Here is a 57140-nt window from a genome sequence, read left to right as displayed (position 1 = left end):
TGAAGCATTTTGGTGGTGAATTGCATTGCGTCTATTGCTTACCCATATCACCGGTACTCAAGAATCTGATGGGCTTAAGTGCCAAGCAAATGGCCAGCGATGCCAAAACTCAATATATGCCAGTAATTCAGCAGATGGCGGGAGATTTCCCGCTTAATCCGGAACATGTCCATGTTAAAGCGGGCAACCCAGATAAAGTGATCCCTAGTGTTGCCGCCGACATTAACGCCGGGCTAGTCACTATAGGTACTGTGGGTCGCAAAGGATTAAAAGGCAAACTGCAGGGGAATACAGCAGAGAATATACTGGCCCTGTTAAAAACTGATGTTATTGCGATACAGCCCTGATAATGTATAAAAAAAGCCGCGATATCGCGGCTTTTTACTGACAACCTTTGTCTGATTACAGCTTGTCGCTGTTCTCGGCCAGGTACTTAGCCACGCCTTCAGGGCTTGCTTGCATACCTTCTTTACCTTGCTGCCAACCAGCAGGACATACTTCACCGTGCTCCTGGTGGAAGTTCAGCGCATCAACCATACGCAGCATTTCATCTACGTTACGGCCCAAAGGCAGATCGTTAACGACCTGGTGACGTACGTTACCTTCCTCGTCAATCAGGAACGAACCACGGAAAGCTACGCCAGCTTCAGGATGCTCAACATCATAAGCCTGGCAAATTTCGTGTTTCACATCAGCCACCAGGGTGTACTTCACAGGACCAATACCACCTTGATTGACTGGGGTATTACGCCATGCATTGTGGCTGAACTGAGAATCGATAGACACACCAATAACTTCTACGCCGCGTTGTTTGAACTCTTCGTAACGCTTGTCGAAAGCGATCAGCTCAGACGGGCATACAAAGGTAAAATCCAGAGGGTAGAAAAACAGTACCGCTTTTTTGCCTTTGATCGCATCTTTCAGGTTGTAGCTGTCAACAATCTCGCCGTTGCCCAGTACGGCAGCAGCAGTAAAATCAGGGGCTGGACGACCAACTAGTACACTCATCATCTTCTCCATTTCTTGGTTGATGTTTGCTTATCGCCCACTTGGGGCACAAGCTAATAAAAGACTAGAACACAAGATAAGGGCATCGGTGCTGCAAACCAAGGGCAAAAACACACTTATCCGCTTAATTGCCGAATAAGTGCCCATTCACTTCAGACTTTCCAACCTAAAAGTATTTTTTGCTCAGGTACAAATTTGCACTTGGCAAAATACATAATAACAATTATTATCATTTGTAATGTCATAGGAGTTGTATTGTGTTCGTTTGTCTCTGCCACGGTATTACCGATAAACAAATTGCCCGCGCGGTTCGTGAAGAAGGCGTCGGGAATATGCGTGACTTGCGTAAGCAATTTGGCGTAGGCAGTCAATGCGGCAAATGTGTACAACTAGCTCAGCAGGTAATAGACAATACCATCGTTGACGAATCCCTGTTCAAGGAAGTCTGCTAACCTCCAATCTCAATTGTCCGGTGACGCTTAAGTTTTTGTTCTCTATAATGAACAAATCTTAGCTCGCTGTATTTGCGCATCTGCAGAACAGCTCGTCATGGAGTCCGGCTATGAAAGGCGATAAATCTCTTATCAAGCATTTGAATAAAGTGCTGGGCCATCAATTGGTGGCCATCAATCAATACTTCCTGCATTCCCGTATGTTCAAAAACTGGGGGTTACAGGGCCTGGCCGATAAGGAATACCACGAGTCTATCCGCGAGATGAAACGTGCCGATGATCTTATCGAACGTATTTTGTTTCTGGACGGCATCCCTAATCTTCAGGATCTGGGCAAATTGCATATTGGTGAAGACACTGAAGAAATGCTCAACTGTGATTTAACTTTTGAGCACAAAGCCCTGCCAGATCTGCGCAAAGCCATTGAGTATGCCGAATCCATTCAGGATTATGTGACGCGCGACTTGTTGGGCAAGGTTTTGGATGGACAGGAAGAGCATCTAGACTGGCTTGAAACCCAGTTGCAATTAATCGCCACCTTAGGTATCGAAAACTACAACCAGTCACAAATGCATGATGATTAATAAAAAAGGGGCCTAGCCTAGGCCCCTTTTTTCTCACCTGCAACTTACTCAGCGTTTGGCTCTGCGTCTTTATTGGCTTTGGCTTTAGCCGCCGCATCTTTAACCAGCGGTTGCAATTCACCTTGCTGGAACATTTCCAATATGATGTCGCAACCACCAACCAACTCACCTTCTACCCACAGTTGCGGGAAAGTTGGCCAATTGGCATACGCAGGCAATTCAGCACGGATATCAGGGTTTTGCAGAATATCCACATAGGCAAAAGGTTCGCCGCACGACATAAGCGCTTGGGAGGCTTGCGCCGAAAAACCGCAACTGGGCAGTTTGGGTGAGCCCTTCATATAAATCAGAATAGGGTTTTCAGCGATTTGCTGTTTGATTTTTTCCAATGTTTCCACGATAACTGCCTCTTAATTAGATTCATACCGATTTGAGGCCATTATACGTCTTTTCAAGGTCTGACCCACGGCTTTGTTTTCACATCTTGTTTTTCCGGCGATAAGCCTCATATTCAAAAGGCGAGTTATCTGGCTATTTGCCCCTATTGGCTTTAGACTGGATTAATAAACCAATAACTTTATAAACAACGATACCTGGCCTATTTCGCTAGTGTCGCCTTTTTGACCAACATGGAGAATTTACATGGCTTTCGAACTTCCGCCCCTGCCGTATGAAAAAAATGCCCTGGAACCGCACATCTCTGCAGAGACGTTGGAATACCATTACGGTAAGCACCACAACACCTATGTGGTTAAACTGAACGGCCTGATTGAAGGTACAGAATTCGCTAACAAATCACTGGAAGATATTGTTCGCACTTCTCAAGGTGGCGTATTCAACAACGCAGCACAAATTTGGAACCACACCTTTTACTGGCACAGCCTGAGCCCTAACGGCGGCGGCGAGCCAAGCGGTGCACTGGCCGATGCCATCAATGCTAAATGGGGCTCTTTTGCAGCCTTTAAAGAAGCCTTTAACGATAAGGCCGTGAACAACTTTGGTTCAAGCTGGACCTGGCTGGTCAAGCTGGCTGACGGTAGTCTGGACATCGTCAACACCAGCAATGCCGGAACTCCACTGACTGAAGCTGGCGTTACCCCGCTAATGACTGTCGATTTGTGGGAGCATGCTTATTACATTGACTACCGCAACCTGCGTCCTAAGTATATGGAAGGTTTCTGGGCCTTGATCAACTGGGACTTTGCTGCGCAAAACTTCGCATAAGCAACTAGCTCAAATAAAAAAAGCGCCAATGGCGCTTTTTTTATTTGCGGACAGACTTAGTCAACCAAGTCCTGCGGCATATCACCACGGATTTCATTCCAAATCTTGCCACTGGCAATACCGTACTTACGGATAAGGCCAGGAACCTGCTCGTGAGCGCCACTTTGCGCAAGTTGCAATAACTGAGCATAGTAGTCGCGAGCCAGATTACGCGATTTGCTGTTTGAGAAATAATAGCCGCCAATGCGCGCGTATAAGCCCCTGAAGCCATTCATCATCAACACATAAACTTTGTTACCTGATGCTAACGCTAAATCATGATTGATTTGGTAGTCATAGTCAGCAAAGGCCTGACCGTCTTCGGCAACATCCACATAACCTTTAAGAACCTCAGCCGCCTTTTCCGGCGAGTTTTTAATGGCGCCACGGATAAACACTGCGCTGACACTGGTACGGGCTGCCAGCAAATGGTCAACAAGCTCCGGAATACCATCCTGATCCAAACGCGCCAGGGTTTCCAAGATATTCAGACCGCAGGTTTCCCAAAAGTTATTTACTTTGGTCGGTTTGCCGTGCTGGATAGTTAACCAACCGTCTCTGGCCAACCTTTGCAATACTTCACGCAGGGTCGTACGCGTCACCCCAATTAGCTCAGACAATTCGCGCTCAGCGGGCAAAATAGTTCCAGGAGGAAATCTGCCGCTCCAAATTGACTCGACAATATATTCTTCGGCAAATCCTGCTGGACTTTGGGACTTGTAGATCATGCAAAAGCTCGCTTAACACCGATTAATTTTTGTTATCCAACTGATTGTACCAGATGTGCTTACTATTGAAACCAAAACAAATAAGACTATTAAAAAGTGGGGGGATTCACTATTATCAACGACTTTTCCAACTATCCGGTCAAATCCATGAGTGCTTTGGGTCGTCTTGCCATTTGGTCTCAGCGTAGACAAGGATGGTGGCTGCTGTTTTCGGCGTCGGTCGGTTTATTGCTAGTCGCCTTGTATTTTCAATATGCGATGGGGCTGGCGCCTTGCGTTATGTGTATCTACCAACGCACCGCCGTCATAGGCGTGATGCTTGCTTCCCTAGTCGGGCTTATCAATCCGCAGTTTGGCGGACTGAGATGGGCAGGCATGTCAATTTGGGGCTTATCGTCGGTCTGGGGGCTGCTCAAAGCCATCGAACATGTGGACATTCAAACTGCGTCAAATTTGCTTTTTCAAAGTTGTGCAATCGAACCTGAATTCCCAGCCTGGATGCCGTTACATCATTGGTTACCATCCATTTTTGCTGCGACGGGTGACTGCGGCAATATAGACTGGCAATGGCTTAGCTTCAGCATGCCGCAATGGATGATTGTTATATTGTCCCTGTTTAGCTTGGTATGGTTGGTTGTTCTGTTAGCAAATACGTACCAGTTAATAACCCAAAAAACGGCTTAACAGAGGTTACTCAGCGTCCTTCGGTGGACGCTGCTCCCTTGCCCTGTCCACATAATGTGCATTGCTTGTGCGTTCTATCTGCTTCAACCTGTGGTGCATCGCCACCTTTGCCAAAATATGGGCGGTGACAGGTGCGGTAATCAGCAGAAACAAGGTGATCAGCAGCTCATGTATACTCATGTAACCTTGTTGGTAGCTGATACTGACCATAGATGCCAGCAAAATTCCCCCCAGACCAAGGGTGGTCGCCTTTGTTGGCGCATGTAACCGCATGTAAAAGTCCTTCAGCCTCACCAGCCCAATCGAACCAACCAAAACAAATAGGCCGCCAAACACCAGCAACACGCTGACTAACAACTCAATCCAGAAATTCATAAGGCGTTACTCAATGATGTCACCACGCAGCAGGTACTTGCAAAAGGCGACGGTACTAACAAAACCTAACATAGCAATCAATAATGCAGCTTCAAAATAAAGCTTTGTTCCGCTGTGTATGCCGTACAACAATATCAATGCAATGCTGTTGATATACATGGTATCCAAAGCCAAAATCCGGTCCGCGATCTGCGGTCCAATAAGCAAACGCCAGAGGTTTAGCAGCAAAGCCACGCACAACATCGCTGTGACCAGGTAAATCGCCCATTCTAACATGCAAAGATCTCCCTTACGCCCTGTTCATAGCGTGATTTAATTTGCTCAACAAGTTCCTCTTCCGTCCCCTCTAGGTTGAGTACATGCACATACAGCCATTTTCTGTCTTCAGACACATCGGCACTCACCGTGCCTGGGGTCATGGTAACTGTACTAGCCAGCACGGTAATGGGAAGCGCTCCACTAATATCCAGCGGCACTGCAACAAAGGCAGGCTTTAGTCGTTTTTCTGGCCCCAGAACCAGAATAGCAACCTGAACATTGGCAATCACAACATCGACCAGCACCATCAAAATATAACGAATCGCCCTGAAAGGTTTAAAATGCCCGGGCTGCGGCATTTGTAGCGGAGCACACAACCAGGGTATAACCATAGCCAGCAGGCTGCCCAGTAGTACATGCCCAAGACTCAGACTACCGTTTAACATTAACCAGATGACCAGCATTAACAGGCTGTGCAAGGGCATAGGAAACCAACGAAATGCTGCATCTTTACTCACGGATTGGCCCTCCCCAATAACTCGAACAAACCGCTAAACTGATGAAGTTGTAAAGCTGCCAGTTGCATATACTCCGTTGTCACCGCGCCAAACACGACCATCAGGGGCGACATGAGTAGCATCAGACCTGCTGCCCCAATCTGCCAATAAGATAAAGACGCAATGTCATTGTTGTTGCCCCCCGTATGCCGCCAAAACACCGTACTTCCCGCACGGGACAACGCAACGATACAAACCAGGCCGGCCAACAGTATCAATGTCCAAACCCAAATCATCTCTGTGGCCTGATGCGCAGACTGCAGAATTAATAACTTGCCGATGAAACCAGAAAAGGGCGGCAAACCTGCCACAGCCATGCTGGCAACAAAAAACAGACTCCCCAGCAATACAGGCTGCTTGACCTTCCGGGCCACAACAAAGCGGTCAAGCGCTTTACCTCGCTGTTGCCCCAACATATCGGCGATCATAAACAGCGCCGCCGTAACAAAGGTGCTGTGAATCATGTAATAAAAGCCAGCCGCACTTGCCTCTTGGCTACGTATGGCAAAACTGATTAATAAGGTGCCCACAGATATAATGACCATGTTCGCAGCCATTTGCCTAAGATTGGGGCTGGCCAGAACACCTATAGCTCCCCCAATCAGTGTCAACAAAGCAAGCGGCCAAATCCAGCCCAGGGCCATATCTGCCAGGGGGCCAGCATGCTCACCAAAGATCATGGTATAGACCCGGTAAATACTGTAAATCCCCACCTTTGTCATAATGGCAAATAAGGCCGCCACAGAGGCTGATGCCGCTGAATAGGTTTTTGGCAACCAGAAATGTAATGGGAGCATAGCGGCCTTGAGACCAAACACCATCAACAACATCAAGCCACCCACTTTGGCGATAACCTGCTCCCCTTCCGAAATAGTTGGGACACGCATCGCCATATCGAGCATATTCAGGGTACCAAGGGTGCCGTACAAGGCGCCAAGGGCGAACAGAAACAAACTGGAACCGACCAGATTTAACACCACATAATGCACGTTTGCCTGCGTCTTTTGCTTACCGCCACCATGTATAAGCAGCGAATAAGATGCGATCAACAGCACTTCAAAAAAGACAAACAGATTAAACAGGTCGGCGGTCAGAAAGGCACCGTTGATGCCCATTAACTGGAATTGCAGCAGCGGATAAAAGTAAGCGCCCTGACGATCCTCGCCGGCACAAGCATAAACTGTGCTACCAAACACCAGGATACAGGTGGCCAGCACCAGCATGGCGGCAAGCGGGTCCGCCATCAATACTATTCCATTAGGTGCCTGCCAATTCCCTAAAGCGTAGAACAAAGGTCCCTGCTGAACTTGCACGGCAAGATTAGCTGCCGCAAAAATAGATACCGCCCCCACAATAAGCGAGGTGATACGGCGGCGGCGAATATTCTCTACCCCTGCTAATGGGGGCAATAGCATCAACAAGCCAGCGAATAACGGCAAAAGAATTGGAATAATGGCTAAATGCTGGCTCATAGATTGCCCCGCTTGGGTGAAATAGCCTGCTCCGTATCAGGAGGTTCCCGGCCATCCACATAGTCATTACCTAAATCAGCCCTGGCCCGCATGGCCAGGATGACGATAAAGGCAATCATGGCAAAACCAATCACGATGGCGGTCAGTACCAGGGCCTGAGGAAGAGGATCACTGTAAGTTTCTGAAGCCCCGAGGATGGCGGCAGCATTAAAGGTCAGGCCCCCACTTGAGAACAGAAACAAATTCACGGCATAGGACAACATGGTTAATCCCAGTACCACTGGGAACAATCTGGCCCTGAGACATAAAAACACGCCACAGAATGTCAACATACCAACGCAGTAAACGTATAGAGCTTCCACTTTAGTCCTCTTGAGAAATTGGGCGATAGCGAGTAGTGAGCTTGCCGAGATTGGCAAGAATCAACAAGATTGCGCCTACCACGGTGAGATATACGCCTAAGTCAAACAACATGGCGCTGGCAAGCTCCGTTGTGCCAATAAATGGTATGTCGAAATAGTCAAACCATGATGTCAGGAAAGGCTTGTCGAACATCCAACTGCCCAAGCCGGTGAGACTGGCAATTAAAACCCCGCAGGCAATCAACCACTGGTAGTCCAGCTTAAGGCGTGGTTTGACCCAATCAACTCCGTGGGCCACATACTGCTGTATAAGTGCCACTGAGGTTACCAATCCAGCGATAAAGCCTCCCCCGGGCATATTATGGCCTCGTAAAAATATGTAGGCGGAAACCAGCAAGGCTAAAGGCAGCAGGCTTTGCGAGATCACCGACAAAATCAAAGGATGTCTGTCCCTGGCCCAGGGGCGACCTTTCTCATCTGCGGTGGGCATAGCCAGACGCATCCTTGAGACTAACTTAAATATGCCAAGGGCGGCGATGCTTAACACGGTAATTTCACCAAGAGTGTCAAAACCGCGAAAGTCCACCAGAATCACGTTAACCACGTTAGTTCCACCGCCACCGGTTTTGCTGTTAGCAATAAAGAAATCAGAGATGCTGTCCAGAGGGCGTGTAATAATTGCATAGTTAATGGTCGCAATAATACCGCCGAAAATAGCGGCAATACTCAGGTCGCGGGCCACCCGTCTGGGTGAGGATTCATTGTGGGTTTTTTGTGGCAGGAAAAACAAGGCCAGCATCAACAGTATCACTGTTACCACCTCAACACTAAGTTGCGTCAAAGCCAAATCAGGTGCTGAAAAGCGAGCAAAGGCAATAGAAACAATCAACCCCACAACGGAAAGCGTCACTAACGCAAACATACGTTGCCGATGAAAAATAACCGTCGCCAATGCACTCAAAGACAAAAGGACGGCGGCAATAATTTCCACAGCCCCAACAGGCTGATGGGGCTGATGGCCTGCGGCGCCGTTCAAATCCAGCAAGGGGGCGCCGGTTACGACCAGAGTCAGTAACAATAACCAAGTGACGTAACTCTGCAGTGACCCGTTCACAAACCAATTGTGGAACGCAGAGGCGCGCGCAACAATGTACTGAATGACACCCTCAAATATGAGTTTGGCGTCATTTTCCCGGAACTGGGATTGGAAGTGATAAAGATGACCGCGAAAGCTGTACACTAATACACCGCCCAGCAATGCGACAGCGCTCATCAGCAACGGCAGATTAAAGCCATGCCAAATGGACAAGCTATATTCAGGTACATTCGCGCCCAGCACAGAGCCCGCAGCGGCATAAAGCAACGAACCTATGATGGCACCAGGGAAAATCCCCACCAACAGACATAAGGTCACTAAAATCTCAACCGGGATTTTCATATAGCGCGGTGGTTCATGCGGTACTTTAGGCAAGTCGACCGGTTCGCCGTTAAAAAAGACGTCATGAATAAACCGCAATGAGTAAGCAACGGAGAAAATTCCCCCTAGCGTGGCAAGTACAGGCACCATCCAGGATAGCGATCCTAATGCGACCTGATGCAAGGTCTCAGCAAAGAACATCTCTTTAGACAAAAAGCCATTCAGCAAAGGAATACCGGCCATAGACGCAGCCGCAACCATAGCCAGCGTAGCGGTATGGGGCATATACTTCCAAAGGCCGTTCAACTTGCGCATGTCCCTTGTACCGGCTTCATGATCTATGATGCCGGCAGCCATAAACAGCGAGGCCTTAAAGATGGCATGATTGATAATATGAAAAATCGCCGCAACGGCAGCCAGGCCAGTGTCCATCCCCAGTAGCAGCGTGATCAAGCCTAAATGGCTAATGGTTGAATACGCAAGCAAGCCTTTGAGATCGTGTTTAAACAAGGCGACATAGGCTCCCAGCAACAATGTTGCCAGCCCGGTAAGACTTACGATCAAAAACCACAACTCCGTTCCAGCAAGGGCTGGATACATTCTGGCAAGCAGGAAAATCCCCGCTTTAACCATAGTGGCAGAGTGCAAATATGCGCTCACAGGAGTGGGTGCTGCCATGGCATGCGGTAACCAAAAGTGGAACGGAAACTGTGCGGATTTAGTAAAAGCCCCCAGCAAAATCAGAATCAGGGCTACAGGATAAAGCGCGTGCTCCCGAATTTGCTCGCCACTCGCCAGCACCTGAGTTAAATCATAGCTGCCGACAATATCGGCCAGTAACAACAAACCTGCCAGCAAAGCCAGACCACCAGCACCGGTGATGGTCAGGGCCATGCGCGCGCCTTTACGCGCCTCGGTTTTGCCAGCCCAAAAACCAATCAGCAAGAACGAACTGATACTGGTCACTTCCCAGGCCATCCACAACTGCAGCAGGTTGTTGGAAAGCACAATAGCCAGCATAGCGTTCATAAAGAGCAGCAACAGGGCGTAGAATCGCCCCATGCTATCCGTAGCACTAAGGTAATAGCGGGCATAAAGAATAATCAGTAAGCCAATGCCAAGAATCAATATGGCAAACAACATGGCCAGCCCATCTAGTCGCATTGACAATGTCAGGCCCGCTGCAGGAATCCAGTCAAAACGCTCGACCAGAAGTTCCCCGGCAAAAACTTGCGGTAGAAAGGACAGAATAAATGCAAGCATGGCGGCCGGAACCAACATGGTTGCCAGCGCACACCAGCTACGCCCATACTTTTCTGTTACAACAGGGACTGCCACACCAGCCAGCAGAATAAGAGGAATCCAGAACAAACTCATTGCGTTACCGAGCTCCAAACAGATAAATGAACTACGGATATCGCCGTTTTATACCTACAGCCTAACACAATGTCCAATACTCATATTCCTGTAATTCATAGAGTTTTAACAGGATAAACGGTTGGGGCGCAGTATTCCACAATATGAATCTCTGACATACAGCTAAAACTGCAAATTACTGACTTTCTGATGGGCGCTACAACAGCAAGAAAACCTGGTATCTTCAGGGATTGAGTAGCGAAAGCTAAGTATAACGTTAGATATAAATATCCAAATGACCTGGTGCAGCTCGATTTTCTCCTTCAACAGGTTTGTCTGAGGTCTCTTTACTGGCCTTTTTTTTCTTATTCTTCTGTTCCTGTTTTTCCCGCTGCTGGCGCTCCTCAGCAGTTAAGTTCTTTTCATCTTCTTGCAAAGAACGTAATTTGGCCTCTTTACTGACCTGTTCAACACGCTGTTCATCCTGAACAGGGTTAGTTTTGCCCTGTTTAGGCAAAATAGGAAACAGTAGATCACTAACCATATTCACTCTCTTGTGTCATATAACAGATTAAATATCGGTTATACATTAACCACCTTTAACTTTTGGACACGCGTTTTACACCTTTGTGCCATAAAAAATTTGTCCACTTATTCTTTTTAGCTTTAACCCATAGTAATAATTGCGCAAATTTACCCTTGCGTTTTGCCCCTCGCATGCAGTAAGTTAACAGCCGAACAAAGATAACGCGATTTACTTAGCAACATGATTACCCAGAACCTGAAAGCGATTCATCACCACCATCATATAGCATAACCTTTCAGGTTCGTGCTGGAAGGTCTATGGTTACCTTCCAGTGGCATATCGAACCTAATCAGATACCCCCGGAAGGCAACTTTCGGGGGTTTTCGTTTTTAGGGCGTCGAGAAATATTAAGGTAGGAAACATGACAGAGCGCAACAGACTCAGAATTGCCGTACAAAAATCCGGTCGCCTATGTGAAGGCAGCATGGAGTTACTCAAAGCCATCGGCGTTAAGCTGTCGATTCGTGACCGTTTATTGATAGCCCATGCCACCAATTTACCCATAGATCTGTTGCGGGTGCGCGATGATGATATTCCCGGTTTGGTCATGGACGGTGTCGTAGATTTGGGCTTTATCGGCGAAAACGAGCTGGAAGAAAAAATGCTCGAACGCCAGGCTCAAGGGAAACAATTCCAGTATAAAACCCTTGAGCGCTTGGAATTTGGCGGCTGTCGTTTATCGCTGGCGGTTCCCAATGAGATGGATTATCAAAGTGTTCAGTCACTGCAGGGTAAAAAAGTCGCCACTACCTACCCTTTCCTACTTGAGCGCTTTTTTCGCGAACAAAATGTAAATGCCAAGGCGGTGATGCTAAACGGCTCGGTAGAAGTTGCTCCGCGAGCAGGCCTGGCTGATGCTATCTGTGATTTGGTGAGTACCGGCGCCACCTTAGAGGCCAACGGCCTGGTAGAGAAAGATGTAATTTTCCGCTCCAAAGCTGTACTTATCCAACGTGGTGGCGAGATGCCCGACGGTAAACAGCAGCTAATCGATAAGTTACTCACCCGTATTAACGGCGTAATGCAAGCGCGGGAAAGCAAATACATCATGTTGCACGCGCCTGTAGATAAAATAGAGCAGGTTAAACAGCTTTTGCCAGGCGCCGAGAACCCAACACTTTTGCCTCTGGCCGGCAACGAAACCAGTGTCGCCGTGCACGTAGTCAGTACCGAAACCCTGTTTTGGGAAACCATGGAAAAACTAAAAGCCTTGGGTTGTAGCAGTATCTTGGTACTGCCTATCGAGAAAATGTTGGGTTAAGCATGCAAAACTGGAATCAATTAACCTCGCAGGAACAAGTAAGCCTATTGGCTCGCCCTGCGCTGGCTGATAATCAAAGTCTTAGCCAGGCAGTAGCAGCCATTATCGAGCAGGTTGCCGAACACGCCGATGATGCATTAATTGACCTGGCTAAACGTTTTGACGGTGTTGAGCTTACCGAGCTGCGCTTATCGAAAGCCGCCATAGAGCAAGCTATTGCTACACTTAGCAATGAGCGCAAGGCCGCCATTGAACTGGCTTACCAAAACATTCGTACATTTCATCAAGCGCAGCGACCACAGGATGTCAGGATAGAAACCAGCCCTGGGGTCATCTGTGAGCTGAAACATCAAGCCATTGCGGCGGTGGGCTTGTATATTCCGGGTGGTACAGCACCACTGCCATCCACCGTATTGATGTTGGGTACCACTGCACAAGTAGCTGGTTGCCCGCGTAAAGTACTGTGCAGCCCGCCTAATAAGCAAGGTGTGCTTGCCGCTGAAATTCTCTATGCCGCTACCCTTTGTGACATAGACGAAATTTACCTGTGCGGCGGCGCACAGGCCATTGCCGCTATGGCCCTTGGCACACAAAGTATTGCTCGGGTGGATAAGATTTTTGGCCCTGGCAATAGTTACGTAACCGAGGCAAAACAGCAAGTTAGTCGTATTCCCGGTGGCCCAGCCATCGATATGCCGGCTGGCCCTTCAGAAGTGCTGGTTATTGCCGATCAATCGGCGAACCCGGACTTTGTTGCCTCAGACCTGCTCTCTCAGGCAGAGCATGGTATTGATTCCCAGGCAGTGCTAGTGAGTGACTCAGTGGACTTGATAACGGCCGTAAAACAAGCCGTTGAGCAGCAACTAAGTCGCTTAGGTCGCGCCGAGATTGCCCGTCAGAGTATGCAGCATGGTCGCTATATCCTCACCCAGGACATAGCCGAGGCGGTTGAGGTTTCAAACCAATACGGCCCTGAACATTTAATTTTGCAAATGAACAATCCGCGCAGTTGGCTGGACAAGCTTACCAATGCGGGTTCCATTTTTGTCGGCCCCTGGTCTCCTGAATCAGCGGGTGACTATGCCAGTGGTACTAACCACGTATTACCCACATACGGCTATGCCAGAAATACCTCAAGCCTCGGCCTGCTGGATTTTCTGCGCCGTTATACCGTTCAGGAGTTAAGCCAGGAAGGCCTTAGGCAAATTGGTCCGGCGATAATGACGCTGGCCGATGCCGAAGGTTTAGATGCACACAAGCAAGCTGTAGCCCTTAGATTGGATGCCTTGAAATGACCGATAGTTTGATTGAATCTTTGCAAGCTAAGCACCTAAAAGATCTGAAGCCTTACGAGTCGGCACGCCGCCTATTTTCCGGCGGACAAGACTGGTTAAACGCCAATGAATCGCCTTTTGTTGGCGAATACAGCCTGAATAGCAACAAACTCAACCGCTATCCAGACTGCCAGCCTAAAGACGTTTTACAGGCCTATGCGGCTTATGCCGGTGTAGCGCCCGAACAGGTACTGGTCAGCCGGGGCGCTGACGAAGGCATCGAGTTGCTGATCCGCGCATTTTGCGATGCCGGACAAGATAGCATTCTTATCTGCCCACCGACGTATGGTATGTATGCTATCAGCGCAGAGACCTTCAATATTGGGGTAGAAAAAGCCCCCTTACAGGCCGATTTCAGCCTCGACCTTGATGCCATGGCAACGTTTGCCGGCAAGGTAAAAGTAGTGTTCATTTGCTCGCCCAATAACCCCACGGGTACGCAGGTGGCGCCCGAGCAGATAGAGCAAGCCCTGGCGCTTTTCCAGGATTCAGCTCTGGTGGCCGTGGATGAAGCCTACATTGAGTTTGCTAAAGATCAGGGCTGGGCACAGCAGTTAGCCAAATACCCGAATCTGGTGGTGCTTCGCACCTTATCCAAAGCCTTTGGGCTGGCAGGTATTCGCTGCGGCTTTACCCTGGCCTCCCCTGGCGTTATTCAGGTCTTGCTCAAAGCTATCGCTCCGTACCCTCTGGCCGAGCCTGTGGCCCAAATTGCTGCCCAGGCCCTTTCACCGCCAGGGCTCACCTGGATGCAGGACAAAGTGAGCACCCTGAATAGCCTCAGGCAAACACTGCAAAACCAGCTTTTGGCGCTAGGTGATTTTATTCAACTCGGCGACTGTCAGGCTAACTTTATTCTGCTGCGCACTGCATATAAGCAAGCCCTGATGGATGACCTGGTCGCCCAGGGTATTTTAATTCGCGATCAGTCCAAGCAGCTGGGATTGGAAAACTGCCTGCGTATCAGCATAGGCACAGAAGAACAAAATCAGCGGCTTATCGCCGCCATGCAACGCTTTTTTAAGGAGAAGACCCAATGAGCCAGCAGGCTATTTTATTTATCGACCGCGACGGCACGCTAGTAGAAGAGCCGGCTATTGATAAGCAACTAGACAGCCTGGAAAAGCTGGTCTTCGAGCCTATGGTGATTCCGGTACTTATCCGCCTTCAACAGGCGGGCTTCAAACTGGTGATGGTAAGTAATCAGGATGGCCTGGGTACCGACAGTTTTCCGCAAGCGGACTTTGACACCCCGCACAATAAAATGATGGAACTGTTTGCCGGTCAGGGGGTGACCTTTGACGATGTATTAATTTGTCCACATTTTGAAGCGGACAACTGCAGTTGCCGAAAGCCCAAACTGGGCTTAGTCAAAGACTATTTGCAACAAGGCAAAGTCGATTTCAGCCGCTCTTATGTGATAGGTGACCGCCCCACCGATATTCAGTTGGCTGAAAACATGGGGATTGTGGGGATTCGTTACGACAGACAGGACTATAACTGGCTGGCCATTGAAAAACAGCTTAAGGGTCAGGGCAGAATTGCTGAGGTCATTCGCACCACATCAGAAACCAATATTCGTATTAAGGTGGACCTGGACAATCAGGGCAAATCCCAGATTAGCACCGGCCTGGGCTTTTTTGACCATATGCTCGACCAAATCGCCACGCACGGCGGCTTTACCATGCAAGTGGAGGTTGATGGCGATCTGCATATCGACGACCACCACTCGGTGGAAGACACCGCCTTAGCTCTGGGGGAGGCCATGCGCAAGGCGCTGGGGGATAAACGCGGTATTGGCCGTTTTGGTTTTGCCCTGCCCATGGATGAATGCCGCGCAGAGTGCGTGTTAGATATTTCGGCCCGCCCTTATTTAAAGTTCGATGCAGAATTTAGTCAGGAACGGGTTGGTGAGATGTCCACCCAGATGGTATCGCACTTTTTCCGCTCATTGGCCGATTCCATGGGCGTCTCGCTGCACCTGTCCACCACCGAAGGCAATGCCCACCATCAGGTAGAAAGCCTGTTTAAGGTATTTGGCCGCGCTCTGCGTCAGGCCATCACCAAACAGGGCGATGTCTTGCCCAGCACTAAGGGAGCACTGTAGTGGAATTGGTGATAGTGGATACCGGCTGCGCCAACATTGCCTCGGTACGCTTTGCCATTGAGCGACTGGGCAGTCCGGTCAGAGTCTCAGACGACCCTGAGGTGATTAAAAATGCCGACAAGGTTATCCTGCCCGGCGTAGGCTCAGCGCCAGCGGCCATGCAAAAAATTGAAGCCAAGGGGCTGATACCTTTAGTCAGAACGCTTACCCAGCCGACTCTGGGTATTTGCCTGGGCATGCAGTTGATGACCCGCCAGTCTGAAGAAGGTCATGTGGCTTGCCTTGGCATGATCGCCAGTGAAGTCAAACGCATGCAGGTAGGAAGCCTGCGTCTGCCACATATGGGCTGGAATACCATCACACCGAACCCAAACAGCCCGCTATTCGATGGCATAGCCGAAGGCAGCTATTTCTATTTTGTGCACAGTTTTGCCGTGTCGGTTGGCGACTATACGTTGGCAACGTGTGAATACGGTATGCCTTTTAGTGCCAGTATTGGCCAGGACAACTTTATGGGCGTGCAATTTCACCCTGAGCGCTCCGGCGAGGCAGGCAGCCGTTTACTGAGCAACTTCATCAGCCGTTGCTAACCCTGATAACAGCCACCGATAAAACAGATGGCCAATCGGGCTGAGCCCGGTTTAGAAGAGAGATAACATGATAATTCCCGCGATAGACCTTATTGATGGAGAAGTGGTGCGTCTTTACCAAGGCGATTACCAACAAAAGACACGATACACCCAAAGCCCGCTGGATGTGGCTACCCGCTATGCAAACGCTGGTGCCAAGTGGCTGCATATTGTTGACCTGACCGGCGCCAAAGATCCGAGCAAACGCCAACTGGGCCTTATCCGCGAACTGGCCGACAGCAAGCTGATGAAGTTCCAGGCCGGCGGCGGTATTCGTAGCGAACAAGATGTGAAGGACTTGCTCAATACCGGTATTGAGCGCGTGGTGATAGGCTCATTAGCCGCCAAACAACCAGAACTGGTTAAGGGCTGGCTACGCGAATATGGTAGCGACGCTATTGTGTTGGCACTGGATATCAATATTAATGCCCAGGGCAAGAAGTGCATTGCCACCCACGGCTGGCAGCAGGATAGCGGCGTGGAACTGGCGCCTTTGCTAGATGGCTTTTTAGCGGCGGGTGCCAAGCACGTACTTTGTACCGACATTGCCTGTGACGGCACCCTGCAAGGCCCCAACCAGGCCTTGTATCAGGAAATGAAGGCCGCCTTTCCGCAAATTATCTGGCAGGCTTCAGGTGGTATTGGCAACCTTGAACATATTCGGGCGCTTAAAGGCACGCAGGTGGATTCAGTTATCCTGGGCCGAGCATTACTGGAAGGTAAATTTGAATTGGCTGAGGCCATTTCGCTATGGGAGCAAAACTGATGCTGGCCAGACGTATTATTCCCTGCCTCGATGTCAAAGACGGCAAGGTGGTCAAAGGCGTGCAATTCCGTAACCACGAAATTGTTGGTGATATCGTACCGCTAGCCGAACAATATGCCCAGGCTGGTGCCGATGAACTAGTTTTCTACGATATTACCGCCTCCAGTGACGCCCGGGTGGTGGACAAAAGCTGGGTTAGCCGTATTGCCGAGGTGATCAATATTCCATTTTGTGTGGCCGGAGGCATAAAATCGGTGGAAGACGCCGGCAAAGTGCTGGAAATGGGCGCCGACAAGGTTTCCATTAACTCCCCTGCCCTGGCCGATCCCAGTCTTATCACTAAGCTGCACGACCAATTCGGCCAGCAATGCGTGGTTATTGGTATCGACAGCTATTTTGACCAGTCCAGTAATACCTATCAGGTGAAACAATTTACTGGCGATGAAAAGCGTACCTTGACCACCGGCTGGCAAACCGCCGATTGGGTGAAAGAAGTCCAGCAGCACGGCGCCGGCGAAATTGTGCTCAATTGTATGAACCAGGATGGCGTGCGTCAGGGCTATGATATTGCCCAATTAGCCGCAATTCGTGCTTGCTGTCAGGTTCCTTTGATTGCCTCTGGCGGTGCGGGAACCATGGAGCACTTCAAAGCCGTGTTCGAACAGTCGGATGTAGACGGAGCACTGGCCGCCTCGGTTTTCCACAAAGGCATTATTGCCATCCCTGAGTTAAAACAGTATCTACGTGACCAAGGCATCCCCATTAGGGACTAGCGCGCAGCTTAAAAAGTGTGAGGAATTTATGATTATCAACCAAGACAATATAGAAGCGCTGGCCTGGGACAAAATGGACGGTATGTTGCCGGTCGTGGTTCAGCATGCCATCTCAGGTAAGATTCAGATGCAGGGCTACATGAATCGTGAGGCGCTGCAAAAAAGCCTGGATACCGGCCATGTGACCTTTTTCAGCCGCTCCAAGCAGCGGCTTTGGACCAAAGGCGAAAGCTCAGGTCACACTCTGGATTTACTGGAACTTAGCTGCGATTGCGATCAGGATGCATTGATCGCCCTGGCTATGCCAAACGGCCCGACTTGCCATACCGGTGACCCGAGCTGCTGGCATCAGGGGGCAACCCCCAGCCTGACCTTTGTTGCAGAGCTGGAGCAAGTGCTTGCACAGCGTAAGTCAGCAGCGCCAGACAGTAGCTACACTGCCAGTCTCTACGCCAAAGGGATTAAGCGCATTGCTCAGAAAGTAGGCGAAGAAGGGGTGGAAACCGCGCTAGCCGCTACGGTAGGCGATCTGGAAGAGCTAAAAAACGAAAGTGCGGACCTGCTTTACCATTTACTCGTTCTACTGCAAGCCAGCAATCTTAGTCTTCAAGACGTCATTCAGGTACTGCAAACCCGTCACCAAAAGCCGGAGTAATCTCCGGCTTCCCTGCCGATTCATTCGATTTTATCGATATAATTCCTCGATATTCAGGCATATTAATTTTCATATACAAGCCGTAAGCTATCGCTATTGAATATAAGGAGGTAATTTGCGTAACTCAGAATCCAGCTGGGGATGGACCAGCATTCTCTTACACTGGCTTAGTGCGTTGACTGTGATTGGCCTATTTGCATTGGGTTGGTGGATGGTCGACCTGGATTACTACAGTGAGTGGTATCGGGACGCTCCGCATCTGCATAAAAGTATTGGCATACTGCTGGCATTAGCCACTTTGTTGCGCCTGTTGCAGCGTTTCAAAAAAACACGCCCGGAAGCATTGGGGAAAGCATGGGAAGTAAAACTGTCTCATCTTACTCATGGGCTGATGTACATATTGCTGCTCGCCATTTTTACCAGCGGTTACCTGATTTCAACCGCCGATGCCCGCGGCATCGATGTATTTAACTGGTTCACTGTACCCGGATTCGGTGAGCTGGTTGAGAATCAGGAAGACTTGGCCGGTGACATTCATGAGTGGCTGGCATGGAGCCTGATCGGTTTAGCACTATTACACGCTTTGGCCGCCATCAAGCATCACGTTATAGACAAAGACAGAACCTTAACCCGAATGCTTAAACCCTGAGAAATAAGGAATTATTTATATGAAGAAACAATTACTTGCCGTCAGTTTATTCGCCCTGATGGGCACTGCGCCATTAGCTCAGGCAGCAGACTATGCCATTGATACCAAAGGCGCCCACGCGTCAGTCAATTTCAAGGTAAAGCACATTGGCTTTTCCTGGCTAACCGGCCGTTTCAACAAATTTGATGGCCAGTTCAGCTATGACGCCGAAAACCCTACCGCTGCCTCAATTGAGGTCACTATCGACACCAGCAGCCTTGATTCCAATCATGCAGAGCGCGATAAGCATATTCGCAGCGGCGATTTTCTAAATGTCAGTAAGTTCCCTACTGCCAAGTTTGTCAGCACTAAAGTGGTTAAAGATGATGATGACGAACTGGATATTCATGGCAACCTGACTCTGCACGGTGTCACTAAACCTGTGGTCATTGAAGTAGAGAAAGTGGGTGAAGGTAAGGATCCCTGGGGCGGCTATCGGGTTGGTTTCGAAGGTACAACCACCATCAGCATGCGTGAATTCGGTATTGAACATAAACTCGGCGATCTGGCAGACAGCGTTGAGCTGGAACTGCATGTGGAAGGGGTACGTAAGTAACCCGCAAAGCACGCAGCATAAGGCAGACTCAGGTCTGCCTTTTTCTTTTTCATCCAGCGAATAAAAACAGATGACAAGCATCAAAAAACGGAGTAAAAAACGCCAGTTTTAGTTTGTGTCGGGATCCCCGTGAACACGCTTATCCAATCCAATTCAGAGCTTAGCCAGCATCGTCTGGATAACCTGGCTGATAGCCTGGCCGACAAAGGCTATATGGTCATGCCCGAGCTATTACCTTCGCAAATAGCCGAGTCCTTATTATTAGAAGTGTCTGAATATGGCAGCCAGCATTTCCAACCGGCAGGTATTGGTCGAGAGCAACAACAGCAGCAAAACCAATTTGTGCGCACCGATGAAATTCGCTGGTTAACGGGCCAGACAGAAGCTCAGCAAGCGTTCTTAAGCGTAATGGAACAATTACGATTAGGCTTGAACCGTCGTCTGTTTATGGGCCTTTTTGACTATGAATGCCACTTTGCTCACTACGGTCCAGGGGATTTTTATAAAAAGCATCTAGATGCTTTCAAAGGACGCACAAATCGTGTGCTCAGCACCGTTTTGTACCTCAACCCCGGCTGGACCACTGAAGACGGTGGGGAGTTGTTGATGTACGAAAAAAAGCAACGGACTCCGTTTCTTAAACTGACCCCGCTGTTTGGTCAGATGGTGATATTCCTAAGTGAACGCTTTCCTCACGAGGTGTTAGCAGCCAACCGCCATCGTTACAGCATCGCTGGCTGGTTCAGGATTAATGCCAGCATAGGCGGCGCAATCGATCCTCCCCGCTAGGTAATAAACCAGGTTGCTTCACAACTTGGCCTACTCCTTCTCTTGCGAATTGAGCGGCGCCGCATACATACTCAATATACGCTGGCGGATTTCATCGGGCACTTCTGCCAACCGCTTATCAAAACGCGCTCGTTCTACTTTCAGTTGGCTGGCCGTAAAATGAATATTTTCGTGGCTGGTATCCCAGCCTAACTGTTCAGCCGCTAAATGCGTGGTTGTCAGTGTGGGATAAAGCGCGCGAATCTGCTTATCGATGTCTTCTGCAACCTGCTTAGCCGAGTCAAACTGCTCTCCCGCAATGGGTTGGCCAAAGCAGACTTCTACCTTGCCTTTATAGCCAACAATACCACGGGAAATGCTGGCCACATCTTCATGATCCTCTTTCTCATACTGCCCCGTCATCGCTTGCTGGTGCAGCTCCTTAGCTTTGGCTAGATCGCAGGGATCATACTCATAACCTATGGCCACAGGAACAATACGAAGCTGACTCAGATACTCAGAAAATGCCTGCTCTTTTGGTTTATTCAGCATCAACATGGAAATTATAGCCGGGTTGGTCTTGTCTACGCCGTCTTTGGCCCGTCCTTCCCGCTGCGCCAACCAGATATGCGCATTTTCCTCACACAGGGAATGATGAATGTAAGCAGAGAGCTCTTTGCTGGCCTGCAGTTTCTCTCGCTTACTCGATGCCGAGCGCTTAACAATAAAGCTCTTGTTCAAGCGCATCAAATCGGATACCCAAGGCTTGGTCAGTAAGTTATCACCAATGGCAATACGTACAGTATCCTGACCTTTGAGATGCAATGCCCAGCATACAAATGCCGGATCCAATGCAATATCCCGGTGATTGGAGATAAACAGGCAAGGACGCGTTAGATCAAGCTGCTCTAAACCATAAATACGCAAACCGGCCGTTGTGGTGTCAATCATACGTTGGATAAAAGGCTCCAACTGGTGCTGAAAATCACGTACTGTACGGATGTCCCCAAAACGTCTTTTCAACTGCCAACGTAGTGCCAACGCCAGGGGTTTACCTAACCACTTGGGCCAGTTGGCAAAGCGAAAGCGCACCAAGGCATCTAACAGCTCGGGATCATCAAACAACCGCTGCAATACGGCTTGAACTTCATCATCCTGATAAGGACGGATTTGAGCAAAGGTATCCATGAACAACCGATTCACGCCATAAAAAAACGCGCCAATTTACCTGTAGACAGACAGAAGCTCAATGCATTCCGTGGTAAATATTTGTTAACGCAAAGCAACACACCACTATTCCCTTATTTTCATTGTCCAAAGCGTTTACCACCGCGGCGAAGGTAATCCTGTTCTTCTGCAGTCGCAGCACGCCCCAGCGCTTGATTGCGATGAGGAAAACGCCCGAATCTGGCGATAATATCCCGGTGCTCCACAGCATAGCGATAGGCATTTAATGCTAACTGATGCTGCTCACCTTCAGGGAAGGCCTGCGCTAATAATGAAAACTGCTGAACGGATATCTCTTGAATATCCGGTTGCTCGGCATGTTCTAAAGGATGATAAAAGAATATTCGCTCAATCAGCGACAATTGTTTGTCGTGGCCCAGCGCCATGCCATCCAGGCAAAGCCCCAAGGCTAGCTTATCATAGGCAAACGCCTGCGCTTTAGCGCGGTAAATATTGCGGCTGAATTGATCGAACAAAAGGATCTGTGCCAACCGTCCTTTGGCGCTTTGCAGCCAGTCATCCCATTTCCCCAAACTGGCTTCGACAAGCCGCTGTGCAAAGTGGGTACTGATATAATCGTCAATATGCGAGTCTGCGCCATACCAGATATCTGATTTACCCGTCTCAGCCAGTCCGTGACGAATCTCCCCAAACCAGTATGCCAGGATCTCAGACACCTCATGCGGGATTATTTCTTCAAATTTATTATCCATTATATTCAACCACTTATATTTTAACTTCGAAAATTTTAAGCGTTTTGTGTTGAAAGCAATTTGCCCAACCCTATATAGGTATTGTCGATGCCTTCGGGGTCGATAAACTTAATCAGCCGCCGCGATGCGGGGCTACAACAACCCATATTGCTTTACGAGGATATGACTATGCGTAATATTGATCTGTCTCCACTTTATCGTTCTTTCATCGGTTTTGACCACCTTGCATCTATGATTGATGCGGCTAGCCGTAACGAAAAACAGCCATCTTACCCCCCATACAATATCGAATTACTGGGCGAGGACAAATACCGAATTACTATGGCTGTCGCAGGCTTTGCAGAGTCGGAACTGGAAATCCAGGTAGTAGAAAACACCTTACACGTGACCGGCAATAAACCTGAAAAAGAAGAAGCGCGTAATTTCCTGCATAAGGGAATATCTGAGCGCAACTTTGAACGCAAGTTCCAGTTAGGTGACCACGTAAAAGTACTTGGCGCAGGCTTGGAAAATGGTTTACTGCATATTGATCTTGAGCGTGTAATTCCTGAGGCGAAAAAGCCCCGCAAGATTGAAATCGGTAGCAGTCTGCTGGAAAACAAAGGCTAAGGCCTATTGCCCTCTCCTCTCTCCCTGGAAGCGGCTCTGATGAGCCGCTTTTTTATTGACCTTCAAATAGCACAGGCCTCAAGCTGTCTGAACCGCCAGAAAACTTAACAGCAAATCGTTAACTTCTTTGCTATGGCTAATAGGTGACATATGCCCACCTGATACCCATTTTCGCTGCACATTAGGTAAGGACGCTGCCAACCCGTCCAGTACCTCAAGCGCCGAAGTGCGAGACTCTTTTCCACCCAACAGCAGCACCGGACATTGGATTTGAGCATAGTCTGCAAGCTGATAAGCTTCTTCGGTCAGGCCGCTAAAGTCCATTCTGACTTTTTTAACCTGCGCAGCAAATCCCTGCTGAACGGGCATGGGCATAGACTCAAAATAACCAACGCCATTCCAGTAGTTAACAAAACAAGCGCCAGCCTGAGCGGCATCCAAACTATCCACCTGTAGGCCCAGCTCCTGTATTTCATACCAGCCAGCGGATTGGCGTGACAATAAATGGAAAGCAACCGGCTCGAACACGCTCAATGAGAGAACCGCATTGGGGCGCTCATGGGCGAGTTTAAGTGCTACGGCACCACCAAAGGAATGGGCGCATAAATGAAACTGCCTAACCCCTAAGTCTGATAAATGTTGCTCTATACGTTGCGTTTCGTTTTCCAGCCCAAAGGGCAAAGAAGGTGCTGGGGCCTGGCCATAACCAAGCAAGTCAAAATTGATGACCCGAAATGTGTCGTCGAGTTGGTCTACTAACTCCCGCCATTGGCGGGCGCTACTCATGGAGCTGTGCAACAATACCAGTGCCGGTCCTTGTGAATTACCACTGACATAAACACCTTGCATAGAGGTTTTTCCTTAATCCATAAAAAAAGGAGCTAACGCTCCTTTTTAATCAAAATCGATTTTGCTTAAGCAAGCAATACAGACAGTTCTTGACTAACTTGTTCAACTGGCTTAGTACCATCTACTTTATGGTAAGCACAACGACCAGAAGCTGCTTCATTACTGTAGTAGTCAACCAACGGTTTGGTCTGTTCGTGGTAGATACCCAGACGCTTACGTACGGTTTCTTCCTGATCGTCGGCACGGATAACCAGCTCCTCACCTGTTACATCATCCTTACCTTCCACTTTCGGTGGATTGTAAGTCACATGATACACCCGACCTGAAGCGGGGTGCACACGGCGGCCAGCCATACGCTCAACAATAATGTCGTCAGCCACATCAAACTCAATCACATGATCAACATCAACACCGTTTTCCTTCATGGCATCCGCCTGAGGAATAGTACGGGGGAAGCCGTCTAACAGAAAACCATTCTCGCAGTCAGGTTGCGCAATGCGCTCTTTTACCAAACCAATAATAATCTCGTCGGATACCAGTTTGCCTTCGTCCATGACTTTCTTGGCTGCCAACCCCAGTTCGGTTCCAGCACTGATAGCAGACCTGAGCATATCACCGGTAGATATTTGCGGGATCCCGAATTTACCCATTAAAAACTGGGCTTGAGTGCCCTTTCCTGCTCCGGGAGCGCCAAGCAAAATGATGCGCATACCTTGTCCTCTTACTGGTCTGTGACAATTTGATGAATGAGCTGGGAACTTTACACATTAAGCACAGGTGTTACAAGCCGAAAACAACTCAAATTCTCCCTTGTCAGACCATAGTTTTAGCGGCCTTAAACAACAAAGGGCGAACCCTCTGGCCCGCCCTTTGTTGCCATTACTGAAAACTTACTTCACCAGTTCCATCAGCAGTTTATTCAAGCGGCCAACAAAGGCTGCCGGATCTTTTAAACTACCTTGCTCGGTGAGCGCAGCCTGATCGAACAATACTTCGGTAAGCTGAGCAAAACGGTCTTCATCTTGCAATTCGGCAAGCACTTTAACCAAGCTGTGCTCTGGGTTCAGCTCAAAGTGATAGGTCATCTCCGGCACACTTTGTCCAGCAGCCTGCATCAGTTTGATCATTTGCGTGCTCATGCCATATTCATCAGCGACCACACAAGCCGGTGAGTCGGTCAAACGGTGGCTAAGTTTCACCTCTTTAACCCGCTCACCCAGCACAGTCTTTACCCGCTCGGTAAGGCCTGCAACCTGCTTCTCGGCTTCTTCCTGAGCTTTTTTGGTTTCCTCATCCTCCAGCTCACCCAGGTCCAATTGGCCCTTAGTAATAGCCTGGAACGACTTTTCCTTGTAGTCATTCAGGTGCGACATCAACCACTCGTCGATACGGTCTGACATCAGCAAGACCTCAATGCCTTTTTTGCGGAAGATCTCCAGATGTGGACTGGATTTGGCGGCCTGATAATTATCAGCGGTGATGTAGTAAATCTTATCCTGGCCTTCCTTCATACGACCAAGGTAATCATCCAGTGATACAGTTTGCGCACTGCTGTCTTCCTGGGTTGAAGCGAAACGCAGCAAACCGGCAATTTTCTCTCGGTTGCTGTAGTCTTCAGCCGGACCTTCCTTAAGTACATTGCCAAACTCATTCCAGAAGCTTTGGTACTTATCTTTATCGTTAGAGGCCAATCGTTCTAGCATCTGCAGCACTTTCTTAGTACAGCCCTGGCGCATAGCCTGCGTGATCTTATTGTCCTGCAGAATCTCACGAGACACGTTAAGCGGCAAATCGTTGGAGTCCAACACGCCCTTTACGAAACGTAGGTACACGGGCATAAACTGCTCGGCATCGTCCATAATAAAAACGCGCTGAACATAAAGTTTCAGGCCGTGTTTCTGTTCACGATTCCACAAATCGAAGGGGGCTTTAGTCGGTACATAGAGTAAGCTGGTGTACTCGGTTTTCCCCTCCACCTTGTTGTGTGACCACAGCAAAGGATCGCCAAAGTCGTGGGAAACGTGCTTATAAAATTCCTGATATTCTTCATCACTGACTTCGGACTTATCGCGGGTCCAAATAGCCGTCGCCTTATTGATCGTTTCCCATTGGCCAGGCTGCGCCTCGATCTTCTCGCCATCTGGCCCTTCGCTCTCAGGCACTTCGTCTTTATACATCTGCACGGCCACGCTAATGTGGTCGGAGTATTTGCCAATGATGGAGCGCAGGCGCCAGTCATCCAAAAATTCTTTCTCGTCTGCCTTCAAGTGCAGGATAACGTCAGTGCCACGTCCAGCTTTTTCGATGTCAGCAACGGTAAAGTCCCCTTCTCCGGCACTTTCCCATTCCACACCACGGGAGCTATCTTGCCCTGCGGCACGAGTGCGCACCGTGACCTTATCGGCCACAATAAAAGCGGAATAAAAGCCCACGCCAAACTGGCCAATTAACTGAGAATCACGAGCCTGATCACCAGACAACTTGCTGAAGAATTCTGCGGTGCCGGATTTGGCAATAGTGCCCAAGTGCTCAATGACATCATCGCGGGTCATACCAATACCATTGTCTGAAATGGTCAGGGTACCGGCGTCTTTGTCCACAATCAGACGAACACGCAAATCACCGTCATTCTCGTAAAGCTTGTCATCCGACAAGGCGCGAAAGCGCAACTTATCTGCAGCATCGGCGGCATTTGACACCAACTCGCGTAAGAAAATTTCTTTATTCGAGTAAAGGGAGTGGATCATTAACTGAAGCAGTTTCTTTACTTCAGTTTGAAAACCATGGGTTTCTTTATGGGCTGCATCTGCCATAAACGGACATCTCCTAGTACTTTTTCACTTCCGACCGCCACAGGGCCATCGGCATAATTCGCTTCGAACTAGGAGATAAGGACAGATTGTCTAATTTCAACGATGAATGTCGAAATTTCTTCGCACAGAGCCGATATGTCAGAGCTCTCTACGGCCACTGAAGGCATGCATCAGGGTGGAGCCATCAAGGTATTCTAATTCGCCGCCAACCGGTACCCCATGGGCTATACGGCTGGCTTTAATATCTCGGCTACGACACATTTGGGCAATATAGTGCGCGGTCGCTTCTCCTTCCACAGTCGGATTCGTTGCCAAGATCACTTCCTGGATCTGATGTTTATCCAACAGCTCAGCAAGATTATCCAGACCGATATCGGCCGGGCCAATACCATCAATCGGCGACAAATGTCCCATCAGCACAAAATACAGGCCTTTGAACTCGGCGGTTTGCTCAATGGCCATCACATCCTGTGGGGTTTCTACTATACAGAGGATCCCCTGCTGCTGACGCTTGGGGCTTGCACAAATATCACAAAGTTCTGATTCAGTGAAATTCCGGCATTGCTGACAATGCTGTACATGCTCCATGGCATTATGCAGCGCAGAGGCAAGCTCTTGACCACCGTCCCGGTTGCGTTCCAACAACTGAAATGCCATACGCTGGGCAGTTTTCTGCCCTACACCTGGCAGGTATTTCAAGGTACGAATAAGTTCGCTGAGTAAGGGGCTGAATTTCATAAAAACTTGACTAGTTTATCTGCATGAAAAAGGGACGGTCTCTGCCGTCCCTCACGAATCTGCCTATCAGAATGGCATTTTAAAGCCAGGCGGCAAAGGCATACCGCCCGTCACACCCGCCATTTTCTCTTTGGTGGTTTCCTGAACACGACGTACCGCATCGTTGATTGCTGCCGCAACCAAGTCTTCAATCATGTCCTTGTCGTCTTCCATCAGACTTTCATCAATATCCACCCGACGAACTGCATGGCTACAGGTCATTGTTACTTTCACCAACCCGGCGCCAGCTTCACCTGTTACTTCCAGGTTAGCCAGATCATCCTGGGCCTTTTGCATGCGCTCTTGCATCTGTTGGGCCTGTTTCATCAGATTGCCCATTCCACCTTTAAACATAATCACCTCTTTGGTAGCTGGATAACACTGCTGGTTATCCCTATCTCGGTTTAATACTTTGCGTCGCAACGGACGCAGAAAATTCATCTCGCAGCAAATTAATGCCCGGGTCGGTTTGAACCACCTGCTCTGCATATGCCTGTCGGCTTAAACGGATAGCATGAGCCAGAGCAAAAGGGGTATTAACCGGGCAGCCCAGCTCCACCTTAAGCTCAACAGGACGCTTCAGCGCTTCGCTCAAATGGTGTTGCAACTGCTGATGTGCAGAGGGCGAGTACAGATGTTCTTTGCTGCTATGTAGCAATAGGTTAACGTCATTACCTTGGACCTGACAGCCCGCGTGTAATGCCAACTGTTTAACCAAGCCATTGATGCCCATATGTTCCACCAGACGGCTCCATTTATCCAGTTGGCTGGCATACAAGACTTTTTGTCCATCGGATAAAAACGCAGGAACCTCTTTATCAACTCGTAAAACCGCTGGGTCCTCATCCTGATAAGCTGCCAGCAAGTCTTCTAATTCTTCATCAACTGCAGTCCCTTCGCTGCTTGGCCCGTCGTCGTAGATTGGCGCTGCCATCGGGTGTGCCTCCGCTTCCGGCGGCGCTAAGATATGCTCATCTGCATCAACAACCAGATGTTGCTGTTCAGTACGCTCATCAAGCGGATGTTCATCCTGTTCAGCCATCATAGGCTCTGGCGCTTCAACGACCAGCTCTTCCTGCATAGCACTTTGCTGTTCGTCGAAAGAGTCAGACAAATATTCAGTTCCGTCCTCCCAAGGAGGGCTGTCTTCCTCGTCCGCTGACGGATTGTTACTGATATCAGACGTGCCAGAATCAGGCTCAGGAACAATGGGCGCAGGCGCCATCTGACGCTCAGGCTCCGACGCTGGCGTGTCTTGCGGTTCAGCATCGGCGGGCGGACGATTGAAATTAAAAGTGGGCGCAGATGTTTTTTCAACAGCGGCAGCAGGCGCGGCCTTTTCGGCCTGTGTCTCTTCACGCAGCTTACGTCTTAACGCCAACAGACTCTCGGTGGTACTGGAGGTGGCAGGCTCAGGCTCAGGCTCAGGCTCAGGCTCAGGCTCAGGCTCAGGCTCAGGCTCAGGCTCAGGCTCAGGCTCAGGCTCAGGCTCAGGCTCAGGCTCAGGCTCAGGCTCAGGCTCAGGCTCAGGCTCAGGCAAAACAGTCTGCTCTTTGGCGTCCTGCGCAACAAGAGATTGTGGCCCTAGGGCTTCGGCCTGCTGCCACACTAAGGCCTGGTTGTTTTGCAATTGCAGGAGTTCATCAGAGATATCGTCCTCATCATCTGAGGATAGATCACAAGCAACTTCGGCTTCTTCGCTAAGCTGACTAATTTCCGCTAGAGTTTTTTTTTGAGTCACTGGCTGGAAAGCCAGCATTCTGAGCAAGGTCATTTCCAGGCCACTACGACCATCGGCAGCGAATGGTAAATCCCGGCGTCCTTGCAAAGCAATTTGATAGAGTAACTGCACTTGTTCTGGTGGCAGCGCCTTAGCCAACTGATAGATAGCCTTTGCAGTGACGGTTTCCAATTTACAGCTATCAGGAACCAACTGGGTCAGTGCCATCTGGTGTAATAAGCTGCATAGCTCTGCCAAAATCTGACTGTAATCTGGAGCCTGCATAGCCAGAGAATCGACCTGCTGCATTACCTCGCTACCATCACCTTGCACTATGCCATGCAACAGCTTAAGTACCTGGTTTTTATCCAACAGGCCCAGCATATCCACAACCGTCACGGCGCTGACTTCGCCATTCCCCTGGGCAATGGCCTGGTCTGTCAGACTCAGTGCGTCACGCATACTGCCCTGAGCAGCGCGTGCTAGCTGGGATAAGGCTTCTGGCTGTGCACTGATGCCTTCCTGCTGCAGAATATGGGTTAGCTGCTGGGTGATTTGGTCTCGCGACAACGCCTTTAAATTGAACTGCAGACAGCGGGAAAGAATGGTGATCGGCAGTTTTTGTGGGTCTGTGGTCGCCAGTAAAAACTTAACATGCGGAGGCGGCTCTTCGAGGGTTTTCAGCAGCGCATTGAAGCTATGCTTAGACAGCATATGCACTTCGTCAATCAGGTAAACCTTATAACGCCCTCGGGTTGGGCGATACTGAACGTTGTCCAACAGTTCACGGGTATCTTCAACCTTAGTACGAGACGCCGCATCAATCTCCAGCAAATCTACGAAGTTGCCCTGATCGATTTCACGGCACGTCGCACATTCACCGCAAGGAGTGGCACTCATGCCCTGTTCGCAATTCAAACTCTTGGAAAAAATGCGGGCGATAGTGGTTTTACCTACCCCGCGGGTGCCAGTAAATAAGTAGGCGTGGTGTAGCCGGTCATTATCCAGCGCGTTAGAAATAGCGGATACAACATGGGCTTGGCCAACCAACTGTGAAAAGTTTGCTGGCCGCCATTTTCGGGCGAGAACCTGGTAACTCACCTAGTCCCCTTCAAATTCGCACAGATAGTGGCAGATAATGCCCTGCTCGACTAAACGCTGATAACCGCCAAGATCAGGCAGGTTGATAACAAACGCAGCATGCTCGACTTTTCCGCCCAATTGACGAACCAACTTGGCAGTGGCCATCATAGTGCCACCGGTTGCCAGCAAATCATCCATTAAAAGCACGTTTTCGCCGTGATGAATGGCATCTTGATGCAATTCCAACACATCTTCGCCGTATTCCAACTGGTAGCTCTGGCGAATGACCGCTCGCGGCAACTTGTTAAACTTACGCACCGGCACGAAACCACAGCCTAAGGCTTTAGCCAGTGGTGCCCCGAAAATAAAGCCTCTGGCTTCAGTTCCGGCAATCTTGTCAAAACCATGATTTCGATAATGGTTCGCAAGAATATCTATGCACGACGAAAAGGCCTTACCATCCTGCATCAAAGAGGTGACATCACGAAACTGGACACCTGGTTTAGGGTAATCAGGCACCGTTTTGATGGCCGACTTAATATACTCTATGGTCACGTTGTTACTACTCTTACTCAGTGGTTACAGATAGTAAACAAACCAACCTAAAACCACATGCAACAGCGGCAATGCCACCGCGGTAACCAATGCGGCTAACAGGTATTTAACATTAAAGGGATCTTTGAAATTCTCGTCGTGATGCATGTCTGAAACCTCTTAAAACGGGAGCGGCAAATCTTAATGCAAAGTGACAAGGATTAACAGCACAGGTTACAAACAAGCGAGGCGCACACTTAAAAAGGGATAAGGATGCCTTTTGTCACAAAGGCATCCAGCGCTTGTTTGCAGCCAGAGGACACCTGTGCGGCAGGAAGTTGCGGCATGGCCTTCTGTAGTTCACTAATCAGTTCATCTACCTGCTCCACATCATCTTCCAAATGAGACAACATAAAGGCATTAACCTGATCAATCTGCATAAAATGCACCTCGTCATCGCTGTCCCTATGCACCACAAAGTAGTATGGATTCGATGGTGTGTCAGGTTGATATTCAGGACTGATTTGATGAACAGGATAGGTATAGCTCAATACCCAAGCCAGATCAGATAATTTGACCGCCTGATAAGGCTGACCTGACCATGCCTTTGGGCAATCTCCCTTGGCGGTACTTAACGCCAGTTCAACCCACTCATAATGCGCCAGTTCGGCCAAAAAAGAGGGATCGCTAGGCTGAGACTGATATTCGTTAGCGACAAATTCAACAAACTCTTTGCAAATATCAACAAAATAGGGGGAGCGGCAGGCATGCACCGCCAGAAACTGACGGCACAATTGCTGCCAGTGCGATTCATCATACAAGCTATGCAGAACCGGAAAGCCATTATTAACAAAACCACACACATTGTTGAAAAACAGTTCACGATAGATATTCATTCTTCTGTCTTCAACATCCACAGGAGCAGGATAATGCTCAGGATCACGGATATGATTAGCAAAAGCTAATTGCTCTAATAGATGTGACATCAGGCGCGCTGTTCCTGTTTAGGCAAATAATCCAACTGTAAAGCTCGAATCCTCTCCACTTCCTGTAGCAACACCGGTAATGGTGGAATATTGAAGTCGCGCTCCAACAAGGTGGGCAATACCCCATGGGTTTGGTAGGTCAACGCCAACAAGTCCCATACAGGTTCAATGACATCTGCGCCATGAGTATCAACAATCAGGTCTTCAGCTTCATTGTAATGTCCGGCAATGTGCAGGTAGGCAATTCTGCTGGTAGGCATAGCGTTTAAAAACGCCCTGGCATCATAACCATGATTCACACTATTGACGTAGATATTATTCACATCAAGGAGCAACTGGCAATCAGCTTGCTCCAGCACTGACAAGATAAAATCTTGTTCTGCTATTTGCGCATTTGGCGCCGCATAATAAGAAATGTTTTCCAATACCAGCGGGCGCTGCAAAATATCCTGTACTTGTTTAATTCTGTCGGCCACATGTTGCACGGCACCCTGACTGAAAGGCATAGGCATCAAGTCATAAAGGTGACCTGCTGCGGAGCAGTAACTCAAATGCTCACTATAGGTGCTGATATTGTACTCATCCAGGAAGTACCTTAACGCTTTAACAAAGGTAATATCCAAAGGATCGGGACTGCCAATCGAAAGCGACAATCCATGCGTTTTAAACGGATATTGCTGGGCCAATCCACTGAACTGCTTCTGATAACGGCCACCAAGAGACATCCAATTCTCTGGCGCGACCTCCCAGAAATCGATAGGAACAGCGCCAAAGGACTGTACTTCTTCCAGCATTTCACGGCGCAAGCCTAATCCAACATTGGTGCCTCTAAGAGCCATTCAAATTCCTCTGTGTCTGCGTATAAGCTAAGGGCCGCTTCTAGCGACCCTCGCGAAGCTTACGGCTTAATGAGAGCCTCCGCATTTACCCTCACCACACTTACCTTCTTTCATGGCTTTTTTGCCTTCACCGCATTTCCCTTCGCCGCATTTGCCATCTTTCATGGCCTTTTTGCCTTCACCGCACTTTCCTTCGCCGCATTTGCCATCTTTCATGGCTTTTTTGCCTTCACCGCACTTCCCTTCGCCGCATTTGCCATCTTTCATGGCTTTTTTGCCTTCACCGCACTTCCCTTCGCCGCATTTGCCATCTCTCATGGCCTTTTTGCCTTCACCGCACTTCCCTTCGCCGCATTTGCCATCTTTCATGGCTTTTTTGCCTTCACCGCACTTCCCTTCGCCGCATTTACCATCTTTCATGGCTTTTTTGCCTTCACCGCACTTCCCTTCGCCGCATTTTCCCTCGCCAGCAAACTGCATATAACCACTATCAAGGGCTTGCATGGAAAATGCGCCGTTATCAGCCGCCACGCTGACATTTGACAGGGAGCCAATCACTACAGCACCCAAAGCTGTTGCTATACCGGTTTTCTTAATCTGTTTCATATTCAGTTCCTACGCTAAGTTTTGATCACACAAGTGACTGGCCGAACGGCACTAACAGAATGTTAGACCAATGCGGCAACAAAATAATTTCACATTCCGTTAAAGAATGTAAATTCAGACTAGACCAGTATTATTCAAGACGAAATACTTTCAAACAAGCCAATGCCGATTCGACTATCGTTCACTGCAGGTGATCGCTGTGTCCAGACAATAGAATGGATTTTGGCTAGCAATATTAGGTGACGCGGAGAATTGAAAATATCTAGCAGCAAACAAAAAGCCCCGATATACGGGGCTTTTCTAGATAAGAACTGCTTGCAACTTATAGCTTAATGCCACGGTTACGCGCTTTCTCTTTAATATAGGCTTCCCAGCTCTTCGCTGTGCGTGCCGTTGCACTGTCATTCATAGCCAGCTTAACGTGCTTATGGGCCTGCTTAAAGTCGTTCAGATAGAAGTAGGAAGTCATCAATTCGATGTGCAACTTACCTTCATCCTGTCCTTTAGCCAGTTCCAACGCTTTATCGAAGGCAGAGATGGCGTTCTTATAATCTTCGGCTGCAGCTAGCAGTGAGCCTTGACGACGATAGTGATCGACATCATTACTCAGTGCAGCCGCTTTACCGTAGTAATAAGCCGCCTTCTTGATTTCCTTAGCCGAGTGGAAGGCGTTAGCCAAGCTCGCGAGATTTTTCTCATCACTCTTAAGCAAACCTTCCTTCATGTGTTTTTCCAGGATGGTCGCTGCTTTGTAAGGAATATCATTGGATGCAAAAAGCTGACTCAACACACGAATTTCAGACTCTTTGGTCAAAAAACCGTTGTTATAGGCAACCTCAAGCATAGCCAGAGATTTCTTATAGTCTTCTACTTGCGCGTAGAACATACCTAACTGAGACCACCACTGTGCGGTGTCAGGGAATGTTCTCACCAGGTCTTCGGCAACCTCAATTGCTTGGGGCCACTTCTTACGCTCAACGAAAGCAGACAGTTTTAGTACATAAGGGTTTTTGTTCGGCTTTTCGTACAAAGCGATAGCTTTGTCTGCCGGCTCAACCACCTTATCGAATTGCTTAAGTTCGTGATAGGAGTTAGCCATACGAACATAAACATCCGGGTCCTGCTTACAGGTGAAGTCAATATACTTCTGATACCAAACTAACGCATCAGCGAATTTTTGCTCCTGCAGGTTCAGGTCAGCAACCAACTTCAGAATAGACGCATGATCTCCATCCGTTAATTGCTTTTCCTTCACTGAGTTCTGCAAGTAGCCAAGCGCTTTGGCGGATTGGCCTTCCTGAGAAGCTAATAACTGTCCAATAAACTTGTCAGTAAAGGCGCGATCAAAAGCATCAGAGCTATCGATGTCATACAAAATGGTCAGTGCTTCTTGCATCTGATCATTATTGTAGGCTTCATAGGCCTTCTGAATCTTCTTACCTACACGTTCACTCGGAATATTAGACGGTCCTTGCTTATAACCAGGACAGACTATAGGCGCAGACGACTGGGCCTGTGCTAAACCTGAGTATGAGCACAGCACGATAGAGCTCAGCACGATCAGCTTACTGATTGGATTTTTCGTTATTTTCATTACGATTGCTCCAACTTAAAGTCCAACTGTACTTTCTGGTTAAACTGCTTAACAGCTTTACCATCTACAACCTTCGGCTTGTACTTCCAACGGCTTAGCGCACGACGCGCCTCACGGTCAAATACACGTTTAGGTTCAGCTTCGAGCACTTCGATATCTTCAACACCACCAACTTCGTTGATAGTGAAAGACAGCCTTACCCAGCCTTCTTTACCGTCACGCGCTGCCTCGATGGGGTACTTTGGCTCGATACGTACGATAGGTGTAGCTTCACCATCGCGCATCAAAGCACCTGGACCACCAATGGCCACATCGGCACCACCGATATCCACACCAGGTAAGTTAAATGACATACCGTCGGTGTTAGGGTCGTTAGCTTCAGGCTCCTGAGGCTGCATTTTCGGCGGCTGCTGCGGCGGCGGCGGAGGCGGCGGCGGCACCCTGGAACGAGTTTGTGTACTATCTTCAGGCTCACTCATAACGACGTCGATAACCGGAATCTCCGGTACCTCGTCAGCAGGCCGTGAAGAGTTGGCAATCAATTTTGCCATTATCACAAACAAGGCAAAGGTAATGGCCGCACCTACTAGTATTGATACTATTAGACGAAGCATATTAATTATCCTTTGCTGCTACCGATATCCTATCAATGCCAGCAGCTTTGATCTGATCCATTACTTCAACAACGACACCGTGTTTGGCTTCAACGTCAGCCTGAACGATTACGACATCGGTCGGCTGTTCGGCCAGCAGGCGCTCAATGTTGGCAGACACGCGCTCAACATCAACCATACGCTTATCCATCCATACTTCACCATTCTCGTTGATGGCGATAAAGATGTTGGCAGATTTCTGTTTAGTCGCTTGTTCGGCCTTAGGTTTATTTACTTCGATACCCGCCTCTTTCACGAAAGAGGTAGTTACGATAAAGAAGATCAACATGATGAACACGATGTCCAACATGGGAGTCATGTCGATCGTTGCTTCTTCTTCTTCTGCACGATGTTTACGAGCCATATAAATCTCTCTTTAATGATGAGGCAAGCTGTCGACCAACTTCTCTTTAGAAATTTTAACCTTGGCTTCCAGACGTGTGCTAAAGAACACACCGGAAAGCGCCGCTACCATTCCCGCCATGGTGGGAATTGTGGCCATGGAGATACCTCCAGCCATCAAGCGCGGGTTACCCGTCCCCTGCACCGCCATGATTTCGAATACGGTAATCATGCCGGTTACTGTGCCTAACAGACCAATCAGGGGGCACATGGCAACCAAAGTTTTAATCAACAACATTCTCTCACTGAGTTTGTCTGATGCTTGCGAAATCCATGCATCACGAATCTTATGCGCATACCAGGATGTGGTGTCCTTCCTTGCGTCCCAGTCGGTGATGATTTGTTTCATCACCTTAGGGAACACGCTGGTGACGTACCAGTAGCGCTCAATCATCAATATCCACATGAGGAAGAGCGCGGCAGCAACAACATAAAGTACGTCACCGCCGGTAGCGATAAAATCCCTGACAGATTCCAAGAGTTCTATCAGGTATAACATATTAAGCTTTCTCCACCTCGGCGTGAGCCGCTACGATACCAGCAGCTTGCTCATCCAGGATATGCACGATGGACTTGCTGCGACCAGCAACAATGCTGTGCAGAAGGATCAAAGGCAGTGCCGCGATAATACCTTGCGCTGTTGTTACCAACGCCATTGAGATACTACCAGCCATGATACGTGGGTCACCGGTACCGAACAGCGTAATTTGCTGGAAGGTGGCGATCATACCCAATACGGTACCCAACAGACCCAACAAAGGAGCTACGGCAGCGAAGATCTTGATGATATTGATACCAGACTCAATGCTTGGCAATTCGCGCAGAATCGCTTCATCCAGTTTCAGTTCCAGGTTCTCAGCATCGGCACCTTTATTCTCCTGATAAACCTTCAGGATACGACCCAGAGGGTTAGAAGAAGAAGGGTTACCGGTATTGTTCAACTGAGAACGCATCTTAGCACTCACGGCAGTCAGCGTGACGAACTTGTAGATAGCGATCAGGAAGCCCAGTGCCAGCATAGCGGTAATAACATAACCTACTACACCACCTGCATGATAACGCTCAGACAAAGTTGCCTTAGCAGTCAACAGGCCCAGAATGGTACCGCGAGTTGGATCCACGAAGAATGGATTGAAGCCAGATGTCGCGTCCATGAAGCTGGATGCATCGTTAACCATGTGGCTGTCAGGCTGACGACCCAAAGGTTGAACCTGTCCTTTCTCAGCATTGTAGGCCAGATAACCTTCTTTGCTTACCAGGTTGAACGTACCAACACGTACCACTTCCTGACGGCTAGAACCGCCATCCAGGCTGATTACGTCTGTTTCAAAACGCGCAATCTTGCCAGACTCAGTCATTTCAGTTTGCAGTGCGAACCACAACTCTTCCAATTCCTGAATATTTGGCAGGCCTTTACTTTCAGATGCCATACCTTCCAAGAAGGCTGAACGGCCAGGGTACTGAGCACTAACGATAGAGCTAGAGATTAAACCGTAAGCTTCGCCAGACGACTGACGAACCACACCGAACATCTCACCCAAAGTACCAGTCGCATTTTTCAGCTCCTGCTCTTTTTCGGCAAGACGAATCTCGTTATCTGCATATTGCTTAGCCAGGCGGTCGCCACGGGCTTGCTCAGCTTTCAGGCCATCTTGCGCTTTCTTCAACAGCGCTTGCTTATCAGCACGGGCAGAGTTGAATTCAGCTTCGCGCTGTGAATTGATACGCGCTTCGGAAACACGATTTTTCTTAACTTGATCAAGCAACTGATCCAAGCTGGTAGCAGCTTGAACAGGTGCAACGCTCACAGCCATCGCAGCTGCAAGCAGGGCAGATTTGAATAGGTTTTTCATTCTGATTACTCCGCAGCTTTGATTGGCAGTTTGATAAGATCGAAGGGCTCCAACTTACGGCCCATCTTGACAACCTTAACTACAGAACTCAGGTATTCATCACCCAACTGTTCCCAAGTGCGGCTTTCATTGTTCCAAACCCAAGCTTGCTTCTGATCCAGAGACAGCGCCAACAAGGCGGTACGGCCCAGGTTGAAGAAATCAGCGGCAATGTTCTGACCATTGAACTGAAGCTGCTCTTGGTAAACACGAATAGTATTACCGTATTCGTTTTCAATCAGATAGGCTTCAAGTACTTGGCGGAACTGCTCAGAAACGGTGACGTTGGCATTACCCATCAGGTCACGCAAATGCGCAACACGGGCTTTACGCTCTTCGTAATTGATAGGCAGGTCCAGCTCAATGAACTGTTCCAGCGCATCAATCATGCGATACATCAGAGGAACTACGCCACGCTTAACGCCTTCGATACCGTCAATTTGACGTTGCAGAGAGGCAATACCTTCTTCCTGAGAAGCAACCAAACGAGCCAGGTGATCGTTATAAACCTTCAGGTTTTCGGTCTCATCTACGACACCACGATATTCAAATAACAGCTCTTGTGTTTGCTCATAGATCTTATCGATCTTCTTTTGGGATTGTGCTGCAGCCGCGTGGATTTTTGCTTCTTCATTTTGCAAATTTTTAAGAGGGTCTGCAGAGACAACTTGGCTGCCACCTAGTGCGAAGGCACCGATAACGGCAGAAGCAATTAGATTTCTCTTGCTCATTTTGGACATAGTTCCCAACCAATTTTCTTATCTTGAATCCCCGAGACCAGCCTGGTCCAGCCGACCACGAGGGGCTTAAAAACGGTTCTATTAATAGTAGTTGAGAAGGCAGGCTATACCGGAAATGGACCAACGAAGCCCGCCGACTCGAACGCCGAATGTTCACATGGAACGATCAAAATTGTCAAGGCTCGCCGTCTATTTGTAAGCAACGAAAGCCAACTCCAATCAGTAATGCAGGTTTTTAGGGCCGTTAATTCTCATTTTATGCCGAGTGATGAACCACTTACGGATTTAAACAATAATTAACAAACCGAAAACACATTCCTTCCGTTGTGAAGAGGATAGCCTTTGGTACATTGAAACTCAGTCAAGCATAAAACCAAACGGCAAAATTGAGTTCACAGACCGGGAGAAAGTTCTTCTGTGCTGCCTACCAGAAGATATATACAGCAGGCAAACCCTTAATAAGAAGCGATTGCGCAGAGGAAATAAGCCATCATATTCCATCACCCGGCGTATGCTGACGATTAAATACGCCAATTTTTTCAATCAGCGTCGTTAACGCCATACACTCTTCCTGACTAAGAAAAGGGTTCCATATATCTGCCAACAACACCGCCCTCAGTTGCTCACTGCGGTTCCAGGCTTCATGCAAATAGGTGTCATCAAAGGCAAATATTTTGCCCTGTTGCCAACTAATCTCCTGAACATTCAAAAGATTTAAACGGCAATGGTCAGGAATGATAAGCCCCATATGCAATACCGCCCGACTATTCGTTACTCCACGATGAGGTAAAATATGGCTTCCGGGCTGCATCAATGAGAAACAGACTTCCGGCCCGTGTTCTTTTATTCTTACTAAAGGCAATGTTTGTAAAGCTGCTGATGTATTAGGACAACGACTATGGTTATCTGAAAAAGTTTTGCCATGTCGATGAAAGAAGAAAGCATTCCAATCCCCTCCTTCCGTTAGCCCCCTCCCCGCCTCACCTTCCTGGAAGAGTTTGAACTTATAGCCATCATCAAGAAGAGCGTGCAATTCTTGGATAATTTGTTCGCTCTTGCTTTCGTATTCTTCAGCAAAGGGCAAGGATTCAGCATCAAACACCGGAGAAATAGGCAAATCTGGTACGTATAAAAAGGAAGGAATCTGGCGCTTATCAGCCAACTCTAATGGCAATTCACCACTGAACATTTTCATAGTTTTACTGACACGCTGCATCGCCTCTTTACCGTATTCCTCCCATAGCGGCTCGAGCCAGGAGTGAAATAAGTGCTGTCGATACTGCTCAACTGTCTTCAATGCATGCAGGACAAAAGCTCGACACCAAGGCGCAGTAGATGCTTCGTTGTGCCAAAACCCTTTTCGATTGGCGGTGTTAATGGCAGACAAATAATGCTGGGTGGCTTGCTCTAATTGACCTTGCACCTCTAAGAGGCGTCCTAAAACCAACCGACTCGAATACGCAAATGGCAAAAGCTCAACTAGCTTAATTAGTGCTGTTCCTTGCGGGTCTGTCTCTGCTAATTTCTGCAAAACCTGTCCCAAGTGATGATGCCATACAGGCTCGACACGATGGGTGCTCAGTAATGATTCCAAGTTAAAGGCTGCCTCAGCAAAGCGACCATGACGGGAAGCAAAGCGATACAAAAACACATTTGCCTCAACGGAGTACTCAGCATGCTTAAGCAACTTTCGGTAACTTTCCGCTGCGCCTTCATGTAACCCACTTTGCGCTTGCTGCCTGGCCTCCTGCAGCGTTACATCCATGTCGGCGCCTTCTTTAGCCTCGTTTTGCATATGGCTTATCCCAATCTTCAGAATGAATGAGTTTTGCGCCTTTCGCATAAGAAGGCTGTCTTGATTCCAAGGTACGAAAATTAAAGTCTCTGTGCATAAAAATTGAAGTGGTTGATGTATGGCATTCACATGGCTTAAAACCACTCATGTCGACCTGAATCAAACCAGCATCTCTAAGTAGCTTTGCTGTATTAGGATGCCAATCTGCATTATCAAGCACGACAACGCCGCCTTTCGCCAGTTTACTTAACGCCACTGTCGCACAGTCAAAACGATAGCCCGCGCCATCAACCACAATAACGTCAAAAAGCCCCTCTTCGCCTTCCAGCGCAAAAGGAAACTTATCTCCCTCTGCGAACAACAATTTTGTTTTGCTATTGAGCTTAGGCTTGAGACTGCTGTACCACTCTGGATTATTTTCGACGCTGACGACTTGGGCGGCTCTCTCCATCCAAAACATGGTCGAGGCGCCTGCGCCATATTCAAATATTCGCTTATCGCTATAATCAAACTGATAAAGGTATTCGATTGCCGGATAGGTGTACAAAGGCAGATATTGGCCATTTTCATCTTGCGCGACCCCCTGCTCCGTAGAACGGTAGAAACCGTAAGCATTTCGTAAAATGTTTGCACAGGAAGCCAAAAACATTTCACCTTTAGACATTTCAATTGCCCCAGGATGACGCTTTAATCGATCATCATTAGCTTGAGCACTGGTAAAGTTTCCCCAAAACACTGCCATCTCTCCTCTTATTCTTCTACTGGTACAACATCAAACGCCACTGTCACTCTGTACTCCTGATCATCAAAAGGTTCAGTGCCATGCCACATCATAGACGGAAACAAGGCAACACTGCCTGCCTCAGGCTTAATGCAATAGTCAGGATCCATGGAAAACAGTCTTCCTAACTCCGCCTGGCCAAATTTTATCCAACCATTTCCGCTGCGCTGCACGGCTTTAGGCACTGACACATAATAACTTCCGCTTATCCACCCCTCACTATGATAATGGTTACGATGATATCCGCTATTGTTGAGCCTGACGGACCAGGCTCCGCTGAACAAAAAGTCTTGTCTTAATCGTCTTGTAAAAGGATGTGAATTATCAAAGGAAAGGTGGCTAATGTAGGCGGCGATAACTTGTTTAAGTTGCTTCTCAAGAAACTTAACGCTTTCTATGTCACGTCGAAAAAGATGGCCTTCGGTCTGAGTACCTGTCCGTAATGACTGTTCAAGTGGATGCCTAGCACTAGCATGCATATTTTGCAGGTCATGCAAAAGTTGTTGGTTAAACTCTGATATATTGGAATAACCTGAAGGACAAGGTAAAACGTATGCCTTAACGAATTTGTCAAAATCGTATAGCTTTCTGTATTCTCTTAGGTTCCCAGCTAACTTTAAGCACGCCGCTTTCATGGCCCACCAAGCCTGGTTATCTGTCTCTTTCTCGATAAGTTGGTCGCAACAACGCAGTGCCGATTTGACATCACCTTCACTTAAATGGCACAACATTAATTCATTTATCACGCTAGTGTTTTTCTCAGACATTGGCAGTGCTTTTTTCAAAACATGTTGCGCTTCCTCGATCTCTCCTTGCTCTCTTTTGATATGTCCCTTCAACAGCAATGCTTCAAGTGGCCACACAGAAACGGGAGACTCTTCCAAAATCTGTTCGGCACTTTGTAGTTGTTCAGATTTAACCAACCGATTGGACAGATCGCAACGCAGTGGCCAGGAATTGGGGTTCGCACACAAAGCCTGATAATAGTCATCCAGCCAATCAACGTCCCCCATTAGCCAACGTATATCTGCCATGCTTCCAAGCACTTGCTGATTTAGCGGGTCTTTTTTTAACAGTGCACGAAAACATTCTATGGCCGACTCACTTCGGCCACTGAAATGCAAATTAATCGCTAACTCTCTCACAAGTAAATCGCTCTCCTGGCGATCACACAACAGCTCTACCGCTTCGTCATGCAAACCTTTTTCCCGATAGCACTGTGAGAGTGTCAAGAGCACAGGAACAGAGTCACTGCCACCTTCTAGTATTCTGCAGAGAACACCAATTGCTTCATCAAGGCCTCCGGTTTGAATCAGGCTTTTAGCCAACGCAACCGCGGCGGACGCAAAATCAGGTTTATTGGACAAAGCTTGCTTAAGAAACCTGGAAGCCTCTGCATATTGCTTTTTCTCTAGTTTTAGTAATCCGGCATTGTATTGCGCGTCAACAAAGCCGGGACGGCACCTTAAAGCCTCATGGAAACATTGCATGGCCTTGTTGCTATCGCCCAACTGCTTCAAAAGATTACCGTAATTATTCTTAATCTCTGCATCATTAGGTGCCAGTTTCATCGCTTTACAGAAAGCCTGTTCACTTTCTTGCAGTTTGCCCAACTTCCGCAAGCACAATGCAAATACATGCCAAATGAGGGGATGACTTACGCCAGCCGCCGTCAGCTGTTTAAGCAATGGCAGCGCAACTTCATATTTTTGCTGCTGATACAAGGCAATTGCCTGCTGAGCTATTTGTGTAACGTTATTTCTCATAAACTCAGAGCTTCAGGAAAAGTGGAGTTAAGTGTGCCACATAAAAGTCTATAAAAAAAAACCAGCCCGAAGGCTGGTTTTCTGCAAAAGCTCTAATTAGAACTTAGCTGTCACACGGGCATACCAGTACATACCAGCAGTATCGTATGAAGATGACAAGGTGTTCATATCATCATTGTTGGTTGTGTAAGGAGGCTGCTTATCAAACAAGTTCCTTGCACCTAAAGTAAAGGCGTAGTTGTCCATGTAGTAGCTACCCTGAACATCGTGATATACCACAGAGCCAGCGTGGTTGCTGAGGTTGTCACTATTGGCCAGATCTTCAACAGACTCGTCGTCGGTACCCATCATAAAACGGCTCATCCAGGTGAAAGAGAAATCACCTGCAGTATAAGTCGCTGTAAAGTTGGTACGCAGTTCAGAGAAAGCTGCAACATTCTGCTCCCATTGGTCTTCGCCGTAGAATCCAGCCAGTTGGATGGCCTCTTCCCCTGCAAATGGAACGTAATCGTATTTATCCAACCATGTTCCATCCAAACGAAGTTTCAAACTACCTTCACCCAAATCCACTGCGTAATTTGCATCAAAATCCACACCAGCGGTTTCAAAGGTTGAAAGGTTAGCGTTAGTTACCAAAATACCAGACATAGCCCCCAGAACATCACGACGAGGCGACGTTGGGTAAGGAACACGGTCAACAGCAGCAGCACCCACAAGCAGATCACACAATGGGCTACTGAAATTAGGGCTCTCATAACAGCCATTGATAATGTTACTGGTACCAGCTGTACCAATACCATTAGTGATTTCAATATCAAAGTAGTCTATCGCAATACTGAAGTTCTCAATAAAGTCGGGCGTGTAAACAAAACCCGCGGTCAGGCTTTCTGATTCCTCAGGCTGCAAATCAGGGTTACCACCGACAATGGAACTGGACTGGTTAGACGTCAGTTTAAAGTCAGCAGGCAAGCCATCAGCCGCACAGTTAGCTTTCACTGTTGCACTTTGAGGCGCACCTGGCAGACCGTATTCGGTACAAGGCTCGTTGTAGTTCAGGTTTGATTCTTGCTGAGGAGCAAACAACTCTGAAATACTTGGAGCACGGAAACCATCGGCTTTAGTGGCACGAATCAACAAACCTTCAAAGGGTGTATATTCCAAACCGATTTTGGTGTTGGTCTGCGCATCCAAGAAGTCATAATCAGAACGGCGTACCGCAGCAGACAAATTCAGAGATTCAACACCTGGCAAATCCGCAAGAATAGGTACACTCAGTTCCAGATAGGTTTCTGTTACTTCGTACTGACCTTCAGTTTTATCGCCAGCAACAGAGTAAATTTCGCCGATCAGGGCTGCGCCATCAGGTTGAAACAGGTAGTCTTCCCAACGTTTTTCAATACCAACGGCCCAAGCAACCGCACCGGCAGGCAGTTCAAAATCCCCAAGGTCGCCCGTCAGGTTAGCCAGCAATTGTTTGGTGGTACCACGCACGACGGGTGAATTAGGCAGGAACGCGTAGTCTAATTGAGCCTGATTTAGGGTATCCATCTTGAACGGATTCCATAAACCTGGGCATGCAGGATCCGCCGCACACTTAGTTGGATCGGTCAGGTTACCGAAACGTTTAGGGTTAGCACGACCAAAATCTACACGGGCGTCAATAAAGCGCGCATAGTTATAAGATGCGTCCCACGCCCAGCCATTATCCAGGAAGCCCTCAAAACCAAACACCATACGGTAGTCAGAGAAGTCCTGAGTAAAGGCACGGCCACCGGTTTCTGTCAAACGACGGTTAATAACCAGCTCTTCGCCAATTGGATTATCCGGATGGTCAGCGGACACAACTTGTCCCCAGAATGTGCCCTCTGGACCCATTAACTGATCTGATTGACGGTTAGTAAAACCACCTTCCAGGAATACGCTGGTATCATCGAACACTTCATAGCTTGCCGCAGCGTTAATACTGAAAACTTCCTGAGGCGTCACCATATAGCTGGTTGTCGCAAAGTTATAAGCGTCGGTAGCTCCGTTAAGCTTTCGAATTTCCCCTGTATTGGGGTCGACTACCATGCTCTTGTAGGCTGTACCAGGGGTCAGCGAAGTCCAAGTCCCCATCGCAGTAGTACCGGAACCAAAGCATACTGGCTCGTCATCGCCATCAGTCAGAGGGCACTCTGAGAAATCACGGTCTTTCTGGCCAATAGGCTGGCGATTCGTGTATTCCAGAGACAGAACCACGTTACCCTTGTCACTGGAAGTACCAACTGTCGCTGCGACTTTAGAAGTTTCACCATCGCCTTTACCGGTCAGGTCGTATTGAGCAACGAACTCGGCACCTTCAAAGTTGCGTTTGGTGATGAAGTTAACAACACCGGCAATGGCGTCTGAACCATAAACTGTAGAGGCACCATCACGCAGCACTTCTACACGCTCAACAAATGACATAGGAATAGAGTTCAAATCACTGAACGCAGTGCGACGACCATTGACCAAAATCAATGTACGGCCGGAGCCTAAACCACGCAAGGATACAGTGGCGGAACCATTACTTCCGTTGTTAACGTTAGAGCCTTGGGCAGAACCATTTACTGCTGGCAAAGCTTGGATGTACTTTTCAATGGTGGGCACACCTGCCGCTTCAAGATCCTGAGCAGTCAGGACCGTAATGGGGCTAGCAGACTCCATATCGGTACGTTTGATGCGAGACCCTGTTACAGCGATTTTCTCTACACCCTCAGCACCTTCGTCGCTTTGCGCTTCTTGAGCGAAAGCGATGGGTGAAAATGCAACAGAAGATGCGCCCAGAGCTAGCGCCATGCGCACAGCTCCAGCTAGTCTAGATTTAATATACATGTTTGTCTCCCTGGACCACTAAACTTGTTATCTAGTGATTTTTGTTATCCGCTTAAGCGGTTATTTTTGGTAAGAGGTAGTGAGCCTCTCATTCGATAATATACAAAGGGCTTTAATTTGGTCAACCGGCGTTAGTAACTAACCTTAATCAAACTTTAATATTACTGTTGATGAAAAAAGCCCACCCGTAACAAATAGTTTACATTTAAAACAAAAGCAAAGTTGAAATCTGCAACCTGTTACGGAACTTTCTAACTTTAGTCCGCTACAGCATTCTAATGCTAGCAAAGAATGTGGTACTACAGTCCAACCATAACAAAGCCCAACTGACCTTTCACATTTGCTGGTAGCTCCGGCAATGCCGCCTTGGGCAGCATAAAGGTAGCCATATTAAAAAAGTCCTTGAAGATACGATTAGACTCAGTGGTGCGCTTCAAATATTCATGTCCTGAAGACCCGCCAGTTCCTATCTTTCCGCCCAGCATACGTTGCACCATCATGGCGTGGCGATAACGCCAGATAGTCAGTTTCTCGTCGATTTCGGTCAGGCAGGTAATAAACTGGTAAGGCAGGTTAAACAGTGGTTCTTCATTATATTGGTTGATAAAAAGTGCCGCGAGCAGGGCGCGCTGTGACAATCTGAAATGCCCCTGACTTTGCCAGTTGCTGTATTCTTGCTCATCCCACAGCGCAGCAAAGGTGTCACGGGTCGATTGCAGCTCTCTTAATTCCTGGCGCCTATCTTTCTCGCTCAGGGTGGGATTACCTTGGATGATGGCTTCATCACTGGCTAGCATTTTATCTGTGGCCTGGCGATATAATGCCCAGAATTTGAAATCATCAAACTCCAATAGCGGCAGGCGTTCCAACCAACGTTGTGTCAACTCAAACAAACTGTCTTTCTTTTCCAAGGCTTCCAGAAAGTCTCTGTCCTTTTGTTCCAGGCGGTTATAAAAAGACTGCTTGTCAAAATCGATGCGAAATTCGCGCTTCAAGCCTAAGCCGATTTCCAGCATCTTAAATTGAATGCTCTGAAACCCTGATGCAGGTACCAGGTAATCGCGAAATGCCAGAAACTCTTGGGGGCTCATGGTTTCCATAACGCTGATTTGGTCATTGAGCAAACCTTGAATACTGATAACCCGTTTCAACCTATGAACCACAGTAGTGAGTTGCTGATCTTTTACCTGTTGCGCCGAAAAGACGTCAATGACCGAAGACAATTCATGCAGGATTTGCTTAAACCAGAGCTCGTAGACTTGGTGGACGATAATGAACAAGGTTTCGTCGTGAGCAGGTTCACCATACTTGGCACTTTGCAGATGTTGGGCACTGAGCAACTTGTCCAATTGCAGGTAATCACCGTAATAGCAGGGATCCACATTCTTTTTCATGATTATTATCCGTTATTTTGACAAACTGGAGTTTACCATCATGATATGGCGGTTGTGCTTGGCTGGATGACAATTCATCAACTAGCCTTCTGGAATCAATTGTGAACAGGATTAAACATGAAACTGGATGATGATATTCATAACTATTATGAAAACTTAGTGCTGGAGAGAATCGAAAAACTCGGCTTACACAAGGATAAAGACGACGACTTTATTGCGGATTTAAGCTGCCTGACACTGAATCAATGCCCAGCACGCTATATCCGTTTTGAAGTTGATATGGCGTTCTATATCTCGACCAGTGAAAAACAGCAAATGGAAATGAATGTAGCCGAAGCGATGGAGAAAGCGCTTAAGTATCTAAACTCAGACGACGCGAAGAAAAAAGCAGTGTAGAGGTGGCGGTCCCACCAGCCACATCCCGGCACATGAGTCCTTTACTGCGGCTGCTCCCTTCCGGGCCTGACCGGGTTCATAAAGTATCATTGCGGGAGGACCGACAGGACCACCATTGATATGCAAAAAAGGCGTCAAAGCCGCCTCTTAGGCGGCGCGCATTATCCCCGATGCCCAAGCGGGTTGCAAGGGCGCGGGGATCATTTTAGGTTTATTCGGCCAGAAAACGTTCTTCGGCCATCTGATTAGCTTCCAGATTAGTGGGTAACCCTTGTTGCTCAGCACGCTGATAAATCTCGACTAAGGTGTCACCAATCCCTTCGATATGTTTACGCATAGCATCTGCACTGCTATCCATTTTCTGGTGATAAATATCAATCACGCCACCCGCATTGATGACATAATCCGGCGCATACAGGATGCCTCTCTCTTGTAGCATTTGCCCATGGCGTTCTTCAGCTAACTGGTTATTGGCAGCGCCCGCCACCACTTTAGCCTTAAGCAATGACAAGCTATTGTCATTAATGATTGCGCCCATGGCACAAGGAGCAAACACATCCACATCTAAACCAAATATCTCATCGGGCGAGACAACGGTGGCACCCAATTCCTGCGCTGCCCTATCCAGGTTATCCGGGTAGATGTCCGTGACATACAATTTCGCCCCTTCATTATGTAGGTGCTCTGCCAAGCGATAGCCAACGTGCCCCAGCCCCTGAATAGCGACCTTCACACCGTTTAAGTCAGATCCCAACGCATGACGAACTGAGGCGCGCAGTCCAACAAATACACCATAAGCCGTAGAGGGCGCAGGATTCCCGTCGGCTTCGCCACCGTCGTATCTGAATTTGGCCTGCGTACCGGCAATAAACTGGCTGCGCTGCGCCATCAACTGCAAGTCACTGACCGCAATACCTGAATCTTCGGCAGTAATGTACTTTCCGCCCAATTGCTGAATGAAATCGCCCATTGCCAGCATCATCGCTTCAGACTTGTCCTTGCGCGGATCACCAATAATCACCGACTTGCCGCCGCCCAGCTTGAGATTTGCCATGGCAGACTTATAGGACATCCCCTTGGACAGCCTTAGCACATCAGTCAATGCCTCTTCGCTGCTGGCATAAGGCCACATCCGACAGCCCCCCAAAGCTGGGCCCAAATTCGTGTTATGCACGGCAATAATGGCTTTCAAGCCCGATTTGGCATCATGAAAAAAAGCCACTTGTTCGTGATTGTCATAAGCCTTGTGATCGAAAACAGACATATAGTAATTACCCTGTAGATAAGCGGGATGTTAGAAAATTGTTGCTCATGGTAGCGCATGGCGCAGAGGACATGTCTTGCTAACTTTAGCGTAAGCCCAGGCTCGATGAGCAACACCAATCTTAAAAATCGAATCTGAGTAGGAGGCTTATCCTAGTAAATTCAGTTGAAAAACGCCTTGTTTTTCCGCATCCTTGAGCCACTTTGTAAACCCCCTGTGTTTTATGAAATTAGATAAATTTGATCGCGAAATTCTGCGTGTACTACAAAAAGACGCCACCGTCTCCATGGCCGAGCTCAGTCAACGGGTTGGACTATCCCACACCCCTTGTTGGCGCCGGGTTAAACGCCTGGAAAGTGACGGTATTATCAAGCGCAAAGTCACCCTGCTGGATGGAAAAAAGCTAAACCTTGGCGTCAGCGTTTTCATCTATGTAACACTGAAAAACCATGACGAAGAGTCACTCAATGGTTTTGAAGCTGCGGTTCAACACATCGCCGAAGTGGTGGAATGTCACACCACCAGCGGTGAAAAGGACTATTTACTTAAAGTGGTCGTAGAAAGCATTGAAGAGTACGAGTTACTGTTAAAAAGTAAGCTTACTCACCTGCCCTGCGTCGATCACCTCAGCTCGACCTTTGCACTAAAACAGGTGAAGAACACCACCGAGCTGCCCATCAAAAATCAATAATTGTGCTCTGCCCGGCTAGCCGGGCATTGCCTTATTACTGTGCATCAGGCTGGTTCTCGGGCAAGGCCGCCACGAACTCGGGCAACTTATTGCAATTTTCATGGATCCGCTTAATCAATGGAAATGCATCCATATCTACGCCAAACCTGACGGCATTGTATATTTGCGGCACCAAGCACACATCCGCCAAACTTAAATCAAAACCAAAACAGTACTTACCAGCAGTATTCTGCAGTCGCTTCTCAATGGCCCCAAATCCCTTTTCAATCCAGTGGCGACTCCAAACCGCTTTCCCTTCAGCATCAACCTTGTATTGCGCCTCCAGATGTTGCAGTACGCGTAAATTGGCCAAAGGTTGAATATCCGCCGCAATATCTTGCGCCAGTGCTCTCACCCTGGCTCGTTGCAACTTATGCTCAGGCAGAAGCTTTATCCCAGACGAATATTTCTCATCCAGATACTCAATGATGGCCAGCGACTGATTAAGAATAATATCTTCGTCTTCATCCACCAGTGTCGGCACCAACTCAGCGGGATTTAACCCAAGGTAGCTAGTCTGGTGTTGTTCGCCGCCATCTTTAACAAGATGCACCGGCACATATTGATAGGCAATAGCTTTGAGATTAAGTGCAATGCGCACCCGGTAACTGGCAGAAGAACGCCAATAGCCATATAGTTTAATGCTCATTATGGATACTCTTTGATCTGTTGTTCAATGGCGCCAAACACGCTGGCCCCCTGCTCATCAAGCATTTCGATACGTATTCTATCGCCAAACTTCATAAAGGGCGTGCTTGGCTGTCCATCCCGGATGGTTTCAATCATGCGTACCTCGGCGATACATGAATACCCCACCCCGCCATCTTCAATGGCACTACCGTAATCCGTCCCCTGTTTGTTAGACACGGTACCAGAGCCAATAATGGCGCCGGCAGTCAGGTTTCGGGTTTTTGCTGCATGCGCAATCAACTGCCCAAAATCAAAGGTCATATCTACCCCGGCATCTGGCTTACCAAACAATGCGCCATTGAGAGTGGAGAGCAAGGGGTGCTTTACCTTAAAGCCTTGCCAAGCATCACCAAGCTCATCTGGCGTAACTGCAACAGGAGAAAAAGACGAGGCGGGCTTAGACTGGAAAAAACCAAATCCTTTCGCCAGTTCTTGTGGAATCAATCCTCTTAGTGACACATCGTTAACCAGCATCACCAAGCGGATGTGGTTACCCGCTTCCAGTGCGGATACCCCCATTGGGACATCACCAGTCACCACCGCAACTTCAGCCTCAAAATCAATACCCCAGCTCTCGTCTCCCACCAGGACATCGTCATTTGGACCGATGAAATCATCCGAGCCCCCTTGATACATTAGCGGGTCGGTCCAGAAGCTCGGGGGGAGTTCAGCGCCTCTGGCTTTTCTGACCAATTCAACATGATTAACATAGGCACTACCGTCTGCCCATTGATAAGCCCGGGGCAAGGGTGACTCACACAAACTGGAGTCAAACGCCATCACATCGTCCAACTGGCCGATGTTTAAGGCATGATAGGTCGCCTGCAGGTGCATGGATAAGGTGTCCCAGTTATCCAACGCATACTGCATAGTGGGTGCAATATGGGTAACGGCAACGGCTGATTGGAGATCTTTGCTGACAACGACAAGTTGTCCATCACGGGTGTCATTCTTAAGTGTCGCTAGTTTCATACGTCTTTCTTGGTTAGTTCGAAATTCTTGGGCACAGTAAGCTTACAAAAGGCGAACATACTGTTAATGTGGATATCATTACTAAACAATAGCTGAGTGCTAAATTAAAGTGCACGGGGTATTGTTCCCCGTGCCAGACTGTCTATTACAGCGTAACAAAGCATTTACGCAATGCGTCCACTATACCTTGACGGTTTTTTTACTGATGCCGTATTCACGCAATTTATTGGCAATAGCAGTGTGACTCAGCCCTAACTTACGGGCTAACTGCCTGGTACTTGGGTAAGCCGGATAAAGACGGCGTAGCAAATCCTTCTCAAAGCGCTTAACCTCTTGATCCAGGGTGCCTTCTATTTCACTGGAAAAGTAACCCGAGCTGGCCACGGTATCAGGCAATTGGATATCTTCCTTGCCCAACTCATCACGCTCCAAAAGGGTCAGGGCCCGATATAAAGCATTCTCCAACTGCCGCACATTTCCCGGCCAGGGATAACCCTGCAGAAACTCGACACAGGACTTGTTAAGCTTAGGCGGTCGACGACCTAACTTGACGCTTTGGCTTTTCAAAAAATGTTCAGCTAAACCAATCACATCGGTTTTCCTTTCCCGCAGCGACGGGATAGCCAGGCTCAATACATTAAGCCGGTAATACAAGTCTTCGCGAAAACGTCCCTCGACAACCATTTGCGCCAGGTCTTTTTGGGTAGTGCCGATAATGCGCACATTTACAAGCAACTCGCGGGTATCTCCTACCCGCCGATAAGTGCCGTCCTGTAACACGCGCAGCAGCTTTGCCTGCAATGACAACGACATGTCACCTACTTCATCTAAAAACAACGTGCCGTTTTCTGCTTGCTCCAGCAATCCACTCTTTGCCTCACTTTGCCCATAAGCGCCCTGTCCATAACCAAAGAGTTCCTGTTCGGCCATATCGTCAGGCATCGAGGCGCAATTCAGTACCACAAACTCATGCCCTCGCCGGCGGCTGGCCTGATGACAGGCCCTGGCCATCATTTCTTTACCTGTCCCCGTTTCGCCCACCAGTAAAATCGGTGCGTCCAGCTCGGCCATTTTCTTAGCTTCCCGAACCACCTTTTTCATTTGCGCACTGCTGGCATGAATTTCGTTGAAAGAATCACCGCTTGCCTGATGAAAGACGGTTAACTGCTGTCCCAGACGATACTCGGACTTCAGCAGCAACACAGCCCCCGCCAGCACAGAATCTGCTTCTCCATCCGCCACCATGACCGGCAAAATATCGGCTAAAAAGTCTTGTTCGATAAATTTGACCTTTTGGGTTTGCGCCAGCACCTGCTTGCCATCCAACCAACGACCAAAGTTGAACCCTTTTATAAACTCGGTGATATCTTTACCTACCAGTTCCTCTTGCGTACTTTCCAGGCTGGAAACCGCCGCTTCATTAACTAGCAGGATATCGCCACGACTATCAATGGAAAAAACCGGATCCGGGAGTGTGCGTAGCAACGCTCTAAGCTGGTTTTGCTCACGCTCAATAGGCATAAAAGGGGTGGTTTTGACATCCTCAATGCCGTCAATACGACGAATCTTGGGCATCAAATGCTGAAACTCAGCAAATTCGACATTAGGAAAATGCAAAAAAATCTTGCCGCTGCTGTCGATCTCTATGCCACGCAGGTTGATCTCATATTCAACCAATATATCCAGCACATCCTGGGTGATCCCAAGGCGATCCTGACAGCTGATCTCCAAACGCATAGACAAATCCAATGTGACTAGGTTGTAAACATTTTATGACATTCAAAAGGGTGAGAACAGAGAAATCTGGTACACCAGCCAGTAAGCATGGGTGGGAAAAGGATAAGCAGGCTTCGGCGACCTACCGAAGCCTGTGCAACTCACTTCAGCAAGGCGTCGGTTTTGGCCGCACAAATAAAGTCATTCTTATGCAGTCCGTTAATGGCGTGGGTCCACCATGTGACGGTCACTTTGCCCCATTCGAGCAAGATAGAAGGGTGATGGAACTCGGCTTCGGCCAACTCAGCTACCTGGTTGGAAAAAGCCCACGCCAGCTTAAAGTTCTTAAACTTGAACTCGCGTTCCAATTGCATAACACCATCCCTGACCTGAGGTACCCAATCAGGAATATCGCGCATCAACTCGGCTAACTCCTGCTCAGATACTTGAGGCGCATCCGCCCGGCAGGCTTCACATTTTTGTTGGGTCAAATCACTCATCGTTCTGTTATTCTCCAATCATCATTAGCTGGCAATTTTTTGCGGTTTGGGTGGGAACTTAGGCGTATGTAACCCCAGTTGTTTAGCTTGTTCCACCAACGCCATCATGTCCATTTCGGCAAGCCCGAAAAGATCATCCAGCCCCTGTAAGGTGTAATAAACCGGTTGCATGATATCAATGCGGTAGGGGGTGCGAAGAGCCTCTAACGCCACCATATCATGACGCTCAGGCTTATCACTCTCAAGCGCATACAGGGTTTCCCCAGGTGAAGAAAGGATCCCACCACCATAAATCCGCAGTTCATTCGCTTGTTTAAGTAAGCCAAACTCCACGGTAAACCAGTACAACCTAGCGAGGTAAACTCGGTCTTGCTTACTCGCGGCATAACCCAGCTTCCCATAGGTATGGGTAAAGTGGGCAAATGCCTTATTGGTCAGTAACGGACAATGACCAAATATTTCATGAAAGATATCCGGCTCCTGCAGATAGTCGAACTCTTCCCTGCTGCGGATAAACGTGGCCACCGGAAACTGTTTGTTAGCCAGAAGTTTAAAAAACTCATCAAAATTAATTAGGGCTGGCACCTGCGCAACCTGCCATCCCGTTGTTTTAGCTAGAACCTGGTTTACTTCATCAAGCTGAGGGATTCTGTCCTGAGGCAGATTCAGTAATTCCAGACCATGCATAAATTCATCGCAAGCTCTTCCGCGAATAATCTCCATCTGGCGCGCGACTAAATCATGCCAAACCAGATTTTCTTCGTCGCTCCAGTGAATCACCCCATTCGCATCCGGCTGACGGGAAACATATTGGGTACTCTTACTCATACATTTTATCGCTTGTCATTCACCTTGCTCCGATACCTGCACCGGAGCTACTCAGTTGGACGTGAGTCTACTCAAATAGTGGCAAAGAAAAAGCGGGTGACCTGTTAGCGAATAGTTTCAAGTGTAACAGTATTTTTACAAGAGTAAGGCTTGGAAGGGCGAGCTCCCCGTTAGCTCAAGCTTCCCTTCCCTCTTTGCTGTCGCTTGCCTGGGGGCCCCGCTCTAATCCGCGAAGTTGCTTTAACACCCCAGCGGCAATCACGCTGATTTTGGGCTCGCTTTCGGCGATAAACGGAATCGGGCGACATAATTTTAGCGCCTGTACCCCAAACCTGGTGGTCAGCACGCCAGCGCCTAGCCCCTGGGCCATACGGGTCGACAACTTAGCGGTCAAACTTCCACCCAAAGCCCACGCAGAAGCCTCAGCCAGCAATTCACTAGCCCCTGCGTACAACATAGTACGCACGGTCTTTTTTAGCAGTATGACCTTAGTTAGATAGCCGGTCTTTACCCCATAACAGTCACAAATCCGGTTGATCATGCGTAGATTACGCCATAACACCAACAACATATCCAACAGCACAAAGGGGCTTACCGCAATTAGCGCCGCAGAGGCTGATGCCTCGCGACTGATTTCATCTAATGCACGTTTGTCAGCCGGTGCCATGACCTGCTGCTCGAATAACTGTAGGACTTCACGGTCGGTATAATGTTGTTCCAACGATGCATGCCAGCGCTGTCCATGCGTTTCAGATCCCCTAGGCATTTGCGCCAGTAATGTCTGGCAAAAGTCCTTAGCATCGCCGATTGCCGGGCTTTGACTGTATCCAAGGGCCAATTGCTGCAGATGCTCGCGGTGCTCCAGGCGGCGAAAACGCATCCACTCTCGCCCCACCGACAATAACGCCGCAATCAGTAAAGTCAGTAATAGCGCAGCCCAAGCCATAGACAGAAAGTCCAGTGCCTGCCAGCCTTGCCATAACGTAACGCCGAGTTGCGCAGTGCCCAGCAGTAACCCCAACAAGAGCAACCAAAACCATTTACCCGGTTTGCTATGACCTTGTGGCCTTGAGGTTGACACCTGAAAGTCTTCTTCAAGCGAAGGGAACTCGCTTACCACCGATTCACTAGGCACCTGTACAGCTTTTCGTAGCCCTTGTGGCGGCTGCTCAGCCACCTCAGTGTCCAATAAAATCCGCGGCTTTAGCTGTATGTCTGGCGTACTGTCCGTCATGCCAATTTGTCCCCCAGTAGAAACTCCAACATCTGATCCATACGTATATGCGGCAACGCCGTTAACGGGTCTCGCAAAGGCGGCGCAAAATTCGGGAACTCAAACCCCTGAGACTGCCAAAAGGTCGGTGCCGGACGCCTGGCTGGCACATCACCAGGATATAAGGTTATGGGCTGTCCATTCAGATCATGTCCAGACAGAACACTAAGGCGCTGCCCCTGGTATTGTGTTTGCCCCACATTTGAAGCCCGTATTGCTGCCAGTGCCGTGGTTTGAATTCTGACGCCCCGATACTGCATATCCTGGCGAGCGTTGTGTACCATAGACTCCAGCAGGCGAATCAAATTATCTTGCTGATCCGGCGTAATATGGTCAGCTTTGCTGGCAGCAAACACTAACTTATCGATACGTGGTGAAAACATTCGACGCAATAGCGAATTTTTACCGTAATCAAAACTTTTCAGTATCCAGTTGATTGCCCGTTGTAATTCATCAAATGCCTGCTCGCCCCGATTTAGGGCTGATAAGCAATCAACCAGCACAATTTGTCGGTCAAAGTCACTAAAATACGCCTTGTAAAAGGGTTTGACGACTTTAGTCCGATATTGCTCGAATCTTTCCATGGCAAGGGCCAGATTGCTGCCTGACGGAATATGCTGCCAGTCCATCTGGGCTTGTTCACCTATAAAGGGAATAAACTGCAAAACTGGCGCCCCCTCCAGCTCACCAGGCAAAACAAAGCGTCCAGGCTGAACCAACTCCAGTCCATGCTTCTTACAGTCACTCAGGTACTGACGAAACACCTCAGCCAATTGCTGGAGTTGCAATTCATTCTCCTGTCCCAGCCAATCTAGGTTTTTCATCGCCTGACGAAAAGGCTGACTTAATACCTCGCGCCCCCCCTCTTCCATTTGTTGGGTACAAAAAGCACTCCATTGCGGAAAATCCATTCCCAGCAGGGGCAAATCCAACAACCATTCTCCCGGATAGTCGAGGATGTCCAGTATCAATGTCGATTGGTCAAACAGATAACGGCTCACGCCTTGACCGGGTTTATAGCGCACATGCAAACGAATCTGACTCACGCCACGTGTAGGCACAGGCCAACTGGGCTGGGCTGCATTTAACGCCTCCATTCCCTGCTCATAAGCAAACCTTGCCAAGCGCACATCCGGCTGAGCCACCCGCCTGACACCCACCAGACGCTGCTCTTTAGTTAGGGTAAAAAACGGCAGATTAGCCGTACCATTACCTTCCAGCAGTTGGTTTACCAAGGACGTAATAAAAGCGGTTTTTCCCGCTCCACTCAGTCCGGTAACCGCCAGCTTAACGTGCTGATCCGCCATCCGACTGGCGGTCTGATGTGCCTTAGTCTGAATTCGGCCAAAAAGACTTTGCATACCGCTGCCTGACATCTTTCACCCTGTGTAAAACAAAAAATGGGCGGTTACCCGCCCCTCCACGCTGAATACAAACGCCGCTTAATGATTACAGGCGACTGATTTCCCTGTTCAGTTGAAACTCTGAAGAGGTTACATAAGTTTC

General features: G+C 48.5%; 62 protein-coding genes, 1 other RNA gene and 1 other annotated feature (2 of these 64 cut by a window edge). Of the genes, 19 read left to right on the top strand and 44 right to left on the bottom strand.

The window, feature by feature from the left end; translation table 11 throughout:
* Window positions 1–347: the 3' portion of a universal stress protein gene (locus IEX02_RS15215; protein WP_229702240.1), read on the top strand. 532 nt of this gene lie to the left of the window's left edge; the window shows 347 of its 879 coding nt (coding positions 533–879); the start codon falls outside the window, past its left edge; it ends in the stop codon at window positions 345–347.
* Window positions 348–402: 55 nt separating this feature from the next.
* Here the strand turns inward: IEX02_RS15215 and IEX02_RS15210 are convergent, their stop codons facing one another.
* Window positions 403–1008, bottom strand: coding sequence for a peroxiredoxin (locus IEX02_RS15210; RefSeq protein ID WP_188697035.1), 606 nt, complete (start codon window positions 1006–1008; stop codon window positions 403–405).
* A 257-nt stretch (window positions 1009–1265) separates the two neighbouring features.
* On the opposite strand from IEX02_RS15210, the gene IEX02_RS15205 reads away from it, so the two are divergent.
* Entirely contained in the window at window positions 1266–1460 is a 195-nt protein-coding gene (locus IEX02_RS15205; RefSeq protein WP_188697032.1) for a bacterioferritin-associated ferredoxin, read from the top strand.
* 110 nt (window positions 1461–1570) lie between these two features.
* Window positions 1571–2044 carry a bacterioferritin gene (gene bfr, locus IEX02_RS15200; RefSeq protein WP_188697029.1) on the top strand — a complete coding sequence of 158 codons (474 nt, stop codon included), beginning with the start codon at window positions 1571–1573 and terminating at the stop codon, window positions 2042–2044.
* Window positions 2045–2088: 44 nt separating this feature from the next.
* Here the strand turns inward: bfr and IEX02_RS15195 are convergent, their stop codons facing one another.
* Window positions 2089–2442, bottom strand: a complete 354-nt coding sequence (locus tag IEX02_RS15195; protein ID WP_308422505.1) for a Grx4 family monothiol glutaredoxin — start codon at window positions 2440–2442, stop codon at window positions 2089–2091.
* A 244-nt stretch (window positions 2443–2686) separates the two neighbouring features.
* Between IEX02_RS15195 and IEX02_RS15190 the strand changes: the two genes are divergently transcribed.
* Window positions 2687–3268: a Fe-Mn family superoxide dismutase gene (locus tag IEX02_RS15190; RefSeq protein ID WP_188697026.1), complete on the top strand. Its 582-nt coding sequence runs from the start codon at window positions 2687–2689 to the stop codon at window positions 3266–3268.
* Window positions 3269–3324: 56 nt separating this feature from the next.
* Here IEX02_RS15190 and fadR read toward each other — a convergent pair whose 3' ends face one another.
* Window positions 3325–4035 carry a fatty acid metabolism transcriptional regulator FadR gene (gene fadR, locus IEX02_RS15185; RefSeq protein WP_188697022.1) on the bottom strand — a complete coding sequence of 237 codons (711 nt, stop codon included), beginning with the start codon at window positions 4033–4035 and terminating at the stop codon, window positions 3325–3327.
* A 147-nt stretch (window positions 4036–4182) separates the two neighbouring features.
* Here fadR and dsbB point away from each other — a divergent pair, with 147 nt between their 5' ends.
* Window positions 4183–4719: a disulfide bond formation protein DsbB gene (gene dsbB, locus IEX02_RS15180; protein ID WP_188697019.1), complete on the top strand. Its 537-nt coding sequence runs from the start codon at window positions 4183–4185 to the stop codon at window positions 4717–4719.
* 6 nt (window positions 4720–4725) lie between these two features.
* On the opposite strand, the gene IEX02_RS15175 is transcribed toward dsbB, so the two are convergent.
* From IEX02_RS15175 to IEX02_RS15145, 7 genes are all read right to left on the bottom strand, one after another.
* Window positions 4726–5094 (bottom strand): Na+/H+ antiporter subunit G, encoded by a 369-nt coding sequence (locus tag IEX02_RS15175; protein ID WP_188697016.1) that lies wholly within the window; start codon window positions 5092–5094, stop codon window positions 4726–4728.
* Between the two features lie 6 nt (window positions 5095–5100).
* Window positions 5101–5370 carry a K+/H+ antiporter subunit F gene (locus IEX02_RS15170; RefSeq protein ID WP_188697013.1) on the bottom strand — a complete coding sequence of 90 codons (270 nt, stop codon included), beginning with the start codon at window positions 5368–5370 and terminating at the stop codon, window positions 5101–5103.
* The gene (locus tag IEX02_RS15165) at window positions 5364–5870 is read right to left on the bottom strand and encodes a Na+/H+ antiporter subunit E (protein ID WP_188697011.1); all 507 of its coding nucleotides are present in this window, start codon (window positions 5868–5870) and stop codon (window positions 5364–5366) included. Before IEX02_RS15165 ends, IEX02_RS15170 begins: the two co-directional genes overlap by 7 nt.
* Window positions 5867–7381, bottom strand: a complete 1515-nt coding sequence (locus IEX02_RS15160; protein WP_188697008.1) for a monovalent cation/H+ antiporter subunit D — start codon at window positions 7379–7381, stop codon at window positions 5867–5869. Before IEX02_RS15160 ends, IEX02_RS15165 begins: the two co-directional genes overlap by 4 nt.
* A complete protein-coding gene (locus tag IEX02_RS15155; RefSeq protein WP_188697005.1) occupies window positions 7378–7743 on the bottom strand; it encodes a Na+/H+ antiporter subunit C in 366 nt (121 codons plus the stop codon). The genes IEX02_RS15160 and IEX02_RS15155 overlap by 4 nt, the downstream gene beginning before the upstream one ends.
* Before the next feature lies 1 nt (window position 7744).
* The gene (locus IEX02_RS15150; RefSeq protein ID WP_188697003.1) at window positions 7745–10537 is read right to left on the bottom strand and encodes a monovalent cation/H+ antiporter subunit A; all 2793 of its coding nucleotides are present in this window, start codon (window positions 10535–10537) and stop codon (window positions 7745–7747) included.
* A gap of 256 nt (window positions 10538–10793) precedes the next feature.
* Window positions 10794–11060, bottom strand: coding sequence for a hypothetical protein (locus IEX02_RS15145; protein WP_188697000.1), 267 nt, complete (start codon window positions 11058–11060; stop codon window positions 10794–10796).
* A gap of 248 nt (window positions 11061–11308) precedes the next feature.
* Window positions 11309–11431: a sequence feature (His leader region), on the top strand.
* 32 nt (window positions 11432–11463) lie between these two features.
* On the opposite strand from IEX02_RS15145, the gene hisG reads away from it, so the two are divergent.
* The 11 genes from hisG to IEX02_RS15090 all read left to right on the top strand — a co-directional run bounded on the left by hisG (window position 11464) and on the right by IEX02_RS15090 (window position 20660).
* Window positions 11464–12363 (top strand): ATP phosphoribosyltransferase, encoded by a 900-nt coding sequence (gene hisG / locus IEX02_RS15140; protein ID WP_188696997.1) that lies wholly within the window; start codon window positions 11464–11466, stop codon window positions 12361–12363.
* Window positions 12364–12365: 2 nt separating this feature from the next.
* On the top strand, window positions 12366–13658 hold the full coding sequence (hisD, locus tag IEX02_RS15135) for a histidinol dehydrogenase (RefSeq protein ID WP_188696994.1): 1293 nt from the start codon (window positions 12366–12368) through the stop codon (window positions 13656–13658).
* Window positions 13655–14737 (top strand): histidinol-phosphate transaminase, encoded by a 1083-nt coding sequence (gene hisC / locus IEX02_RS15130; RefSeq protein ID WP_188696991.1) that lies wholly within the window; start codon window positions 13655–13657, stop codon window positions 14735–14737. Before hisD ends, hisC begins: the two co-directional genes overlap by 4 nt.
* Complete coding sequence (hisB, locus tag IEX02_RS15125; protein WP_188696988.1) at window positions 14734–15804, top strand: bifunctional histidinol-phosphatase/imidazoleglycerol-phosphate dehydratase HisB; 1071 nt, start codon at window positions 14734–14736, stop codon at window positions 15802–15804. Before hisC ends, hisB begins: the two co-directional genes overlap by 4 nt.
* Complete coding sequence (hisH, locus tag IEX02_RS15120; RefSeq protein WP_188696985.1) at window positions 15804–16394, top strand: imidazole glycerol phosphate synthase subunit HisH; 591 nt, start codon at window positions 15804–15806, stop codon at window positions 16392–16394. Before hisB ends, hisH begins: the two co-directional genes overlap by 1 nt.
* A 67-nt stretch (window positions 16395–16461) precedes the next feature.
* Window positions 16462–17199 carry a 1-(5-phosphoribosyl)-5-[(5-phosphoribosylamino)methylideneamino]imidazole-4-carboxamide isomerase gene (gene hisA / locus IEX02_RS15115; protein ID WP_188696983.1) on the top strand — a complete coding sequence of 246 codons (738 nt, stop codon included), beginning with the start codon at window positions 16462–16464 and terminating at the stop codon, window positions 17197–17199.
* Window positions 17199–17972 carry an imidazole glycerol phosphate synthase subunit HisF gene (hisF, locus tag IEX02_RS15110; RefSeq protein ID WP_188696980.1) on the top strand — a complete coding sequence of 258 codons (774 nt, stop codon included), beginning with the start codon at window positions 17199–17201 and terminating at the stop codon, window positions 17970–17972. Before hisA ends, hisF begins: the two co-directional genes overlap by 1 nt.
* 28 nt (window positions 17973–18000) lie before the next feature.
* Complete coding sequence (gene hisIE, locus IEX02_RS15105) at window positions 18001–18627, top strand: bifunctional phosphoribosyl-AMP cyclohydrolase/phosphoribosyl-ATP diphosphatase HisIE (RefSeq protein ID WP_188696977.1); 627 nt, start codon at window positions 18001–18003, stop codon at window positions 18625–18627.
* Between the two features lie 115 nt (window positions 18628–18742).
* Window positions 18743–19276, top strand: coding sequence for a cytochrome b (locus tag IEX02_RS15100; RefSeq protein WP_188696975.1), 534 nt, complete (start codon window positions 18743–18745; stop codon window positions 19274–19276).
* Window positions 19277–19295: 19 nt separating this feature from the next.
* Window positions 19296–19871 (top strand): YceI family protein, encoded by a 576-nt coding sequence (locus tag IEX02_RS15095; protein WP_188696972.1) that lies wholly within the window; start codon window positions 19296–19298, stop codon window positions 19869–19871.
* A gap of 129 nt (window positions 19872–20000) precedes the next feature.
* On the top strand, window positions 20001–20660 hold the full coding sequence (locus tag IEX02_RS15090; protein ID WP_373285019.1) for a 2OG-Fe(II) oxygenase: 660 nt from the start codon (window positions 20001–20003) through the stop codon (window positions 20658–20660).
* A 30-nt stretch (window positions 20661–20690) separates the two neighbouring features.
* On the opposite strand, the gene IEX02_RS15085 is transcribed toward IEX02_RS15090, so the two are convergent.
* On the bottom strand, window positions 20691–21827 hold the full coding sequence (locus tag IEX02_RS15085; protein WP_188696969.1) for a 1-acyl-sn-glycerol-3-phosphate acyltransferase: 1137 nt from the start codon (window positions 21825–21827) through the stop codon (window positions 20691–20693).
* A 119-nt stretch (window positions 21828–21946) separates the two neighbouring features.
* Window positions 21947–22579 carry a DUF924 family protein gene (locus IEX02_RS15080; RefSeq protein ID WP_188696965.1) on the bottom strand — a complete coding sequence of 211 codons (633 nt, stop codon included), beginning with the start codon at window positions 22577–22579 and terminating at the stop codon, window positions 21947–21949.
* A 168-nt stretch (window positions 22580–22747) separates the two neighbouring features.
* Between IEX02_RS15080 and IEX02_RS15075 the strand changes: the two genes are divergently transcribed.
* A complete protein-coding gene (locus tag IEX02_RS15075; protein ID WP_188696962.1) occupies window positions 22748–23188 on the top strand; it encodes an Hsp20 family protein in 441 nt (146 codons plus the stop codon).
* A 78-nt stretch (window positions 23189–23266) separates the two neighbouring features.
* Here IEX02_RS15075 and IEX02_RS15070 read toward each other — a convergent pair whose 3' ends face one another.
* From IEX02_RS15070 to IEX02_RS14970, 22 genes are all read right to left on the bottom strand, one after another.
* Window positions 23267–24037 carry an alpha/beta fold hydrolase gene (locus IEX02_RS15070; RefSeq protein ID WP_188696959.1) on the bottom strand — a complete coding sequence of 257 codons (771 nt, stop codon included), beginning with the start codon at window positions 24035–24037 and terminating at the stop codon, window positions 23267–23269.
* Window positions 24038–24102: 65 nt separating this feature from the next.
* Complete coding sequence (gene adk / locus IEX02_RS15065; RefSeq protein WP_188696955.1) at window positions 24103–24747, bottom strand: adenylate kinase; 645 nt, start codon at window positions 24745–24747, stop codon at window positions 24103–24105.
* A 180-nt stretch (window positions 24748–24927) separates the two neighbouring features.
* Complete coding sequence (htpG, locus tag IEX02_RS15060; protein ID WP_188696952.1) at window positions 24928–26850, bottom strand: molecular chaperone HtpG; 1923 nt, start codon at window positions 26848–26850, stop codon at window positions 24928–24930.
* Window positions 26851–26988: 138 nt separating this feature from the next.
* A complete protein-coding gene (gene recR, locus IEX02_RS15055) occupies window positions 26989–27588 on the bottom strand; it encodes a recombination mediator RecR (RefSeq protein ID WP_188696949.1) in 600 nt (199 codons plus the stop codon).
* A gap of 66 nt (window positions 27589–27654) precedes the next feature.
* On the bottom strand, window positions 27655–27981 hold the full coding sequence (locus tag IEX02_RS15050; RefSeq protein ID WP_188696946.1) for a YbaB/EbfC family nucleoid-associated protein: 327 nt from the start codon (window positions 27979–27981) through the stop codon (window positions 27655–27657).
* Window positions 27982–28021: 40 nt separating this feature from the next.
* The gene (dnaX, locus tag IEX02_RS15045; RefSeq protein ID WP_188696943.1) at window positions 28022–30448 is read right to left on the bottom strand and encodes a DNA polymerase III subunit gamma/tau; all 2427 of its coding nucleotides are present in this window, start codon (window positions 30446–30448) and stop codon (window positions 28022–28024) included.
* Window positions 30449–30985 carry an adenine phosphoribosyltransferase gene (gene apt / locus IEX02_RS15040; RefSeq protein WP_188696940.1) on the bottom strand — a complete coding sequence of 179 codons (537 nt, stop codon included), beginning with the start codon at window positions 30983–30985 and terminating at the stop codon, window positions 30449–30451.
* A gap of 24 nt (window positions 30986–31009) precedes the next feature.
* The gene (locus tag IEX02_RS20495; protein ID WP_268237432.1) at window positions 31010–31132 is read right to left on the bottom strand and encodes a hypothetical protein; all 123 of its coding nucleotides are present in this window, start codon (window positions 31130–31132) and stop codon (window positions 31010–31012) included.
* Between the two features lie 89 nt (window positions 31133–31221).
* On the bottom strand, window positions 31222–31950 hold the full coding sequence (locus tag IEX02_RS15035) for an HvfC family RiPP maturation protein (RefSeq protein ID WP_188696937.1): 729 nt from the start codon (window positions 31948–31950) through the stop codon (window positions 31222–31224).
* Complete coding sequence (locus IEX02_RS15030) at window positions 31950–32789, bottom strand: HvfB family MNIO-type RiPP peptide maturase (RefSeq protein ID WP_188696934.1); 840 nt, start codon at window positions 32787–32789, stop codon at window positions 31950–31952. The genes IEX02_RS15035 and IEX02_RS15030 overlap by 1 nt, the downstream gene beginning before the upstream one ends.
* A 66-nt stretch (window positions 32790–32855) precedes the next feature.
* Entirely contained in the window at window positions 32856–33395 is a 540-nt protein-coding gene (locus tag IEX02_RS15025; RefSeq protein ID WP_188696931.1) for an HvfA family oxazolone/thioamide-modified RiPP metallophore, read from the bottom strand.
* Between the two features lie 322 nt (window positions 33396–33717).
* On the bottom strand, window positions 33718–34989 hold the full coding sequence (locus IEX02_RS15020) for a tetratricopeptide repeat protein (RefSeq protein ID WP_188696929.1): 1272 nt from the start codon (window positions 34987–34989) through the stop codon (window positions 33718–33720).
* Entirely contained in the window at window positions 34989–35603 is a 615-nt protein-coding gene (locus IEX02_RS15015; RefSeq protein WP_188696926.1) for an energy transducer TonB, read from the bottom strand. Before IEX02_RS15015 ends, IEX02_RS15020 begins: the two co-directional genes overlap by 1 nt.
* Window position 35604: 1 nt before the next feature.
* Window positions 35605–36006: an ExbD/TolR family protein gene (locus tag IEX02_RS15010; protein WP_188696923.1), complete on the bottom strand. Its 402-nt coding sequence runs from the start codon at window positions 36004–36006 to the stop codon at window positions 35605–35607.
* A gap of 12 nt (window positions 36007–36018) precedes the next feature.
* A complete protein-coding gene (locus IEX02_RS15005; protein ID WP_102796662.1) occupies window positions 36019–36543 on the bottom strand; it encodes a MotA/TolQ/ExbB proton channel family protein in 525 nt (174 codons plus the stop codon).
* Window position 36544: 1 nt separating this feature from the next.
* Window positions 36545–37897, bottom strand: a complete 1353-nt coding sequence (locus IEX02_RS15000) for a MotA/TolQ/ExbB proton channel family protein (RefSeq protein ID WP_188696921.1) — start codon at window positions 37895–37897, stop codon at window positions 36545–36547.
* Window positions 37898–37902: 5 nt separating this feature from the next.
* Entirely contained in the window at window positions 37903–38667 is a 765-nt protein-coding gene (locus IEX02_RS14995; RefSeq protein ID WP_188696920.1) for a DUF3450 domain-containing protein, read from the bottom strand.
* Between the two features lie 499 nt (window positions 38668–39166).
* The gene (locus tag IEX02_RS14990; protein ID WP_188696917.1) at window positions 39167–40471 is read right to left on the bottom strand and encodes an aspartyl/asparaginyl beta-hydroxylase domain-containing protein; all 1305 of its coding nucleotides are present in this window, start codon (window positions 40469–40471) and stop codon (window positions 39167–39169) included.
* Entirely contained in the window at window positions 40455–41213 is a 759-nt protein-coding gene (locus IEX02_RS14985) for an O-methyltransferase (RefSeq protein WP_188696915.1), read from the bottom strand. The genes IEX02_RS14990 and IEX02_RS14985 overlap by 17 nt, the downstream gene beginning before the upstream one ends.
* 8 nt (window positions 41214–41221) lie before the next feature.
* Window positions 41222–42976, bottom strand: coding sequence for a 2OG-Fe(II) oxygenase family protein (locus IEX02_RS14980; RefSeq protein ID WP_188696912.1), 1755 nt, complete (start codon window positions 42974–42976; stop codon window positions 41222–41224).
* A gap of 138 nt (window positions 42977–43114) precedes the next feature.
* Complete coding sequence (locus IEX02_RS14975; RefSeq protein WP_188696910.1) at window positions 43115–45871, bottom strand: TonB-dependent receptor domain-containing protein; 2757 nt, start codon at window positions 45869–45871, stop codon at window positions 43115–43117.
* A gap of 299 nt (window positions 45872–46170) precedes the next feature.
* Window positions 46171–47265: a tryptophan 2,3-dioxygenase family protein gene (locus IEX02_RS14970; RefSeq protein ID WP_188696908.1), complete on the bottom strand. Its 1095-nt coding sequence runs from the start codon at window positions 47263–47265 to the stop codon at window positions 46171–46173.
* A gap of 117 nt (window positions 47266–47382) precedes the next feature.
* Between IEX02_RS14970 and IEX02_RS14965 the strand changes: the two genes are divergently transcribed.
* The gene (locus tag IEX02_RS14965) at window positions 47383–47661 is read left to right on the top strand and encodes a late competence development ComFB family protein (RefSeq protein ID WP_188696905.1); all 279 of its coding nucleotides are present in this window, start codon (window positions 47383–47385) and stop codon (window positions 47659–47661) included.
* Window positions 47662–47670: 9 nt separating this feature from the next.
* On the opposite strand, the gene ffs is transcribed toward IEX02_RS14965, so the two are convergent.
* An RNA gene (ffs, locus tag IEX02_RS14960) (signal recognition particle sRNA small type) lies at window positions 47671–47767 on the bottom strand.
* 105 nt (window positions 47768–47872) lie between these two features.
* Window positions 47873–48925, bottom strand: coding sequence for a Glu/Leu/Phe/Val dehydrogenase dimerization domain-containing protein (locus tag IEX02_RS14955; protein ID WP_188696902.1), 1053 nt, complete (start codon window positions 48923–48925; stop codon window positions 47873–47875).
* A 223-nt stretch (window positions 48926–49148) separates the two neighbouring features.
* Here IEX02_RS14955 and IEX02_RS14950 point away from each other — a divergent pair, with 223 nt between their 5' ends.
* On the top strand, window positions 49149–49616 hold the full coding sequence (locus IEX02_RS14950) for an Lrp/AsnC family transcriptional regulator (protein ID WP_188696899.1): 468 nt from the start codon (window positions 49149–49151) through the stop codon (window positions 49614–49616).
* A 34-nt stretch (window positions 49617–49650) separates the two neighbouring features.
* On the opposite strand, the gene maiA is transcribed toward IEX02_RS14950, so the two are convergent.
* From maiA to pspC, 8 genes are all read right to left on the bottom strand, one after another.
* Window positions 49651–50304: a maleylacetoacetate isomerase gene (maiA, locus tag IEX02_RS14945; protein ID WP_188696896.1), complete on the bottom strand. Its 654-nt coding sequence runs from the start codon at window positions 50302–50304 to the stop codon at window positions 49651–49653.
* Window positions 50304–51317 (bottom strand): fumarylacetoacetate hydrolase family protein, encoded by a 1014-nt coding sequence (locus tag IEX02_RS14940; protein WP_188696893.1) that lies wholly within the window; start codon window positions 51315–51317, stop codon window positions 50304–50306. The genes maiA and IEX02_RS14940 overlap by 1 nt, the downstream gene beginning before the upstream one ends.
* A 180-nt stretch (window positions 51318–51497) precedes the next feature.
* Window positions 51498–53054: a transcriptional regulator TyrR gene (tyrR, locus tag IEX02_RS14935; RefSeq protein ID WP_188696890.1), complete on the bottom strand. Its 1557-nt coding sequence runs from the start codon at window positions 53052–53054 to the stop codon at window positions 51498–51500.
* A 140-nt stretch (window positions 53055–53194) separates the two neighbouring features.
* Window positions 53195–53533 (bottom strand): 4a-hydroxytetrahydrobiopterin dehydratase, encoded by a 339-nt coding sequence (locus IEX02_RS14930; protein ID WP_188696889.1) that lies wholly within the window; start codon window positions 53531–53533, stop codon window positions 53195–53197.
* A gap of 24 nt (window positions 53534–53557) precedes the next feature.
* Window positions 53558–54361, bottom strand: coding sequence for a phenylalanine 4-monooxygenase (gene phhA, locus IEX02_RS14925; RefSeq protein WP_188696887.1), 804 nt, complete (start codon window positions 54359–54361; stop codon window positions 53558–53560).
* Between the two features lie 175 nt (window positions 54362–54536).
* The gene (locus tag IEX02_RS14920) at window positions 54537–55595 is read right to left on the bottom strand and encodes a TIGR01620 family protein (protein ID WP_188696885.1); all 1059 of its coding nucleotides are present in this window, start codon (window positions 55593–55595) and stop codon (window positions 54537–54539) included.
* Entirely contained in the window at window positions 55592–56995 is a 1404-nt protein-coding gene (locus IEX02_RS14915) for a YcjX family GTP-binding protein (protein ID WP_188696882.1), read from the bottom strand. The genes IEX02_RS14920 and IEX02_RS14915 overlap by 4 nt, the downstream gene beginning before the upstream one ends.
* Window positions 56996–57083: 88 nt before the next feature.
* A protein-coding gene (pspC, locus tag IEX02_RS14910) for an envelope stress response membrane protein PspC (RefSeq protein ID WP_188696878.1) crosses the window boundary here: on the bottom strand, window positions 57084–57140 show its end. Its footprint extends 363 nt past the window's final position; only the last 57 of its 420 coding nucleotides appear in the window; the start codon falls outside the window, past its right edge; the stop codon is at window positions 57084–57086.

It is taken from the genome of Bowmanella pacifica (genome assembly GCF_014645355.1).
In the GTDB taxonomy this organism is placed as follows: Bacteria; Pseudomonadota; Gammaproteobacteria; order Enterobacterales; family Alteromonadaceae; genus Bowmanella; species Bowmanella pacifica.
Note: the sequence above shows the minus strand (reverse complement) of the source record. Positions and strands in the feature narration are given on the sequence as shown.

Excerpts from the sequence above, each read along its gene's own strand:
- maiA (WP_188696896.1), bottom strand. The coding sequence starts at position 50,304 with ATGAGCATTAAACTATATGGCTATTGGCGTTCTTCTGCCAGTTACCGG.
- IEX02_RS14920 (WP_188696885.1), bottom strand. The coding sequence starts at position 55,595 with ATGACGGACAGTACGCCAGACATACAGCTAAAGCCGCGGATTTTATTG.
- recR (WP_188696949.1), bottom strand. The coding sequence starts at position 27,588 with ATGAAATTCAGCCCCTTACTCAGCGAACTTATTCGTACCTTGAAATAC.
- hisD (WP_188696994.1), top strand. The coding sequence starts at position 12,366 with ATGCAAAACTGGAATCAATTAACCTCGCAGGAACAAGTAAGCCTATTG.
- IEX02_RS14915 (WP_188696882.1), bottom strand. The coding sequence starts at position 56,995 with ATGCAAAGTCTTTTTGGCCGAATTCAGACTAAGGCACATCAGACCGCC.
- IEX02_RS15050 (WP_188696946.1), bottom strand. The coding sequence starts at position 27,981 with ATGTTTAAAGGTGGAATGGGCAATCTGATGAAACAGGCCCAACAGATG.
- IEX02_RS15210 (WP_188697035.1), bottom strand. The coding sequence starts at position 1,008 with ATGAGTGTACTAGTTGGTCGTCCAGCCCCTGATTTTACTGCTGCTGCC.
- htpG (WP_188696952.1), bottom strand. The coding sequence starts at position 26,850 with ATGGCAGATGCAGCCCATAAAGAAACCCATGGTTTTCAAACTGAAGTA.
- IEX02_RS15075 (WP_188696962.1), top strand. The coding sequence starts at position 22,748 with ATGCGTAATATTGATCTGTCTCCACTTTATCGTTCTTTCATCGGTTTT.
- adk (WP_188696955.1), bottom strand. The coding sequence starts at position 24,747 with ATGCGCATCATTTTGCTTGGCGCTCCCGGAGCAGGAAAGGGCACTCAA.
- IEX02_RS15005 (WP_102796662.1), bottom strand. The coding sequence starts at position 36,543 with ATGTTATACCTGATAGAACTCTTGGAATCTGTCAGGGATTTTATCGCT.
- IEX02_RS15160 (WP_188697008.1), bottom strand. The coding sequence starts at position 7,381 with ATGAGCCAGCATTTAGCCATTATTCCAATTCTTTTGCCGTTATTCGCT.
- IEX02_RS15145 (WP_188697000.1), bottom strand. The coding sequence starts at position 11,060 with ATGGTTAGTGATCTACTGTTTCCTATTTTGCCTAAACAGGGCAAAACT.
- IEX02_RS15030 (WP_188696934.1), bottom strand. The coding sequence starts at position 32,789 with ATGGCTCTTAGAGGCACCAATGTTGGATTAGGCTTGCGCCGTGAAATG.
- hisG (WP_188696997.1), top strand. The coding sequence starts at position 11,464 with ATGACAGAGCGCAACAGACTCAGAATTGCCGTACAAAAATCCGGTCGC.
- IEX02_RS14995 (WP_188696920.1), bottom strand. The coding sequence starts at position 38,667 with ATGAGCAAGAGAAATCTAATTGCTTCTGCCGTTATCGGTGCCTTCGCA.
- hisB (WP_188696988.1), top strand. The coding sequence starts at position 14,734 with ATGAGCCAGCAGGCTATTTTATTTATCGACCGCGACGGCACGCTAGTA.
- IEX02_RS14950 (WP_188696899.1), top strand. The coding sequence starts at position 49,149 with ATGAAATTAGATAAATTTGATCGCGAAATTCTGCGTGTACTACAAAAA.
- dsbB (WP_188697019.1), top strand. The coding sequence starts at position 4,183 with ATGAGTGCTTTGGGTCGTCTTGCCATTTGGTCTCAGCGTAGACAAGGA.
- IEX02_RS15020 (WP_188696929.1), bottom strand. The coding sequence starts at position 34,989 with ATGAAAATAACGAAAAATCCAATCAGTAAGCTGATCGTGCTGAGCTCT.
- hisIE (WP_188696977.1), top strand. The coding sequence starts at position 18,001 with ATGATTATCAACCAAGACAATATAGAAGCGCTGGCCTGGGACAAAATG.
- IEX02_RS15170 (WP_188697013.1), bottom strand. The coding sequence starts at position 5,370 with ATGTTAGAATGGGCGATTTACCTGGTCACAGCGATGTTGTGCGTGGCT.
- IEX02_RS15095 (WP_188696972.1), top strand. The coding sequence starts at position 19,296 with ATGAAGAAACAATTACTTGCCGTCAGTTTATTCGCCCTGATGGGCACT.
- IEX02_RS15000 (WP_188696921.1), bottom strand. The coding sequence starts at position 37,897 with ATGAAAAACCTATTCAAATCTGCCCTGCTTGCAGCTGCGATGGCTGTG.
- IEX02_RS15175 (WP_188697016.1), bottom strand. The coding sequence starts at position 5,094 with ATGAATTTCTGGATTGAGTTGTTAGTCAGCGTGTTGCTGGTGTTTGGC.
- IEX02_RS14955 (WP_188696902.1), bottom strand. The coding sequence starts at position 48,925 with ATGTCTGTTTTCGATCACAAGGCTTATGACAATCACGAACAAGTGGCT.
- hisA (WP_188696983.1), top strand. The coding sequence starts at position 16,462 with ATGATAATTCCCGCGATAGACCTTATTGATGGAGAAGTGGTGCGTCTT.
- hisF (WP_188696980.1), top strand. The coding sequence starts at position 17,199 with ATGCTGGCCAGACGTATTATTCCCTGCCTCGATGTCAAAGACGGCAAG.
- tyrR (WP_188696890.1), bottom strand. The coding sequence starts at position 53,054 with ATGCGTTTGGAGATCAGCTGTCAGGATCGCCTTGGGATCACCCAGGAT.
- fadR (WP_188697022.1), bottom strand. The coding sequence starts at position 4,035 with ATGATCTACAAGTCCCAAAGTCCAGCAGGATTTGCCGAAGAATATATT.
- IEX02_RS15015 (WP_188696926.1), bottom strand. The coding sequence starts at position 35,603 with ATGCTTCGTCTAATAGTATCAATACTAGTAGGTGCGGCCATTACCTTT.
- IEX02_RS15070 (WP_188696959.1), bottom strand. The coding sequence starts at position 24,037 with ATGCAAGGTGTTTATGTCAGTGGTAATTCACAAGGACCGGCACTGGTA.
- IEX02_RS15150 (WP_188697003.1), bottom strand. The coding sequence starts at position 10,537 with ATGAGTTTGTTCTGGATTCCTCTTATTCTGCTGGCTGGTGTGGCAGTC.
- IEX02_RS14940 (WP_188696893.1), bottom strand. The coding sequence starts at position 51,317 with ATGAAACTAGCGACACTTAAGAATGACACCCGTGATGGACAACTTGTC.
- IEX02_RS15035 (WP_188696937.1), bottom strand. The coding sequence starts at position 31,950 with ATGTCACATCTATTAGAGCAATTAGCTTTTGCTAATCATATCCGTGAT.
- IEX02_RS15025 (WP_188696931.1), bottom strand. The coding sequence starts at position 33,395 with ATGAAACAGATTAAGAAAACCGGTATAGCAACAGCTTTGGGTGCTGTA.
- IEX02_RS14965 (WP_188696905.1), top strand. The coding sequence starts at position 47,383 with ATGAAACTGGATGATGATATTCATAACTATTATGAAAACTTAGTGCTG.
- IEX02_RS14975 (WP_188696910.1), bottom strand. The coding sequence starts at position 45,871 with ATGTATATTAAATCTAGACTAGCTGGAGCTGTGCGCATGGCGCTAGCT.
- IEX02_RS15085 (WP_188696969.1), bottom strand. The coding sequence starts at position 21,827 with ATGGATACCTTTGCTCAAATCCGTCCTTATCAGGATGATGAAGTTCAA.
- bfr (WP_188697029.1), top strand. The coding sequence starts at position 1,571 with ATGAAAGGCGATAAATCTCTTATCAAGCATTTGAATAAAGTGCTGGGC.
- IEX02_RS15190 (WP_188697026.1), top strand. The coding sequence starts at position 2,687 with ATGGCTTTCGAACTTCCGCCCCTGCCGTATGAAAAAAATGCCCTGGAA.
- IEX02_RS15080 (WP_188696965.1), bottom strand. The coding sequence starts at position 22,579 with ATGGATAATAAATTTGAAGAAATAATCCCGCATGAGGTGTCTGAGATC.
- hisC (WP_188696991.1), top strand. The coding sequence starts at position 13,655 with ATGACCGATAGTTTGATTGAATCTTTGCAAGCTAAGCACCTAAAAGAT.
- IEX02_RS14930 (WP_188696889.1), bottom strand. The coding sequence starts at position 53,533 with ATGAGTGATTTGACCCAACAAAAATGTGAAGCCTGCCGGGCGGATGCG.
- IEX02_RS14990 (WP_188696917.1), bottom strand. The coding sequence starts at position 40,471 with ATGCAAAACGAGGCTAAAGAAGGCGCCGACATGGATGTAACGCTGCAG.
- IEX02_RS14970 (WP_188696908.1), bottom strand. The coding sequence starts at position 47,265 with ATGAAAAAGAATGTGGATCCCTGCTATTACGGTGATTACCTGCAATTG.
- phhA (WP_188696887.1), bottom strand. The coding sequence starts at position 54,361 with ATGAGTAAGAGTACCCAATATGTTTCCCGTCAGCCGGATGCGAATGGG.
- IEX02_RS14985 (WP_188696915.1), bottom strand. The coding sequence starts at position 41,213 with ATGGCAGTGTTTTGGGGAAACTTTACCAGTGCTCAAGCTAATGATGAT.
- IEX02_RS20495 (WP_268237432.1), bottom strand. The coding sequence starts at position 31,132 with ATGCATCACGACGAGAATTTCAAAGATCCCTTTAATGTTAAATACCTG.
- IEX02_RS15010 (WP_188696923.1), bottom strand. The coding sequence starts at position 36,006 with ATGGCTCGTAAACATCGTGCAGAAGAAGAAGAAGCAACGATCGACATG.